Annotated in this window: 44 protein-coding genes and 3 tRNA genes (2 of these 47 cut by a window edge); 21 read left to right on the top strand and 26 right to left on the bottom strand. The window is 65.5% G+C overall.

What is annotated here, in order from left to right:
* The 3 genes from GGQ90_RS02370 to aqpZ all read left to right on the top strand — a co-directional run.
* A protein-coding gene (locus tag GGQ90_RS02370) for a 5-formyltetrahydrofolate cyclo-ligase (RefSeq protein ID WP_188080652.1) crosses the window boundary here: on the top strand, nucleotides 1–7 show its end. 575 nt of this gene lie to the left of the window's left edge; the window shows 7 of its 582 coding nt (coding positions 576–582); its start codon lies beyond the left edge, outside the window; it ends in the stop codon at nucleotides 5–7.
* Nucleotides 8–11: 4 nt separating this feature from the next.
* Nucleotides 12–254 (top strand): DUF2842 domain-containing protein, encoded by a 243-nt coding sequence (locus GGQ90_RS02365; RefSeq protein WP_188080651.1) that lies wholly within the window; start codon nucleotides 12–14, stop codon nucleotides 252–254.
* Nucleotides 255–510: 256 nt separating this feature from the next.
* Nucleotides 511–1,242, top strand: a complete 732-nt coding sequence (gene aqpZ / locus GGQ90_RS02360) for an aquaporin Z (protein WP_188080650.1) — start codon at nucleotides 511–513, stop codon at nucleotides 1,240–1,242.
* 100 nt (nucleotides 1,243–1,342) lie between these two features.
* Here aqpZ and GGQ90_RS02355 read toward each other — a convergent pair.
* The 3 genes from GGQ90_RS02355 to GGQ90_RS02345 all read right to left on the bottom strand — a co-directional run bounded on the left by GGQ90_RS02355 (nucleotide 1,343) and on the right by GGQ90_RS02345 (nucleotide 2,772).
* A tRNA-Asp gene (locus GGQ90_RS02355) sits at nucleotides 1,343–1,419 on the bottom strand.
* Between the two features lie 80 nt (nucleotides 1,420–1,499).
* Nucleotides 1,500–1,576 (bottom strand) — tRNA-Asp (locus GGQ90_RS02350).
* 41 nt (nucleotides 1,577–1,617) lie between these two features.
* Nucleotides 1,618–2,772: an AI-2E family transporter gene (locus GGQ90_RS02345; RefSeq protein ID WP_188080649.1), complete on the bottom strand. Its 1,155-nt coding sequence runs from the start codon at nucleotides 2,770–2,772 to the stop codon at nucleotides 1,618–1,620.
* A 164-nt stretch (nucleotides 2,773–2,936) separates the two neighbouring features.
* Between GGQ90_RS02345 and GGQ90_RS02340 the strand changes: the two genes are divergently transcribed.
* Nucleotides 2,937–3,413, top strand: coding sequence for a hypothetical protein (locus GGQ90_RS02340; protein WP_188080648.1), 477 nt, complete (start codon nucleotides 2,937–2,939; stop codon nucleotides 3,411–3,413).
* Nucleotides 3,414–3,485: 72 nt separating this feature from the next.
* Nucleotides 3,486–4,229, top strand: a complete 744-nt coding sequence (locus GGQ90_RS02335) for a methyltransferase domain-containing protein (RefSeq protein WP_188080647.1) — start codon at nucleotides 3,486–3,488, stop codon at nucleotides 4,227–4,229.
* Nucleotides 4,230–4,262: 33 nt separating this feature from the next.
* On the opposite strand, the gene GGQ90_RS02330 is transcribed toward GGQ90_RS02335, so the two are convergent.
* The 4 genes from GGQ90_RS02330 to thyA form a co-directional block, all read right to left on the bottom strand.
* Nucleotides 4,263–5,555, bottom strand: a complete 1,293-nt coding sequence (locus tag GGQ90_RS02330) for a dihydrolipoamide acetyltransferase family protein (RefSeq protein ID WP_188080646.1) — start codon at nucleotides 5,553–5,555, stop codon at nucleotides 4,263–4,265.
* A 94-nt stretch (nucleotides 5,556–5,649) separates the two neighbouring features.
* Nucleotides 5,650–6,654 carry an alpha-ketoacid dehydrogenase subunit beta gene (locus GGQ90_RS02325; RefSeq protein ID WP_188080870.1) on the bottom strand — a complete coding sequence of 335 codons (1,005 nt, stop codon included), beginning with the start codon at nucleotides 6,652–6,654 and terminating at the stop codon, nucleotides 5,650–5,652.
* Between the two features lie 53 nt (nucleotides 6,655–6,707).
* Nucleotides 6,708–8,003: a 3-methyl-2-oxobutanoate dehydrogenase (2-methylpropanoyl-transferring) subunit alpha gene (locus GGQ90_RS02320; RefSeq protein WP_188080645.1), complete on the bottom strand. Its 1,296-nt coding sequence runs from the start codon at nucleotides 8,001–8,003 to the stop codon at nucleotides 6,708–6,710.
* A gap of 117 nt (nucleotides 8,004–8,120) precedes the next feature.
* Nucleotides 8,121–9,056, bottom strand: a complete 936-nt coding sequence (gene thyA / locus GGQ90_RS02315; RefSeq protein WP_188080869.1) for a thymidylate synthase — start codon at nucleotides 9,054–9,056, stop codon at nucleotides 8,121–8,123.
* Nucleotides 9,057–9,262: 206 nt separating this feature from the next.
* Here thyA and GGQ90_RS02310 point away from each other — a divergent pair, with 206 nt between their 5' ends.
* From GGQ90_RS02310 to GGQ90_RS02300, 3 genes are all read left to right on the top strand, one after another.
* Nucleotides 9,263–9,538, top strand: coding sequence for a JAB domain-containing protein (locus tag GGQ90_RS02310; protein WP_188080644.1), 276 nt, complete (start codon nucleotides 9,263–9,265; stop codon nucleotides 9,536–9,538).
* A 104-nt stretch (nucleotides 9,539–9,642) separates the two neighbouring features.
* Nucleotides 9,643–9,719 (top strand) — tRNA-Pro (locus GGQ90_RS02305).
* Nucleotides 9,720–9,859: 140 nt separating this feature from the next.
* Nucleotides 9,860–11,527, top strand: a complete 1,668-nt coding sequence (locus GGQ90_RS02300) for an FAD-dependent oxidoreductase (protein WP_188080643.1) — start codon at nucleotides 9,860–9,862, stop codon at nucleotides 11,525–11,527.
* On the opposite strand, the gene GGQ90_RS02295 is transcribed toward GGQ90_RS02300, so the two are convergent.
* Nucleotides 11,478–11,942, bottom strand: coding sequence for a MarR family winged helix-turn-helix transcriptional regulator (locus tag GGQ90_RS02295; protein ID WP_188080642.1), 465 nt, complete (start codon nucleotides 11,940–11,942; stop codon nucleotides 11,478–11,480). The two genes, GGQ90_RS02300 and GGQ90_RS02295, sit on opposite strands and share 50 nt — an antisense overlap.
* 128 nt (nucleotides 11,943–12,070) lie before the next feature.
* Here GGQ90_RS02295 and GGQ90_RS02290 point away from each other — a divergent pair, with 128 nt between their 5' ends.
* A complete protein-coding gene (locus tag GGQ90_RS02290) occupies nucleotides 12,071–12,499 on the top strand; it encodes an organic hydroperoxide resistance protein (protein WP_188080641.1) in 429 nt (142 codons plus the stop codon).
* A 58-nt stretch (nucleotides 12,500–12,557) separates the two neighbouring features.
* Here GGQ90_RS02290 and putA read toward each other — a convergent pair whose 3' ends face one another.
* Nucleotides 12,558–16,166 carry a trifunctional transcriptional regulator/proline dehydrogenase/L-glutamate gamma-semialdehyde dehydrogenase gene (gene putA / locus GGQ90_RS02285; protein ID WP_188080640.1) on the bottom strand — a complete coding sequence of 1,203 codons (3,609 nt, stop codon included), beginning with the start codon at nucleotides 16,164–16,166 and terminating at the stop codon, nucleotides 12,558–12,560.
* Between the two features lie 98 nt (nucleotides 16,167–16,264).
* Here putA and GGQ90_RS02280 point away from each other — a divergent pair, with 98 nt between their 5' ends.
* Nucleotides 16,265–16,750 (top strand): Lrp/AsnC family transcriptional regulator, encoded by a 486-nt coding sequence (locus GGQ90_RS02280; RefSeq protein WP_188080639.1) that lies wholly within the window; start codon nucleotides 16,265–16,267, stop codon nucleotides 16,748–16,750.
* A gap of 4 nt (nucleotides 16,751–16,754) precedes the next feature.
* Here GGQ90_RS02280 and GGQ90_RS02275 read toward each other — a convergent pair whose 3' ends face one another.
* The 9 genes from GGQ90_RS02275 to GGQ90_RS02235 all read right to left on the bottom strand — a co-directional run bounded on the left by GGQ90_RS02275 (nucleotide 16,755) and on the right by GGQ90_RS02235 (nucleotide 33,224).
* Nucleotides 16,755–16,964 (bottom strand): hypothetical protein, encoded by a 210-nt coding sequence (locus GGQ90_RS02275; protein WP_188080638.1) that lies wholly within the window; start codon nucleotides 16,962–16,964, stop codon nucleotides 16,755–16,757.
* Nucleotides 16,965–17,040: 76 nt separating this feature from the next.
* Nucleotides 17,041–18,270 (bottom strand): SGNH/GDSL hydrolase family protein, encoded by a 1,230-nt coding sequence (locus GGQ90_RS02270; RefSeq protein WP_188080637.1) that lies wholly within the window; start codon nucleotides 18,268–18,270, stop codon nucleotides 17,041–17,043.
* Between the two features lie 377 nt (nucleotides 18,271–18,647).
* Nucleotides 18,648–21,512, bottom strand: a complete 2,865-nt coding sequence (locus GGQ90_RS02265; protein ID WP_188080636.1) for a TonB-dependent receptor — start codon at nucleotides 21,510–21,512, stop codon at nucleotides 18,648–18,650.
* Between the two features lie 133 nt (nucleotides 21,513–21,645).
* On the bottom strand, nucleotides 21,646–24,327 hold the full coding sequence (galB, locus tag GGQ90_RS02260; protein ID WP_188080635.1) for a beta-galactosidase GalB: 2,682 nt from the start codon (nucleotides 24,325–24,327) through the stop codon (nucleotides 21,646–21,648).
* 11 nt (nucleotides 24,328–24,338) lie between these two features.
* Complete coding sequence (locus GGQ90_RS02255) at nucleotides 24,339–25,799, bottom strand: mannitol dehydrogenase family protein (protein WP_188080634.1); 1,461 nt, start codon at nucleotides 25,797–25,799, stop codon at nucleotides 24,339–24,341.
* 4 nt (nucleotides 25,800–25,803) lie between these two features.
* Nucleotides 25,804–27,078, bottom strand: a complete 1,275-nt coding sequence (locus GGQ90_RS02250) for an MFS transporter (protein WP_188080633.1) — start codon at nucleotides 27,076–27,078, stop codon at nucleotides 25,804–25,806.
* 138 nt (nucleotides 27,079–27,216) lie between these two features.
* Nucleotides 27,217–28,428: a D-mannonate dehydratase ManD gene (gene manD, locus GGQ90_RS02245; RefSeq protein ID WP_188080632.1), complete on the bottom strand. Its 1,212-nt coding sequence runs from the start codon at nucleotides 28,426–28,428 to the stop codon at nucleotides 27,217–27,219.
* Nucleotides 28,429–28,514: 86 nt separating this feature from the next.
* Nucleotides 28,515–30,896 (bottom strand): glycoside hydrolase family 3 N-terminal domain-containing protein, encoded by a 2,382-nt coding sequence (locus GGQ90_RS02240; RefSeq protein WP_188080631.1) that lies wholly within the window; start codon nucleotides 30,894–30,896, stop codon nucleotides 28,515–28,517.
* Nucleotides 30,897–30,899: 3 nt separating this feature from the next.
* Complete coding sequence (locus tag GGQ90_RS02235; protein WP_223178063.1) at nucleotides 30,900–33,224, bottom strand: glycoside hydrolase family 3 N-terminal domain-containing protein; 2,325 nt, start codon at nucleotides 33,222–33,224, stop codon at nucleotides 30,900–30,902.
* Between the two features lie 202 nt (nucleotides 33,225–33,426).
* Between GGQ90_RS02235 and GGQ90_RS02230 the strand changes: the two genes are divergently transcribed.
* From GGQ90_RS02230 to GGQ90_RS02220, 3 genes are all read left to right on the top strand, one after another.
* The gene (locus GGQ90_RS02230; RefSeq protein WP_188080629.1) at nucleotides 33,427–35,586 is read left to right on the top strand and encodes an alpha-glucuronidase family glycosyl hydrolase; all 2,160 of its coding nucleotides are present in this window, start codon (nucleotides 33,427–33,429) and stop codon (nucleotides 35,584–35,586) included.
* A gap of 74 nt (nucleotides 35,587–35,660) precedes the next feature.
* On the top strand, nucleotides 35,661–36,734 hold the full coding sequence (locus GGQ90_RS02225) for a LacI family DNA-binding transcriptional regulator (RefSeq protein ID WP_188080628.1): 1,074 nt from the start codon (nucleotides 35,661–35,663) through the stop codon (nucleotides 36,732–36,734).
* Between the two features lie 499 nt (nucleotides 36,735–37,233).
* The gene (locus GGQ90_RS02220; protein ID WP_188080627.1) at nucleotides 37,234–38,205 is read left to right on the top strand and encodes a hypothetical protein; all 972 of its coding nucleotides are present in this window, start codon (nucleotides 37,234–37,236) and stop codon (nucleotides 38,203–38,205) included.
* Nucleotides 38,206–38,582: 377 nt separating this feature from the next.
* Here GGQ90_RS02220 and purB read toward each other — a convergent pair whose 3' ends face one another.
* A complete protein-coding gene (purB, locus tag GGQ90_RS02215; protein ID WP_010337965.1) occupies nucleotides 38,583–39,899 on the bottom strand; it encodes an adenylosuccinate lyase in 1,317 nt (438 codons plus the stop codon).
* 287 nt (nucleotides 39,900–40,186) lie between these two features.
* Here purB and GGQ90_RS02210 point away from each other — a divergent pair, with 287 nt between their 5' ends.
* The gene (locus GGQ90_RS02210; protein ID WP_188080626.1) at nucleotides 40,187–40,612 is read left to right on the top strand and encodes an EF-hand domain-containing protein; all 426 of its coding nucleotides are present in this window, start codon (nucleotides 40,187–40,189) and stop codon (nucleotides 40,610–40,612) included.
* A 140-nt stretch (nucleotides 40,613–40,752) separates the two neighbouring features.
* On the opposite strand, the gene GGQ90_RS02205 is transcribed toward GGQ90_RS02210, so the two are convergent.
* Nucleotides 40,753–40,941, bottom strand: a complete 189-nt coding sequence (locus tag GGQ90_RS02205; protein ID WP_188080625.1) for a hypothetical protein — start codon at nucleotides 40,939–40,941, stop codon at nucleotides 40,753–40,755.
* A gap of 223 nt (nucleotides 40,942–41,164) precedes the next feature.
* On the opposite strand from GGQ90_RS02205, the gene GGQ90_RS02200 reads away from it, so the two are divergent.
* From GGQ90_RS02200 to pyrF, 7 genes are all read left to right on the top strand, one after another.
* Nucleotides 41,165–42,313 (top strand): fumarylacetoacetate hydrolase family protein, encoded by a 1,149-nt coding sequence (locus GGQ90_RS02200; RefSeq protein ID WP_188080624.1) that lies wholly within the window; start codon nucleotides 41,165–41,167, stop codon nucleotides 42,311–42,313.
* Nucleotides 42,310–43,068, top strand: a complete 759-nt coding sequence (xylB, locus tag GGQ90_RS02195; RefSeq protein WP_188080623.1) for a D-xylose 1-dehydrogenase — start codon at nucleotides 42,310–42,312, stop codon at nucleotides 43,066–43,068. The genes GGQ90_RS02200 and xylB overlap by 4 nt, the downstream gene beginning before the upstream one ends.
* 1 nt (nucleotide 43,069) lies before the next feature.
* A complete protein-coding gene (locus tag GGQ90_RS02190; RefSeq protein WP_188080622.1) occupies nucleotides 43,070–43,945 on the top strand; it encodes an SMP-30/gluconolactonase/LRE family protein in 876 nt (291 codons plus the stop codon).
* A 29-nt stretch (nucleotides 43,946–43,974) separates the two neighbouring features.
* Nucleotides 43,975–45,387 carry a sugar porter family MFS transporter gene (locus tag GGQ90_RS02185; RefSeq protein ID WP_188080621.1) on the top strand — a complete coding sequence of 471 codons (1,413 nt, stop codon included), beginning with the start codon at nucleotides 43,975–43,977 and terminating at the stop codon, nucleotides 45,385–45,387.
* Nucleotides 45,384–46,241: an aldose 1-epimerase gene (locus GGQ90_RS02180; protein ID WP_246428108.1), complete on the top strand. Its 858-nt coding sequence runs from the start codon at nucleotides 45,384–45,386 to the stop codon at nucleotides 46,239–46,241. The genes GGQ90_RS02185 and GGQ90_RS02180 overlap by 4 nt, the downstream gene beginning before the upstream one ends.
* Before the next feature lie 68 nt (nucleotides 46,242–46,309).
* Nucleotides 46,310–46,657, top strand: coding sequence for a lipopolysaccharide assembly protein LapA domain-containing protein (locus tag GGQ90_RS02175; RefSeq protein ID WP_188080620.1), 348 nt, complete (start codon nucleotides 46,310–46,312; stop codon nucleotides 46,655–46,657).
* On the top strand, nucleotides 46,654–47,328 hold the full coding sequence (gene pyrF / locus GGQ90_RS02170; RefSeq protein ID WP_188080619.1) for an orotidine-5'-phosphate decarboxylase: 675 nt from the start codon (nucleotides 46,654–46,656) through the stop codon (nucleotides 47,326–47,328). Before GGQ90_RS02175 ends, pyrF begins: the two co-directional genes overlap by 4 nt.
* 57 nt (nucleotides 47,329–47,385) lie before the next feature.
* Here the strand turns inward: pyrF and GGQ90_RS02165 are convergent, their stop codons facing one another.
* From GGQ90_RS02165 to GGQ90_RS02140, 6 genes are all read right to left on the bottom strand, one after another.
* Nucleotides 47,386–48,486, bottom strand: a complete 1,101-nt coding sequence (locus GGQ90_RS02165; RefSeq protein WP_246428098.1) for a glycoside hydrolase family 43 protein — start codon at nucleotides 48,484–48,486, stop codon at nucleotides 47,386–47,388.
* A 205-nt stretch (nucleotides 48,487–48,691) separates the two neighbouring features.
* Nucleotides 48,692–49,114, bottom strand: coding sequence for a thioesterase family protein (locus GGQ90_RS02160; RefSeq protein WP_188080617.1), 423 nt, complete (start codon nucleotides 49,112–49,114; stop codon nucleotides 48,692–48,694).
* Nucleotides 49,115–49,316: 202 nt separating this feature from the next.
* Nucleotides 49,317–49,970 carry an outer membrane protein gene (locus GGQ90_RS02155; protein WP_188080616.1) on the bottom strand — a complete coding sequence of 218 codons (654 nt, stop codon included), beginning with the start codon at nucleotides 49,968–49,970 and terminating at the stop codon, nucleotides 49,317–49,319.
* A gap of 177 nt (nucleotides 49,971–50,147) precedes the next feature.
* Nucleotides 50,148–51,542: an L-serine ammonia-lyase gene (locus GGQ90_RS02150; protein ID WP_343053520.1), complete on the bottom strand. Its 1,395-nt coding sequence runs from the start codon at nucleotides 51,540–51,542 to the stop codon at nucleotides 50,148–50,150.
* 1 nt (nucleotide 51,543) lies between these two features.
* The gene (locus GGQ90_RS02145; RefSeq protein WP_188080615.1) at nucleotides 51,544–55,746 is read right to left on the bottom strand and encodes a translocation/assembly module TamB domain-containing protein; all 4,203 of its coding nucleotides are present in this window, start codon (nucleotides 55,744–55,746) and stop codon (nucleotides 51,544–51,546) included.
* Nucleotides 55,746–57,671: the 3' portion of an autotransporter assembly complex protein TamA gene (locus GGQ90_RS02140; RefSeq protein ID WP_188080614.1), read on the bottom strand. 99 nt of this gene lie beyond the right edge of the window; 1,926 of the gene's 2,025 nt are visible here — the last part of the coding sequence; its start codon lies off the right edge, out of view — the gene reads right to left on this strand; it ends in the stop codon at nucleotides 55,746–55,748. Before GGQ90_RS02140 ends, GGQ90_RS02145 begins: the two co-directional genes overlap by 1 nt.

Genomic DNA, 57,671 nt, shown 5'->3' with positions numbered 1-57,671 from the left:
AAACTGAACCCATGAGCATCGACCCGCGCCATTATCACCAGCCCAGCTGGCGCAAGCCGGCCGGCATGTTCGCGATCCTGGGGCTGATCCTGGCCTGGGCAGTGCTGGTCGGCAGCCTGTCGCCGCTGATCGGCCAATTGCCGATGTGGGGCCAGGTGCCGGTCTATATTGTCCTGGGCCTTATCTGGATCTGGATCCTGCCGCTACGGCGGCTGCTCGCCTGGATGGAAACGGGGCGGTGGCGTCAGGGTTAATCCCGATGCCCAGCCCATGGCTTTTCGCCTTATCCCTGACTGTTAGGCGACCGTAACGGACGCATCGCGGCTTAACGCGATGCGGGAGGCTCGCCGGAAACGGGGGCAACGGCATGTCCATGCGCCAGTCACCAGCATCGGCCGCCCATGCCGCGGACCGCCCCCTGACAGCATCCTGCATTCTCCGGGCGGCGCCACCCCGCACCGGTCCAAAACCATGTCCGGTGGCAGGCGCATAGTGCAACAGGAGGAGCAGATGGTTCCATTGAGCAAACGGTTGTTTGCCGAATGTTTCGGCACATTCTGGCTGGTGTTCGGCGGGTGCGGCAGCGCCGTGCTGGCCGCCGCCTTTCCCGATGTCGGCATCGGCCTGCTGGGCGTGGCCCTGGCCTTCGGGCTCACGGTGCTGACCATGGCCTTTTCGATAGGCCATATTTCGGGCTGCCACCTCAATCCGGCGGTGACGATCGGCCTGTGGGCCGGCGGCCGCTTCCCGGCCCGGGACATCGCCCCCTATATCGTCGTGCAACTGGTGGGCGCGGTGATCGCTGCCGCCCTGCTGCTGTTCATCGCCAGTGGCCAGCCGGGCTATGAGCTGGCGCCCAATGGCCTGGCGGTCAATGGCTATGGCCCGCATTCGCCGGGTGGCTATGCACTGTCGTCCGGGCTGGCGATCGAAGTGGTGCTGACCTTCGGCTTCCTGAGCGTCATCCTGGGCGCGACCGACAGACGCGCGCCAGCCGGATTCGCGCCGATCGCCATCGGCCTCGCGCTGACCTTGATCCACCTCATCAGCATCCCGGTCACCAACACATCGGTCAATCCGGCGCGCAGCACCGGCCCCGCGCTGCTGGTGGGCGGGCTGGCGCTGCATCAGCTCTGGTTGTTCTGGGTGGCGCCGGTCATCGGCGCGCTGGCCGCCGGCGGCGTCTATCGCTGGCTCGCCAACGAACCGCTGCCGCCGCATGTGACCGGCGAGCATCTCTGAAACGAATCGTCACGGGCCGATGCCGTTGGTGTCGGCCCGCTGGCCTGTATCGCTATGGGGAAAAGGATCGCCTGGCGATCGGATCACTTCGGGAATGAAGTGGCGCGAGTGACGGGGCTCGAACCCGCGACCTCCGGCGTGACAGGCCGGCGCTCTAACCAACTGAGCTACACCCGCGCAGGGCGGCATCCTATTATGGCACTGGGCCATCAGACGATGCAAATCTGTTTACCTTCCGACTTTCCGGTCAAGGAAAGTGGCGCGAGTGACGGGGCTCGAACCCGCGACCTCCGGCGTGACAGGCCGGCGCTCTAACCAACTGAGCTACACCCGCGTTTGGTGTGGGCGGCCGTCTATGCGGGTCCGGCCAAGCTGTCAACCGCCCTCGCCCTCAGTTTCGTCACTTGTTGCATTTTCTTTGCGGCGGCTGACCGTCAACGTCCCCTGTTCGAACAGGAAACCGGCGATATCCGGGGTGCCGGCGGCGGCCACCACGGTCTGCACGATGATGAGCAGCGGAACCCCCAACAAGGCACCAGGCGTGCCCCATACCCAGCCCCAGAAGGTCAGCGAGACGAGAATCAGCAGCGGGTTCATCGTCAGCCGTCGGCCGAGGATTGTCGGGGTGATGACATTAGCCTCCACCAGATGGAAGCCGATCTGCAGAAAGGCCGGCAGCAGCGCCGTCCAGACATCGTCGAACACCATCAGCCCGCCTAGCGCCAGCAGCAACGCCGCCAGCATCGGCCCGAAATAGGGGATGAAGTTGAGCAGTGCGACGATGCCGCCCCACATCCAGGGCGATGGCATGCCGATCAGCCAGAGCGACAGCGCCACGGCCAGCCCCAGGCACAGGTTGATGGTGGCGATGGTCATCACATAAGCGGAGGTCGCGTCCACGACATTCTGGATCACCCGCGCGACCGCCATCGCGCCGTCGAAACTGCCCCGGCTGTTGATCGTGCGCCGCCGCAGCCGGGTCCAGCCGGCCAGGAAGAAATAGATGATGAGCAGGGCGAACACCATCTGGATGATCGCCGAAGGGGCCGAGGCCGCAGCGAACTGCAGCAGCGAATCGGGGGTTTCCACCGCGGCCCGATGCGCGACCGATGCCGGGCCTGCAGCGAGCATCTGGACGGTTTCATCGACGAACCGCTGCGCCTGCGAATAGAAATCGATCAGCGGCGCCAACGTCGCCTGAATTTTCGGCAAACGCTGGGGCAGCATCCGGAACCAGTCGGTCGCCGGCACCACGATCAGCACCAGCGCAATATTGGCGACACTCAAGAAGGCGACCACTGCCAGCAGCGCCGACAGGCCCGAAGGCAGGCCGCGCCGTTCCAGCCATTCGAGCAGCGGCACCAGCGCGATCGCAATCACCAGCGCAGCAGTGAGCGGCAGGAAGAATTCGGCGCCGGCCCGCAAGGCGAAGGGCAAGGCCAGCAACAGGCCGATCCCAGAAGACAGGGCAATCGAGGCCAGCAACCGGTCGCGCCGCCGATTAACTTCCAGTTCCTCGTTGGTGATCACGCCCTGTCCATCCCCTGTGCATTCGCCTTGCTGCTCTGCACCCGAGGCCCAGACGGGTCAAATGACATCGACCGACATGCCACAAGAGACGGCAAATGGCAGCTTAACCAAATATTCGGCGATGCCAGTCAAGATAACGTCACTGACGATAAGGGGGATATCGCATGGCATTGGGGCGCCTGGCATGGGCATGCCTGCTGACGGGGCTGGTGGCACCATCTGCGGTGCTGGCCCAGCATCCGGACATGCAGTTGGACAGCCGCATGTTCGTGGAGCGGATACAGACCGATCTCAACGGCCGCGCCCGACGTATCGTTGCCAGTCCCGATCGCCGCCAGCCCGGCGATCAACTGATCTTCATCGTCGACTGGCGCAACACCGGCCAACGGCCAGTTCGCGGCTATAGCCTGGTCCGGGCGGTGCCCCGCGGCACCACGCTCGACTTGTCCGATCCGACCATGCAGGTCTCGATCGATGGCGGCGAGCATTGGGGCCGGATCGACCAGCTCTGGCTGCCGACACCGCTGGGCGGCACGCGCCGCGCGATCGCGTCCGACATCACCCATATACGCTGGCTACTGGCGAACGAAATCCCGCCGGGCGAAAGCGGCCGGCTGAGCTATCGCCTGTTAGCTCGCTAACCCCCTGATTCGGCAAAGGCTTGAGTTGCTCTGTGCATCCCCATAGAGACGGGGAGGAACGGAGACATCATCGTGCCCAAAAAAGGGGAACTCGCCTATCTCGCCAATACCGGCGACATTGGCCGCCAGCATTCACTGGAAAAGCCCTTTTCCGATCCGCAATGCGGCCTGAACCTCGCCTCCATCGGCTATGTCATGTCCCTCTTGCCGCCGGCCCCTGCCCGCATCCTCGACCTGGGCTGTGGCGGCGGCTGGACCAGTATCTTCCTGGCCAAGCATGGCTATCGCGTCACCGGGCAGGATATCGCGCCCGACATGATCGATCTGGCGCGGGAAAATGCCGCGCGCCACGGGCTGGACGATCGGCTGGATTTCGTCTGCGGCGATTTCGAGCAGATTGGCGACCACGGCCAGTTCGACGCCGCGATCTTCTTCGATTCATTGCATCATGCCGAGGATGAGGCGTTGGCGATCCGGGCAGCCTGGGCGGCGTTGAAGCCCGGCGGCCTGCTGATTACCCATGAACCAGGCGAAGGCCATGCGACCCATCCCGATTCGATCGAGGCGATGCGGCTTTATGGCGTCACCGAACGTGACATGCCGCCGCACCTGATCATCGCACGGGGACGTGAGGCGGGCTTCACCCAATATCGTGTGCTGCCGCTGCCGCAATATCTCCATCACCTGTTCTACGAGGATAATCGCTATCTGCGCCAGCGCCTGAGCCAGCGCTACTGGCGGCGGGTCGGCCGGATATTGCGGCTGATCTTCCGCCCCGACCTGCGGCGCGGGGCGATCGTCGTCCTGACGAAATAGGGCCAGGCGGCAATCCGCCCGGCCCCATCATGCTCAGCCTTCGAACAGCAGGACCGGCGTTTCCAGCAGCTTGCGCACCGCCTGAACGAAGCTCGCCGCGTCCCAGCCGTCGACGACGCGATGGTCGCAACTGATCGACAGGTTCATCAGCTTGGCCGCGACGATCTCCTTACCCCGGAACATGGGACGCTCGATCACCCGGTTGGGGCCGATGATCGCCACTTCGGGCCGATTGATGACCGGGGTGGTGGCGATGCCGCCCAGCGGGCCGAGCGAGGTCAGGGTCAGGGTGGAACCCGACAGTTCGGCCGAGGTCGCCTTGCCGCTGCGCGCAGCGTCGGCGAGGCGGCGGATCTCGGTCGCCAACTGCCAGACATTCCTGTCCTGCGCGTCGCGGATCACCGGCACCATCAGCCCTGCGTCGGTCTGCGTCGCCATGCCGAGGTGGACGGCGCCATGGCGCGTCACCACGCCGGCCTCGTCATCATAGCGGGCATTGAGCATCGGGAAGTCGGGCAGCGTCCTGCAGATCGCCACGATCAGCAGCGGCAGCATGGTGAGCTTGGGCCGATCGCCGCGATGGGCGTTGAGCTGCGCCCGCGCCTCCTCCAGCGCGGTGACGTCGATTTCCTCGACATAGGTGAAGTGGGGGATGTGACGCTTGGACGCGGCCATATTCTCGGCAATGCGGCGGCGCATGCCGATCACCTTCACCTGCTCGTCGGCGCGCGGTGCCGTCCGGCCAGCGGGGCGATAGCCCTGCCCCGAACCGTAAAGGAGATAGGCATCGAGATCAGCGTGGCGGACATGGTCGCCATTGGGCTTCACCAGGGCGAGGTCGATGCCCAGTTCCCTGGCACGTGCGCGGACGGCGGGCGACGCGAGGATGGGGGCGGCAACATCAGTCCTCCTCCCTTCCAGGGCCGGGTTAGGGGTGGGTACCGGCGAAGCCGGTGCTGCTGGCTCAACGGCAGGCAGCTCGCTTTGCTCGCCACCCACCCCCGACCCTTCCCTGGAAGGGAGGGGAGCATCAATGGAGGCCTCGACCGTTTCGACCGTCGACGCAGGTGCGGCGGCCGCCTCGCCTTCCGTTTCGATCTCGACCAGCATCGATCCGATCGACACCTGATCGCCCGGCTCACCGGCCAGGCGGACGACGGTGCCCGCGACCGGGCTTTCCATCTCGACCGTCGCCTTGTCGGTCATCATGTCGGCGATCGGCTGGTCTTCCTCGACCCAGTCGCCGACCTTGACGTGCCAGCCGACAATCTCAGCCTGCGCAATGCCTTCGCCAATGTCCGGCAGCTTGAAGGTGAAAAGAGCCATTACATCCTCCCCCGTTCGTGCAGGGGCGTAGGAATGATCTGGCAAATGTCGTGCATGGCACGAACGGAACAGGGAGGTGTAACGACCATAGCCCTCAGTCCTTCATGATCTTGTTGATGGCTTCGCGGATGCGCACGGGGCCTGGGAAATAGGCCCATTCCAGACTGTGCGGATAAGGCGTGTCGAAGCCGGTGACGCGCTCGATCGGCGCTTCGAGATGGTAGAAGCAGCGTTCCTGCACCAGCGCCGACAGTTCGGCGCCAAAGCCGCTGGTCCGCGTCGCTTCATGCACGATCAGGCAGCGGCCGGTCTTTTTGACCGATGCCTCGATCGCATCGATGTCGAGCGGCACCAGGCTGCGCAAGTCGACAATCTCGGCATCGATGCCCAGCTTCGCCACGGTATTTTCGACGACATGGACCATCGTGCCATAGCAGAGGATGGTCAGCGCCGCGCCAGGCCGGGCGATGCGCGCCTTGCCGAGGTCGATGCGATAATAGCCCTGCGGCACCTGCGCATCGGCATGCCCCGCCCAGCTCTTGGCCGGCGTGTCATAATGGCCGTCGAACGGGCCGTTATAGATGCGCTTGGGTTCGAAGAAGATGGTCGGATCATTATCCTCGATCGCCGCGATCAGCAGTCCCTTGGCATCATAAGGAGTGGACGGGATCACCGTCTTGACCCCGGACACATGGGTGAAGATGCCTTCCGGGCTCTGGCTGTGGGTCTGGCCACCGAAGATACCGCCGCCAAAGGGCGAGCGCACCGTCATCGGCGCAATGAACTCGCCGGCCGAGCGATAGCGCAGCCGTGCCGCCTCGCTCACCAACTGGTCGAGCGCGGGATAGATATAGTCGGCGAACTGGATCTCCGGCACCGGCCGCAGGCCATAGGCGCCCATGCCGACCGCGACGCCGATGATGCCGCATTCGGTGATCGGCGTATCGAACACGCGGTTCTTGCCATATTTCTGCTGGAGGCCGGCGGTGGCGCGAAAGACGCCGCCGAAATAGCCGACATCCTCGCCCATCACCACGACATCGGGGTCGCGGCCCATCATCACGTCCAGCGCGCTGTTGATCGCCTGGATCATGTTCATCTGGACGGGCTCGTCCTGGCCGCCGGCGGCGACCGTTTCCATGCGCATGTCGTTCACAGCCCTGCCGCCTTCCATTCGTCGAGCATCTGCTGCTGCTGTTCCTGAAGGTGCCAGGGCATGTCCTCGAACACGTCCTGGAACATGCTTTCCATCGGATGGTGGAGGCCATGGCCCAATATGCCGTTCTTTTCCGCCTCGCGCGCGGCGTCGCGGACCATCTCGGCCAGTTGCTGGTCCATCGCGGCGTGGCGCTCCTCGTCCCAGATGCCGAGATTGATGCAATGCTGCTTGAGCCGTGCGATCGGATCGCCGAGCGGCCATTGGCTGCTTTCCTCGGCCGAGCGATAGGCGGTCGGATCGTCCGACGTGCTGTGCCCTTCGACGCGATAGGTGAAATGCTCGATCAGGGTCGGGCCGCCATTGGCGCGGGCGCGGTCTGCGGCCCAGCGGGTGGCGGCATAGACGGCCAGCACGTCATTGCCATCGACGCGCAGCCCGGCAATGCCATAGCCGATCGCGCGGGCGGCGAAGGTGGTCGCCTCCGCCCCGGCAAAGCCGGAGAAGCTGCTGATCGCCCACTGGTTGTTCACCACGTTCATGATGACCGGTGCGCGATAGACGCTGGCGAAGGTGCAGGCCGAATGGAAGTCGCCCTCCGCGGTCGAGCCCTCGCCGCACCAGGTGGCGGCGATGCGGGTGTCGCCCTTGGCCGCGCTCGCCATCGCCCAGCCCACGGCCTGGGGATATTGGGTGGTGAGGTTGCCGGAGATGGAGAAGAAGCCGGCTTCCCGCGCCGAATACATAATCGGCAGCTGGCGCCCCTTCATGCGGTCGCCCTTGTTCGAATAGATCTGGTTCATCATGTCGACGATGGACCAGTCGCGCGCGATCAATATGCCCTGCTGGCGGTAGGAGGGAAAACACATGTCGTCGCGCGACAAAGCAAGCGCGGCGCCGATCGACACCGCCTCCTCGCCGGTCGACTTCATGTAGAAGCTGGTCTTGCCCTGGCGCTGGGCACGGAACATGCGGCCGTCAAAGGCGCGGGTCAGCGCCATGTAGCGCAGCATCCGCAGCAGCGTGTCGGCCGGCAGCTTGGGATCCCAGGCGCCCACCGCATGGCCATCCTCGTCGAGCACGCGGACCAGCCCATAGGCGAAGTCGCGCATCTGCGAAGGATGGGTCGCCTCGTCCGGGCGCGGCGCCGCGTCGGCTGCGGGAATGTCGAAATGGGTGAAGTCCGCGCTCTCGCCGGGCCGCGCCGGCGGCTCGGGCACATGCAGCTGTAGCGGCGGCAGGTTGCGCCCCTGCCCGTCCGTCACAGCGCCGGATTCGATCGAATCGGTCATCCTGCCTCCTATTGTGCGTTGCAATAATATTGCTTGTGGCAATTATTATATTTCAACGCCGCGCAAGGCAAGCCTTACTGACCCAATTCCTTTTCGCCTGTCGCCTTCGCTGTCACCTCAGACGGCGACAGGCGCGGAAATATGGGCCTGCGGCGCATAATCCTGCACCTCGAAATCGTCGATCCCATAGTCGAAAATGCTCGAAGGGCGGCGATTGATCCGCAGCTTCGGCGCGCCGGCCGGGGTGCGGCTGATCTGCTCCTCCACCAGATCGGCATGGTTGAGGTAGAGATGGACGTCGCCGCCCTGCCAGACCACCTCGCCCGGCTCCAGATCGCATTGCTGGGCCAGCATCCGGGTGATCATCGACAAGCCGAAGATATTGAAGGCAAAGCCCAATCCCAGGTCGCAGCTGCGCTGGAAGAGCAGGCCGTTGAGGCGGCCATCGGACACCTGGAACTGATAGGTCATGTGGCAGGGCGGCAATGCCATCTGCGCGACTTCCGCGACATTCCAGCCAGTGAACAGCAGGCGGCGCGAACCGGGATTTGTGCGAATCGCATCGACCAGCGCGGCGATCTGGTTGTGGCCCTGCGTCGCCCGGCGGAACAGGCCATCGCCGGCCGGCTCGTAGCGCGGCCAGTTCACCCATTGGGCGCCATAGACCGGACCAAGATCGCCCCATTGCCGGGCGAAGGCTTCGTCTTCGATGATTCGCGCCTCGAACGTGTCGCGGTCGATATCCTCGCCGGTGGCCTTGCGGTAGCTGTCGAGCGGCCAGTCGGTCCAGATATGGACATTCTGCTTCACCAGTTCGCGGATATTGGTGTCGCCGGTCAGGAACCACAGCATTTCGCGCGCGGCGACCTTCCAATAGACCCGCTTGGTGGTCAGCAGCGGCACGGCGTCGTCCGCCAGCGAGAATCGCAGGGTCGCGCCCAGGATCGAGCGGGTGCCAACGCCGGTGCGATCAATCCGCTCGTCACCATGGCGCCAGATATGGCGCATCAGGTCGAGATACTGCTCTTCATAATGGGGCGGCTGCGGCGACATGGCGTGCAAGGTCGATGATCCTGGGATGAGGCGTGAGTCTGGGCGTCACGCCCATGTAGCATCCGCCCTGCCCCGCTGTCCCGACCAAAGGTCACGCCAGATCGGATGTGACTACCCGCCGGGCCTGCGGCGTCCCGCCACTTCGGACCATTCCCCATCTGCGCGCCCTGCGCATTGCTGACAGGCTGTGCCCCAGGGGGATAGCGATGCTGACATTGGTGATTCTCGACGAGGACGGCCAACCGCGCGACCGGTTGCACCCCGATGGCAACTGGCCCTGCCTGGTCGCCCATCTGCTGGGCAGCGACGCCCGGCGGGTCATCCTGCACCAGCGGCGGACCATGCCGGCACCGCTGGACCGCGACATCGCTCTGACACGGAGCCTGCACCGCCGCCTGCGCGCGCTCGACATCCATCTGGCCGATCATCTGATCGACACGCCGACAGGCCGGTTCAGCTTCCGCAATGCGGGCCTTTTGTAGAATCTTCAAAAAAGCGCATCAGGTGGCTTGCCAGCCCTCAAACCCCTCTCTATAGGCGCACTCCTGCCTTACGGGGCCGCCCCAAAAGCGGCTTCGGCATCGGTCGGGGAATAGCTCAGCCTGGTAGAGCACTGTCTTCGGGAGGCAGGGGCCGGAGGTTCGAATCCTCTTTCCCCGACCAACTTCTTTTCCAACAATCTAGCGCGAATTTTCCCTTCGGGGACAAGCCTATATTCGCGTCCGCCAGACACATCAGCCACCATTGCCGCGCGCCTGCGCTCGGGGCATTATCCCTCCATCTATAATGGCGGGAGGCCGGCGATGGAGACGATCGGGCGCGATCTGCGCGAGATGCAGCGTGTGCCGCTGACGGTCGAGCATGTCGCGACGCTGCGGGCCGAAGGCCGCGAGGCGGTCTATCCCGCCGGCACCTATATCGTCCGGCCCGGCGACCCGGTCGACCGCTTCATCTATGTCGAGGATGGCGAGATCGAGGTGGTCAATCCGTTCGGTGACGAACGGCATGTCGCGTCCACCATCGGGCCGACCCAGTTCATGGGCGAGATTTCCTTCCTGAGCGGCGGCAGCTGGTCGATCCCGATGCGGGCGGTGCGCGATACCCGCGTGCTGGAAGTGCCGCGCCCGGCGATGCTGCGGCTGATGGCGGCGATCCCGGAAATGTCGGACATCATCATCACCGTGCTGGCGGCGCGGCGGCGGCGGCAGCTCGACATGGGCGACAGCACCCTGGTGCTGATCGGCGAGGATGAGGATCGGGCGGTGCGCTGCATCGCCGAATTCGCCAGCCGCAACCGCCTGCCCTACACGTCGCATGCGCTGGGCAGCGACGACGCCCGCCGGGTCGCCGCCAGTTGCGGCACGCAGGCAGACCGGCCCGCCGTGATCTTCGGTCGCGACAATGTCGTTGCCGATCCCACGCCCGAGAAGGTCGCCAGGCTGTTTGGCCTCGATCGCGGCTTTACCGAGAATGAGACGGTCGACCTGCTGATCGTGGGCGGCGGGCCGGCCGGCGTGGCGGCGGCCGTCTATGCCGGGGCAGAAGGGCTCAATGCGCTGGTGGTGGAGGATATCGCGATCGGCGGCCAGGCCGGCACGTCGAGCCGGATCGAAAATTATATGGGCTTTCCCACCGGCATTTCCGGCGCCGACCTGGTCTGGCGCGGCGAGGTACAGGCGATGAAATTCGGCACCCGTTTCCTGATGCCGCGCCGGGTGACGGCGCTGGAGGAAACCGGCGACGGCCATTATTGCGGCGTCTTCGACAATGACCAGCGCATCTGCGCCCGCGCGGTGCTGGTCGCGACCGGCGTGGAATATCGCCGCCTGCCAATCGCGCGGCTCGCCGATCTGGAGGGCGCCGGCATCTATTATGCCGCGACCGAGAATGAGGCCCGCTATTGCCGCCAAGCCGAAGCCGTAGTGGTCGGCGGCGGCAACAGCGCTGGCCAGGCGGCGATGTTCCTCAGCCGCAGCGCACGCCATGTCCATCTGCTGGTGCGCGGCCCCTCGCTCGCCCTGTCGATGTCCAGTTACCTGTCGAGCCGGCTGGAGGCCGACCCGGCGATCACCATCCATTATGACACCGAAATTGACAGGCTACATGGCGATGCGCAGCTCGACGCGGTGAGCATCCGCAAGGCCGATGGCAGCGCGCGCGAGATCGCCTGCTGCGCCCTGTTCATCATGGTCGGCGCGGCACCCAATACCGGCTGGCTGTCGGGGCTGGTGGCGCTGGACGACAAGGGGTTCGTGCTGACCGGCGATGCGGTCGAGGCCCCCTCCCCCTATGAAACCTCACGCGCCGGCATCTTCGCGGTCGGCGACGTGCGCGCCGGATCGGTGAAGCGCGTCGCTTCTGCCGTGGGCGAAGGATCGGTCGTGATCTCGCGCATCTGGAGTCATGTGAATGACGGGGCGGTCAGGCCGCGCGCTGCAGCTTCTCCCGCAGCGTCACCAGTGACTGGTTGAGCGCGGCGATTTCCTCGATCGAGATGCCGACGGCCTCCATCAGTTCGGCCGGGACGCAGGTCGACACGTCCTGCGCCACCGACTGGCCCCGCTGCGTCAGGCGCACGCGGACCACCCGTTCGTCGGCGGTGTCGCGCTGGCGGGTGACAAAGCCCGCTGCCTCCAGCCGCTTGATCAGCGGGGTCAGCGTATTGGATTCGAGGAAGAGCTGGCCGCCCAGTTCGCCGACCGTCTGGTCGTCGCGCCGGGCCAGCGCTACCATCACCAGATATTGGGGATAGGTGAGGCCGTAGCGATCGAGCAGCGGCTTGTAGAGCCGGTTGAAGGCAAGCCCGGTCGAATAGACGCCGAAGCACAGAAAATCGTCGAGCGCGCCGCGCGCGGCATTTTCGGTAGTCATGGCGGGGGTGGTCATGGCGATACTCCTTACCCCGAAATATAAATCGCACGCGATATGATCGCAAGGGTTGACGACTCACATCCGCAGATACATATAGATCGCACGCGATTTAATCGCAGATGATTAAACGAAAGGACCGATCGATGAGCAGCAAGATCCTCTATTCCACCAGCGCCACCGCAACCGGCGGCCGCGACGGCAAGGCCGCAACCACCGATGGCAGCTTCGCGGTGACGCTGGGCACGCCCAAGGAACTGGGCGGTAATGGCCAGGGCAATAATCCCGAACAGCTGTTCGCGTCGGGCTATGCCGCCTGCTTCCTGGGCGCGATGAAGTTCGCCGCCAGCCAGGACAAGGACCTGCCCCGCGTGCCCGCCGACGCCAGCGTCACCGCCACGGTCGGTATCGGCCCGCGCAGCGACAAGGGCTTTGGCCTGGATGTCGCGCTGGAAATCAGCCTGCCGGGCGTCGACAAGAGTGCGGCCGAGGCGCTGGTCGCCGAAGCGGACACGATCTGCCCCTATTCGCACGCCACACGCGGCAATATCGAGGTGCGCCTGAGCGTCGCCTGACGCACGGCAACCTGCCACAAAGAAAAAGGGCGGCCCTTGCAGGCCGCCCTTTTCGTTATCAGCCGATCATCATCAGGCTGGCATTGCCGCCCGCGGCAGTCGTGTTGATGGAGGTCGACACCTCCTCCAGCAGCCAGTCGAGATGCCAGGCGCGCTCGTCACCGGGGGCTGCGGCATGGACGGTGACGATCGGCCCGTCCAGTTCGGCCACCGCCCCGGTTGCGGCAAGGATCTGGTCAGCGTCCCCCTCCACCAGCATCGCGGCGAAGGGCGCGTCGGGCTGGGCGAGGAAATGGGCAGCGACGCTGGCGGGCAGGCCCTGCGGCAGCGGCGCGCCCTCGATCACGGCGCGGTTGCCGGTCGCCAGCACGGCGGCCATCTGGCCCAGCAGGCCGCGCCGCGTGCCCGGACGCAGCAACAGCAGGCCGCGCGGATGCAGCGCGTAGAGGTTGACCTCGCCGACCGGGCCGGGCAGCGCCAGTTCGACGCCCAGCGCCGACGCATCGCCATAATGGCGCGCGACCGCCGCCGCCTCATGATCGTCCTGCGCCTCCAGCCAGCTGACGAAATCATGGATCGGCGAGGCGAGATAGCCCACCCGCTCGGCAAAGACCGGCGCGGTGCGGGTCAGGCGGCCGAGATAGAGCGGGCCGCCCGCCTTTGGCCCGGTGCCCGACAGGCCGCGCCCGCCAAACGGCTGCACCCCGACGATCGCGCCGATGACGTTGCGGTTCACATAGATATTGCCGGCCTTCACCCGCGCGGTGACTCGCGCCACCGTCTCGTCCAGGCGGGTGTGCAGGCCGAAGGTCAGGCCATAGCCGGTGGCGTTGATCGCATCGACCAGCGCATCCATCCGCTCGCGACGGAAACGGATGACGTGCAGCACCGGGCCGAATATCTCGCGGGTGAGGTCGGCGATGCTGTCCAGTTCGATGATGGTCGGCGCCACGAAGGTGCCGTGTGCCGCCTCTTCGGGCAGGTCCTGTTGCTCGACCCTGCGGCCGAGCGCGCGCATCGCGGCGATATGCTGTTCGATGCCTGCCTTCGCCTCGGCAGTGATGACCGGGCCGGTGTCGACCGCGAGCCGATCGGTGCGACCGATGCGCAATTCCCTGAGCGCGCCCTTCAGCATGGTGAGGGTGCGGTCGGCGACATCCTCCTGCAGGCACAATATGCGCAGCGCCGAGCATCGCTGACCGGCGCTGTCGAAGGCGGAGGCGATGACGTCGGCCACCACCTGCTCCGCCAGCGCCGAACTGTCGACGATCATCGCATTCTGGCCGCCGGTCTCGGCGATCAGCGGGATCGGCTTGCCGGCCGGCGACAGGCGGGTGGCGAGTTGGCGCTGGATCAGCCGGGCGACTTCGGTCGAGCCGGTGAACATGACGCCCGCCGTTTCCGGCGCGGCGACCAGCGCGGCGCCGATCCGGCCGTCGCCGGGCAGCAATTGCAGCGCGTCGCCGGGCACGCCGGCTTCATGCAGCAGGCGCACGGCTTCGGCCGCGATCAGCGGGGTTTCCTCGGCAGGCTTGGCCAGCACCGGATTGCCCGCGACCAGTGCGGCCGCGACCTGCCCGGTGAAGATGGCGAGCGGGAAGTTCCAGGGGCTGATGCAGACAATCGGTCCCAGCGGCGCCTGATCCGGGCCGAAGGTGCCGCGCGCCTGCGCCGCATAATAGCGCAGGAAGTCGATCGCCTCGCGCACTTCGGCAATGGCGTTGGGCAGCGACTTGCCCGCTTCGCGCATGATGAGGCCCAGCAGTACCGGCATCCGGTCCTGCATCGCGTCGGCCGCCCGATCCAGCATGGCAGCGCGATCGGCGACAGGGGTATTGAGCCAGCAGGCCTGGGCGGCGCGGATCGCGGCGGCGCGGGCGTGATCGGCGCTCGCTTCCCAGACGGTGCCGACAATGTCGCGATGGTCGGCGGGGTTGCAGACCGGGCGCGCTTCCCCTTCCCCGCCCTCGGGCGCGGCGGTCCAGGCGATAGTGGCGCTGTGCTGCAGCGCCTGTGTCAGCGCAGCCAGCGCGCCTTCGTCGCTAAGATCGATGCCGTCGGAATTGCGGCGATCGGGATAGAGGCCGGCGGGCGCGGCGATCTGGTCATGCCGGGCGCCGGGATGCGGCATGGCGCGGACGATCTCGACCGGATCGGCGATCATCTCCTCGATCGAGACATCGGGGTCCGCGATGCGGTTGACGAAGCTGCTGTTCGCGCCATTTTCCAGCAGGCGGCGGACGAGATAGGCAAGCAAGGTCTCATGCGTGCCGACCGGCGCATAGATGCGGCACGGCCGGTCCAGCCTGTCCTTGCCGACGACCTGCTCATAGAGCGGCTCGCCCATGCCGTGCAGGCACTGGAACTCATATTTGCCGATCGCGAAATCCGGACCGGCCATCTGGTAGATGGTGGCAAGCGTCTGGGCATTATGGGTCGCGAATTGCGGGAAGACGGCGTCGGGCGCGGCCAGCAGCTTCTTCGCGCAGGCGACATAGGCGACGTCGGTATGGACCTTGCGGGTATAGACCGGAAAATCGGCGAGGCCATCGACCTGCGCGCGCTTGATCTCCGCATCCCAATAGGCGCCCTTGACCAGGCGCACCATCATCCGGCGATCGGCGCGGCGGGCGAGATCGATGATCCAGTCGATGACGAAGGGGCAGCGCTTGCCATAGCCCTGGACGACGAAGCCCAGACCATCCCAGCCGGCAAGGTCGGGATCGAGCGCCAGGCTTTCGAGCAGGTCGAGCGAGAGTTCGAGGCGATCCGCCTCCTCCGCGTCGATGTTGAGGCCGATGTCGTAGCGCTTCGACAGCAGCGCCAATTGCTTCACCGCCGGCAGCAATTCGCCCATCACCCGGTCGGCCTGCGCCCGGACATAGCGCGGGTGGAGCGCCGATAGCTTGATCGAGATGCCGGGGCCGGCATAGATGCCGCGACCGGCCGACGCCTTGCCGATGGCGTGGATCGCCTTTTCATAATCAGCATAATAGCGCGCGGCGTCGGCGGCGGTGGTCGCCGCCTCGCCCAGCATGTCATAGCTGTAGGCGAAGCCCTTGGCCTCCAGCTCCTTGGCGCGCTTGACCGCTTCCTTGATCGTCTCGCCGGTGACGAACTGTTCGCCCATCATCCGCATGGCGAGGTCGACGCCGCGCCGGATCACCGGTTCGCCGGCGCGAGCGACCAGGCGGGCGAGCGCCGCCGCCAGGCCGCGATCATCGACGCTGCCGACCAGCTTGCCGGTGACGACCAGCCCCCAGGTCGCGGCGTTGACGAACAGCGACTTGCCGCCACCCAGATGCGAACTCCAGTCGCCATCGGCGATCTTGTCGCGAATGAGCGCGTCGCGGGTGTCATTGTCCGGGATGCGCAGCAAAGCTTCGGCGAGGCACATCAGCGCCACGCCCTCCTGACTGGAGAGCGAATATTCCTGGACCAGCCCCTCGACCCCGGTGCCCTTGTGATTGGCACGCAGGGTGGTGACCAGATGGCGCGCCGTGTCCGCCACGGCGGCGCGGGTGGCGTCGGGCAGCGTCGCCGCGTCGAGCAGCGGGGCAAGGCACTCGGCCTCGTCCCGGCGATAGGCGGCGGTGATCGCCTGGCGCAGTGGCGACTGGTCGCGGATGGCGGGGGCGAAGGCGGCAAAGGGATGCGGGTCGGTCATGCGACCAGAATATCCGATCGGCGCATTTCATTCCGTCTTATGAATGCCCCGATAAATGCCAAAGTGACTTATTATTGGCAGCATGATAGGCAAATTACATGACTAACAAGCCCATAATGGTCGAAATGGATGAGTTCGACCGGCGCATCATCGCCGCCCTGGTCGAGGATGGCCGCATGACCGTGACCGATCTGGCCGCCAGCGTCGGCCTGTCCAAGACACCCTGCCAGGTGCGGTTGAAGCGATTGCAGGAGAGCGGCGTCATTCGCGGCTTTCGCGCGATCGTCGATCCGGCCAAGCTGGGGATGGACCATGTCGCCTTTACCGAGGTGAAGCTGAGCGACACGCGGGAGAGTGCGCTGCGCGAGTTCAACACGGCCGTGCGGCGCATCCCGGAGGTCGAGGAATGCCATATGCTGGCGAGCAATTTCGATTATCTGCTCAAGGTCCGCACGTCCGACATTCGCCGCTATCGCATGGTGCTGGGCGAGAAGATTTCCGCCCTGCCCCATGTCGCCAGCACATCGACCTTCGTGGCGATGGAGACGGTGCTGGAGTCCGGCAGCAAGCGGCCGCGCCGCTGACCCGTCAATTCGACCGGGGAACCGAGGCCCCTTCCACCCGGATGCCGCGCCGCTGCAATTCGGCGCGGGCCGCCTTCTGATGCGGGGTCAGGCGCTGATAGTCGGTGGTCGAACGCCAGATTAGCAACACATCCTGATCGCTGCGGATCGCGACGTCGGCCTCTGCATTGGCATAGTCCTGCAGACGATATTTTCTCGGCGCTTTTTCGATCACCCGTCATCCCTTTCGCGGGAGACGTAGCGGATTTTACGTAAAAGCCGCGTGATGGGGATCACGCGATTAAGGCGCGTTAATCAAACAAGGCCAGCGGCACGGCGTCGCCCATGGCGCGATAGCCAGCCGGATTGGGATGGAGCGCATCGCCGCCATCATAAGCGGGCAGCAGCCGGTCGGGCCGCGCGGGATCGCGGGTGGCGCGGTCGAAATCGACCAGCCCGTCAAAATGGCCCGGCGTCCGTATCCAGGCATTGACCGCCTGCCGGTCCGCCTCATTCTGCGCATCGGCATGATAATAGGCATTGCCGACAAAGGGCATGATGGTGGCACCGATCACCCTGATCCCACGCGCATGGGCGCGGGCGACGATCTGGCGATAGGCGCCGATGATGCGGGCGACATGGGCCTTGTGATCCTCAACACTGACGGGCGCGTCGCGGGTCAGCGTGCCGAGGTCGTTGACCCCTTCGAGCAGCAGCAGATGAGTGACGCCGGGCTGGGCCAGCACATCGCGGTCGAGCCGGGCCAGCGCATTGGGGCCAAGCCCGTCGTTCAGCAGGCGGTTGCCGCCGATCCCCTGATTGACGACGGCGATGTCGCGCCGCTTGGGATCAGCCTGCAACCGCTGGGCGAGCCGGTCGGTCCAGCGGTCATTGCCGTTGGTGGTCGATCCCTTGCCATCGGTGATGGAGTCGCCGAGCGCGACGACCATACGCACGGGCGCGCAACGTTCGACCTCCAGCGCGGCGAGATTGAACCAATGGTCGAAACTGGCGGCGCCCGCCATCGCAAGGTCGGTCAGATGGTCGCCGGGCAGATGCCAGGAGGTGGCGCGCGAGCCGGGGTGCGATGTCTGTTCCGGTTCGCCCTGATAGCGGATGGTGACGGCGATATTGTCGAGCGCCGCGACCGGCAGCGATACCGGATCGGACAGATAATCGGCACCGGCGGGCACGATCAGGTCCGGGCTGCCGTCGAAGCGCAGCGAAATGAGCGTGCCGGGATCGATCGCCGGCGAGGTGCTGGCGGGCGCGCGGGCAATGCTGACGCCGGCGATATGGAGCGGCGCCGTACCGGCGAGGTTGGAGATGCGCACCCGCAGCCGGTCGCCGGCGATCGAGGGACGGACGATCTGGCGCAGCGACTGGTCCTGGAGGGTGCCGGCCGGCAGTGCGGCGTCGCCGGTCGGGCGGAATTGCGAAGAGGCCCAGCCCGACACCCAGGTCGGCGTGCAGGTCTTTGCCATGACGGGCTGGGCCAGCAGCAGGGCCAGCGGCAGGCTGGCAAGCAAGGGGCGGATCATCGGCTTCCTTTCGGTCGGGGATGGCAGGCGGCGCGTCCCCCAAATGGGCATATGAGGGTCACACTATCGAAGTTCACAGTGTCGTGCGGCAGGCGTTCACGCATTTCTGCGCCTTTCCGGGCCGGCCGCGACCTGCGACGCGCCGGTGACGCGACACCAGGGTCACGCCTGCGCACCAGTGACGCACCCATGAGGCGACAGGGACGCGACGACCGGGTCACGACGAGGTCATGGCAAAGGCGTCAGTGCAGACAGGTTCATGGCCGAGGGTAGACCAAAGATCCTCCAACATTGGAAGACCCCTGCCCTTTCCGAGCGTCCGCCAAGAAAAAGGGCCGGCGTTGCGGCCGGCCCTATAGTGGTTCCCTGGGGGAGGATCAGAAGTTGGCCCGGATACCTGCCAGCACCGTGCGGCCGGGATAATAGACCGAATAGGCCGCATTCGAATATTCGAAGGTGGTGCGGATCGATTCATTGGTGATGTTGAGCACATCGACCGTCAGGCGCAGCGCCTTGTTGAAGAAGGGCAGCTGATAGCCGGCCGACAGGTCGAGCTGGCCACGGGCATCGGACTTGAGGTCAGCGCCGTTGATGCCATTCTGCGGGCCGTTGACCGCGATCGAATCGTCGTTCCAGACATAGTTCAGGCTGACCGACAGATCGCCATTTTCGTAGAAGCCCTGCAGATTGTAGCTCCAGGGTGACACGCCGGTCGCAACCAGACCCGAGGAGGATGACTGCTTCAGGTAAGTGCCGTTGGCCGAGAAGCCGAGGCCCTTCACCAGGAAGTCGAGCGGCTGGACCCAGGTCGCTTCGATACCCTTGATCTTGAGATCGCGCAGGTTGATCGGACGGTTGACGGTAATCGGCAGCTGAGCGACCGGGATGCCGGTCTGGAGCGACCGGTCGTTGAGGGCGTTCTGCTGCGTCGAGATCAGGCTGTCGAACGGAATGTTGAGCGACCCGAAGGCAACCTGTTCGGAGGTGGTGACAGTGAAGCCCTGGATATTCTTCATGAACAGCGACACGCCGACATAACCGATGCCGCCGGTGTAGATTTCGCCGCCCAGGTCATAATTGTCCGAGGTATAGGGCTTGAGGTTGGGATTGCCCGCCGTCGCGGTCAGCGCCGACGGATCGGAGAAGGTGATGCCCGGCAGGATCGCACCGGCATCCGGGCGGGTCATCGTCCGCGAGGCCGATGCACGCAGCTTCACATTGTCCATGACGTCGTAGGTCAGGTTGATCGACGGCAGGAAATTCTCATATTTCGAGGCCGAAGTGATATCGACGATCGCGGTGCCGACCTGGCTGGGGCCGACAACGGTCTGATCGGTGTGGGCATAGCGCATGCCGGTATTGATGTGCAGGTCGCGGCCCGCAATATCCATCACCCCGTTCAGTTCGAAATAGGCGCCGATGACCTTCTCGTCCATGTCGCCGGTTGCGCCGCCGGTGACCGCACCGCGCGCTTCGGGGGCGCTGTCGCGATAGCTGGCATAGTCAGTGGCCTGCTTGAGCGCATCGAAATCGGGCACGATGAAGCCGGCCGTCGAGGAACTGCGCAGATATTGGGCAATGGCGCTGGTCGGGATCGAACCGGTCGCACCGGTGCAGCCGGTGCCGCAGACCGACAGCTGATAGGCGGTGCTGTTGTCATAGGCGCGGATCGAGCGTTCGGCCCGGTCATAGGCGCCGCCGACCTTCACATTGAACATGTCGTCGCCATAGGTGACGTCGAGATGGACGCCGGTGGTCTTGGTATGGCGCTTCACCAGCTGGATATTCTGGCGATACCATTGCCAGCTGCCATTGTCCGGATCGTTGAGATCAAGATTGGAGGTGATCGACGGATATTCGCCACCGCTATTGTCATAATAGACGTCGACACCCGACTGGGGCGTGGTCTGGAAGGCCCAGGTCGGCTGTTCGCGATTGAAGGTGCTCTTGGAATAATTGGCGCTGAGGTCGACCTTCAGATTGTCCGCCGGCTGCCAGGTCAGGCTGGGATTGACGTTCCAGAATTCGGTCGTCTGCTTGAACAGGCTTGCTTCGAGGAAGAAGGAGGAATTGGCGAAGGTGCCGCTGGTCACGACGCCATTGTCATCGACCGAGAGGTCGATCGGGATCATGCCGCCGGTCGACTGGGCGCTGGTGCCCGGCCCCGAGTTGCGGACCTGCCAGTTCATGTTGACCTTGCTGTAATCGCGCTTCGACTTGGCCCACATGCCGTCGAGGGCGAAGTGGAGCTCATCGGACGGGCGCCATTCGATCGAGCCCAGCGCCGAGATGCGCGAACGGTCGCCTTCGGTCAGGCTCTGACGGCCAAGACGCGGGATGAGCGCAGTGCTGAGCTGGTCGCGGGTAAGGCCCGACGTGGCGACGACATCGACCGGCTGGCCCGCCACCAGACCATGGCCGGTATTGTTGGGAACGACCGAGGCCCAGGAGAAATTATTGCCGCCGGCGTCGCCGGTACCCAGATTACCGTCGGTCCAGCCGACCGATTCAAAGCCCTTGACGCGGGTCTTGGTCTTCACCCCGGCGACACCGAGCAGGATGCCGAACGTGTCGGTGGTGTGACTAGCGACGATCGCGCCGCGCGGGCTCAGCTTGTCATTGGCATCGGTATATTGGCCCTGCGCCACGACGGTGACATGGGTGCCTTCCTTGTCGAAGGGACGGGCATTGCGCAGATTGACGGTGCCAGCGATGCCGCCTTCCAGCGTCGAGGGCGACGGGCTCTTCGCGAGATCGAGGCGAGTGAAGAGTTCCGACGGGAAGAAGTCGAGATCGACTTCACGGTTGGCGCTGCCACCATTGGTGCCTCCGTCCGAGGCGACCTGAAGCTGCGAGCCGTTGAGCAGCACGCGGGTGAAGCTGGGGCCAAGGCCGCGGATCGCGACCTGGGTGCCTTCACCGTTGATGTCGCGGTTGAGGCGCACGCCGGGCATGCGGTTCAGCGTTTCAGCCAGGTTGGTGGCGGGCAGCTTGCCGATATCCTCGGCAAAGATCGAGTCGCCAAAGGCGACGGCATTCTTCTTGGCGTTGGTGGCGCTGGCCAGCGACGCGCGGATGCCGGTGACGACGATGTCGGCGGTCTCCGCGTCCTGCGGCGCGGCAGCGGTTTCGGCCGGTGCGGCGGCATCCTGCGCGGCGGCAGCCTGGGCCAGGCCCAGCGCGCCGAAGGCGGATGCGGCGAACAGGGCCGCACGGATATTATGGTGGCGTGAAACGTTCATACAACCTCTCCCCGAGCGCTGCCCCCGACTATCCGGTGAGCGTATCTGGTAGCGCTATCAGATGCAGACCAATAAAGTGCCCGTCCCAATTGTCAAGATATGGGACGGGCGAAAATGGTAACGTTATTAATTTTCAGCGGACTGTGGCATTTGTGCTGATGACGGCCTGAGCCGCAGTCAGGCCCGGCGCGCTGGCGCGGACGGTCACCCGCCCCTTCTCGCCCGGCTTGGCCTTGACGATCACGAGCGCCAAGCCGTTGAAAGCCTTGCGCTCCTTCGACGGAAAGGCGGTCAGATCGGTCGGGTTGCCATTGTCGGTGGCGATGATCTCGCCCGGTCCCTCGATCGAGAAGCTTATGTCCTGCTTGGCGGCGGGAACGACATTGCCATCCTTGTCGAGGACCTTGAGCGTCACGAAGCTCAGGTCACGACCGTCATCGGCAATGGCGCTGCGATCGGCGGTCAGCGACAGCTTCGCCGCCTCGCCCACGGTGCGGATCGTCTCCGTCACCCAGGGCTGGCCCTTCTTCCAGGTGACGACCTTCACCTCACCCGGCTCGTAGACGACATAGTCCCAGCGGAAGCGATATTCATAATCGCGCTTCTTGACCTTGCCCTGCGACTTGCCGTTGACGAACAGTTCCGCCTCGTCGGCCGAGGAAAAGACATGGACCGGCGTGATCTGGCCGACGCGATCGGGCCAGGTCCAGTGCGGCAGGATATGCGCGAATTTGAGGTCCGGGCGCCAGCGCGCCTGGTAGAGCCAGAAGCGGTCCTTGGGGAAACCGGCGAGATCGAGGATGCCGGAATAGCTGCTGCGCGACGTGTAATAGGGGGTCGGTTCGCCGAGATAATCGAAGCCGGTCCAGACGAACTCGCCCGCGACATAGGGATTCTGGTCATCGGCGGCCCAGACCCTGTCGGGCGAGGAGCCGAAATCGGCGGCGTGCATCTCATAGGCGGAGACCTGATGCGTGTCGGGATTGCCGCCCGACCAGGGTCGGACCGGGCCGCTGATCGCGCCGGCGACCGGGAACATATATTCGCCGCGGCTGGAAAGGGCCGAGGCGCTTTCGGTGGACAGGATGAGCTTGTCCGGGAATTTCGCGCGGAAGGCGGGATATTGGCCGACGATGCCGCGAATGCCGGCGCCCTGATAATTGAGGCTGATGACGTCCACGGTGGTCGGCAGCAGCATGTCCGCCTTGGCATAGTTCATCGCGCTGGTGGCGGGACGGGTCGGGTCTTCCTGATGCGCGATGGCGACCAGTTCGCGGCCGATCTTGGCGCCCGCCTCGCCATCATATTGCTCCCCGACCTCGTTGCCGATGCTCCAGATGATGATCGAGGGATGGTTGCGGTCGCGGCGCAGCATGGCGCGCGCGTCGGCCTCATGCCAGTCGGGGAAGATCAGGTGGAAATCATGCGGGGTCTTCTTCTTCTCCCAGCTGTCGAACACCTCGTCCATCACCAGGAAGCCCATGCGGTCGGTGAGTTCGAGCAGTTCGGGCGCGGGCGGATTATGGCTCATGCGCACGGCGTTGGTGCCCATGTCGCGCAATATTTCGAGCTGGCGCTCGGCCGCGCGGGCGTTGAAGGCGGCGCCGAGTGCGCCAAGGTCATGATGATTGTTGACGCCGCGCAGCGGGATCTGCTCGCCATTGACGATCACGCCCTTGTCGGGATCGAACTTGATGTCGCGCACGCCGAAGCGGGTCTCGTAGCTGTCGATCAGCTTGCCGCCCTGGGTGACGGTGGAGACGGCGACATAGCGGTTGGGCGCTTGCGTGGGAGGCGGGCCCCAGAGGCGCGGGTTGCTGAGGATCGTGCTGCCCTTCAGCTCCGCCTTGCCATGGGGGGCGATGCTGGTGGACTGGCGGGCGATGCTGGCGACCGGGCGGCCGACGCGCTTGCCAGTCGCGTCGATCGCATAGAGGGCGGTCGCGACCTCGACCTGCGCCGGAGTGTCGCCGTCATTGTCGAGGGTGAGGCTGAGGTCGACGCTGGCCTGCGCCTTGCTGACCTGCGGCGTGCGGACGATGCTGCCCCACTGGCCGACATGGACCTTGTTGGTGGTGGTGAGATAGATGTCGCGATAAAGGCCGCCGCCCGGATACCAGCGCGCCGAGGCCTGGGGATTGTCGAGCCGGATCACCAGCTGGTTCTGCCCGCCCGGCACCGCATAGGGGGTGAGGTCGAGGCGGAAGCTGTTATAGCCATAGGGCCAGCCGCCGACGAGCTTTCCGTTCAGCCAGACGGTGGCGTAGGACATCGCCCCTTCGACATCGAGGAAGATCGACTTACCCTTGTCGCTGGCGGGGATGGTCAGCGCCTTGCGATACCAGCCGATGCCCCAGCTGGGCAGGCGGCCCATGCCGCCATAGGGGCCATCCTTGATGAACGGGCCGGCGATCGCCCAGTCGTGCGGCAGGTCGACATGGGTCCAGCCGCTGTCGTCGAAGCCGGGCTGGACATAGGATACGGTGCCGCCCGGATTGCCGGCGGGACGGGTGTGATGCTTGGCGGGATCGGCGATGAAGGGATTGGCGCTGGGCAATATCCAGGGCTTGAGCACGCGGGCGCCGCTGTCGTCCACCTGCACCGCTGCGTCGGGGCGGGCGTCGGCCACCTTGCCGTCGCCGGCATCCTCGATCGGCGGACGGACATCATAGCGCAGATCCTCGGTCAGGCCGGCAGGATCGCCCTTGGTGAAGCGCCAGTCGCGGCTGATCGAGACGCTGTCGCGCGGCGCGGCCAGCAGGGTGGCGGGGCTGAGCAGGCAGGTGGCGAGCAGGATGGTGCGCAGGGTCTTCATCAGGGGCTCCGTCAGAGCTGGGCGAGCGCGGCGCGGGCGCCGTCGGCTTCGAGGATGGCGAGCCAGCGGATCAGCGCGGCGCGGAAGGCGGCGTTGCCGGCAAGGTCGGCGGGCACCACGGCGTCGAAGCCAAGGATCGCGTCGACACGGGCTTGCGTCGAGGATGCGTCGGCCAGCCGGGCGGCGATGGCGGCGGCGAGCGGATCGTCGACGACATGGGCCTCGCCCCGGTCATCGACGCCGGCCTGCCAGCGGACCCAGGCGGCGACGGCGAGCGACAGGGCATCGATCCCCTGCCCCGCCGCCAACCGCGCGGCGATGGTGGCGAGCAGGCGCTGGGGCAGCTTCTGCGAGCCGTCCATCGCGATCTGGCGAGTGCGATGCTGCAAGGTCGGATTGTCGAAGCGCGCCATCAGTTCGCGGCGATAGGCGGCGACGTCCAGCTCGGGCGGCGGCGACAAAGTGGTCTGCGCCTCGTCCCACAGGGTTTCGACGAAGTGCCGGGCTTCGGGCAGCGCCAGCACTTCATGGACATGGTCGATGCCGGCGAGGCCGCCGAGATAGGCGATACCGCTATGCGCGCCATTGAGCAGGCGCAGCTTCGCCTCCTCCCAGGGGGCGACGGCGGCAGTGACCTGAACCCCGGCGCCGAAATCCGGCCGCGGGCCGCAGAATTTATCCTCGATCACCCATTGCAGGAAGGGTTCGGTCTTGACCATCGCCTGGTCTTCCACCCCCAGCCGGTCGGCGAGCGCGGCGATGTCGGCGTCGGTGGTGGCAGGCACGATGCGGTCGACCATGGTTTCGGGGAAGGCCCCTTCCGCCGCGATCCAGTCGGCCAGCGCCAGGTCATGCCGGGCGGCGAGCGCCAGCACGGCGTTGCGCAGCCGGGTGCCATTGTGCGGCAGATTGTCGCAGCTGATCGCAGTGAAGGGCGGCAGGCCCGCCGCCCGGCGCGCGGCCAGCGCGGCGACGAGGAAGCCGGGCGCAGTCTGCGGCGCGGCGAGCGAGGCAAGGTCGGCGGCGAGCTGGGGATCGCCCTCGATCAGGGCGCCGGTCGCGGGATCGAGCTTATAGCCCTTCTCGGTCACGGTCAGGGTGACGATATGGGTATCGGGCGCAGCGAGCGCGGCGACCAGCGCGGCCGGATCTTCCGGGGCGACCAATACCTGGCTGACCACACCGATGATGCGCGCCTGCTCGGCCGAACCGTCGCGCACCAGCATGGTGTAGAGGCAATCCTGCGGCATCATCTGGTCACGCACGCCGGGCGAGCGCAGCGACGCGGCGATCACGCCCCAGCGCAGGTCGCCGGCGGTCAGCGCATCATCGAAGATGACCGCCTGATGCGCGCGGTTGAAGGCGCCGATGCCGAGATGGACAACGCCGGGGCGGACCGCCGCGCGATCATAGCCGGGACGGACGATATCGGCGGGCAGGCCGGCGAGCGTGGCGGACGATAGACGGGTCACAGGATCAGGCAGCCTCTTGCGAGAGAGTCACGGGCGCATAGCGCGGGACGATAAGGTGCAGCACCAGCAGCGCCAGCAGATAGGCACAGGACGCGACGATGAAGATCGGCTGGAAGCTGCCGACGGTTTCCAGGATGATACCGGCGAACTTGGCCATCAGCATGCCGCCGATCGCGCCGGCAAGGCCCCCAAGGCCGACCACCGACCCCGCCATCCAGCGCGGGAAAAGATCGCCCGGCAAGGCATAGACATTGGCCGAGAAGCCCTGATGCCCGGCGCAGGCGAGGCCGATCAGGCCGACCGCGATCCACATATTGGGCGCCTGTGCGGCGAAGGCGATCGGCAGGGCGCAAAGTCCCGCGCAGAACATCGCCGTCTTGCGGGCGCGGTTGATATTCATGCCCCGGCCCATCAGCCGCGACGACAGCCAGCCACCGGCGACAGAGCCGACATCGGCCAGCAGATAGACGGCGATCAGCGGCGGGCCGAAGTCCAGCATCTTCACGCCATATTGCTTGTTGAAGAAATCGGGCAGCCAGAAGAGGAAAGTCCACCAGACCGGATCGATCAGGAAGCGCGAGGTCATATAGGCCCAGGTCTGGCGATAGCGGAACAGGGTGCGCCACTGGACCGGGCGGGCCGGTTCCTGCGGGTCCGCCTCGATCCAGGCCAGTTCTTCGGCGCTCAGCCCCTTCTTCTCGCGCGGGCGGCGGTAGAAGCCCAGCCAGGCGGCAAGCCAGAAGACGGTCAGCAGGCCGGTGAGGATGAAGGCCCAGCGCCAGCCCAGCGTGACCGCAATGACCGGGACGATCAGCGGCGTCAGGATCGCGCCGACATTGGAGCCGGCGTTGAAGATGCCGATGGCGAAGGCGCGTTCCTTCTTGGGGAACCATTCATTGGTGGCGGCGATCGCCGCCGGGAAGGTTCCCGCCTCGCCGATCGCCAGCGGGATGCGGGCGAACAGCATGCCGGCGGTCGAGGTGAAGAAGATGTGCATGACATGGCCGACCGTCCACAGGCCGACCGCCAGCGCATAGCCGGCCCGCGCGCCGATCCGGTCGATCAGCCGGCCGAAGGCGACATAGGCGATGCCATAGCCGGCCTGGAACCAGATGGCGAGATCGGCATAGCCGCGCTCGCTCCAGCCATAGCGGGCCTGCAGGTCGGGCTTGAGCGTCGGCAGGACGAGCCGGTCGATATAGCTCAGCACCACCGCCGCAAAGAGCAGGCCGCAGACGATCCAGCGGACCTTTCCGGACGGTTTGGGGATCGTGGTCATTGGCCACTCCGACAATGTTTCGTCATTCCCGCGAAAGCGGGAATCCACCTCCGGACCTCGCGATTGGGGCTATGGCAGGAGATGGATCCCCGCTTTCGCGGGGATGACGGAGTGGAGTGGCCAAAACAGGTCAAGCGATCACCAGTTGAACATGGTGCCGTCTTCAAGCCGGTTCACCGGCAGGAAGGCGCGATTATATTCATATTTGGCGGCCAGTTCCTCGTCGATGTCGACGCCCAGGCCCGGCTTGTCGCCCGGATGCATCGCACCGTTTTCGAACGTGTAAGCATGGGGGAAGACGGCATCGGTCTCGGGCGTGTGGCGCATATATTCCTGCACCCCGAAATTGGGCACCGACAGGTCGAAGTGGAGTGCGGCGGCCATGCAGACCGGCGACAGGTCGGTCGCGCCGTGGCAGCCGGTGCGGACCTGATAGAGATCGGCGAGGTTCGCGATCTTGCGCAGATGGCTGATGCCGCCGGCATGGACCACGGTGGCGCGGATATAATCGATTAACTGGTTCTGGATCAGCTCGCGACAATCATGGATCGAGTTGAAGATCTCGCCCACCGCCAGCGGCGTGGTGGTGTGCTGGCGGATCAGCTTGAACGCGTCCTGATTTTCCGCCGGGGTCGCATCTTCCAGCCAGAAGGGGCGATATTGTTCCAGATCCTTGCCCAGGCGCCCGGCCTCGATCGGGGTCAGGCGGTGATGGATGTCGTGCAGCAGATGCACGTCCCAGCCCAGCGCTTCGCGTGCAGCCTTGAACAGTTCGGGGACGATGCGGAGATATTTGCTGGTGTTCCAGACATTTTCGGTCGGCAGGTCGGCGTCGGCGGGTTCGTAGAAATATTTGTCCTTCGATACGCCATAGGTCGACGCCATGCCGGGGACGCCGCACTGGATGCGGATCGCCTTGTAGCCCTGTGCCTGATATTCCAGCGCGACCCTGACCGTATCCTCGATCGTCGTGCCATTGGCATGGCCATAGACCATGACGCTTTCCCGGCTGGCACCGCCGAGCAGCTGATAGACCGGCAGGCCGGCAATCTTGCCCTTGATGTCCCAGAGCGCGGTATCGACGGCGGCGATGGCCGACATCGTCACCGGGCCGCGGCGCCAATAGGCGCCCTTGTAGAGATATTGCCAGATATCCTCGATCTGGTGCGCGTCCCGGCCGATCAGGCAGGGAATGACATGGTCCTGCAGATAGGAGGCGACCGAGAGTTCGCGGCCGTTGAGGGTCGCATCGCCCAGACCATAGACGCCCTCTTCAGTTTCGATCTTGAGGGTGACGAAATTGCGGCCAGGGCAGGTGACAATGACCTTGGCGCCGGTAATCTTGGGCATGGATGCTCCCCTAAAACTGGTATGACCAATCATGGCCATAGGCGATAATCAAATATGCTTCAACGATATTGGTCAGGCCAATGCCATCAGGCGATTTCCAATATAACCGTCTGAAGCGTGGCGCTGTCCGGCCCGACCATGATGTCGAACAGGCCGGGCTCGACCACTTCGCGCATGTCGAGATTCCACAGCGCAAAGGCCTCCGGGCCGATGGTCAGGCGCACGGTACGGCTTTCGCCCGGCGCCAGCGCGATCCGTTCAAAGCCCTTCAATTCCTTGAGCGGGCGGGTGACCGAGGCGGTCTGGTCATGGATATAGAGCTGCACCACCTCCTCGCCCGCGACATTGCCGACATTGCGGACATCGACCTCCACCGTCACATCGCCGCCGACGCCGATGCGCGTCGCCGACAGGCGCGGCGGACCGAAGGCGAATTTGGTGTAGCTGAGGCCGAAGCCGAACGGGAAAAGCGGGCTGGCATCGGCGAAGAGATAGCCGCGCCGCGAGGATGGCTTGCGGTTGTAGAAGATCGGGATCTGGCCCGCGTCGCGTGCGACGGTGACGGGCAGCTTGGCCCCCGGATTGACGTCGCCGAACAATATGTCGGCCATGGCCGTGCCGCCCTCCTGCCCCGGATACCAGCATTCGATCAGCGCGTTGGCGCCATCGACCACGGCAGGATAGCTGGGCGGGCGGCCGTTGATCGCGCACACCACCACCGGCTTTCCGGTCGCCTTCATCGCGGCGAACAGCTCATTCTGCTCGCCGACCAGGTCGAGGCTGGTGCGGTCGCCCAGATGCTGCTTGGCAAAGCCTTCGCGGCTGGTCTGTTCGGTATCGCCAATGGCCAGCAGGATGATGTCGGCGGTCTTCGCAACCTCGACCGCTTCGGCGATCAGCTGGCGGTTCTTCGCGGGGTCAGCCAGCAGCACTTCGTCCACCGAGCGATCCTCGCTCTGGGTGATGAAGACGCCCTGGGCATGGACGATGTCCGCCCGATTGCCGAGCTTCGCCCTGATGCCGTCGAGCAGCGAAACCGCCTGGCGCGGGATCGACGAATAGCCGCCCAGCCGCGCAATCGCGGCATTGGGGCCGATCACGGCCACCTTGCGATGGACGCCGGGCTTGAGCGGCAAGGTGCCGTCATTCTTGAGCAAGACGATCGACTTGTGCGCCGCCTTGAGCGCCAGCGCGCGCGCCTCCGCATTGCCGGTGAGCGCATCATAATCGGCGCGTGGCCAGGGATTTTCGAACAGGCCCGCGCGGAACTTGAGCGTCAACATGCGCTTGGCTGCGAGGTTGACGGCCTCAAGGGGCACTTTTCCGGCGCGGACCTGCTCCACGAGCGTGCGATAGGCCAGACCATCGGGCAGCTCGCAATCGACCCCGGCGCGGAGCGCGGCACGGGCCGTCGCCTCCATGTCGGGCTGGACATGGTGGATGGTGTCGAGTTCGGGGACGGCGCCATAGTCGCTGACCACTGCGCCATCGAAATGCCATTCGCCGCGCAAAATATCACCGAGCAGCCACTTGTTCTGGTGGCTCGGGACGCCGTCAATCTCGTTATAGCTGGGCATGACGGCGGCGATGCCGGTGCGCTTGACCACCTGACGGAAGGGCGGGAAGAAATTCTCGCGCAGTTCGCGTTCGCTGATCGGCGCAGGCGCGATATTCTCGCCCGCCTGCGGCTGGCCATGGCCGGTCATATGCTTGAGCGTGGCCATGACCTTGTCCGGGCCGATCTGCTTGCTCTCCCCCTGCAGGCCCAGCACGGCGGCGACGCCCATTTCGCCGCAGAGATAGGGGTCTTCGCCGAAGGTTTCCTCGATCCGGCCCCAGCGCGGGTCGCGGGCGATGTCGACCACCGGCGAGAGGGCGAGATGGACGCCGCGCGCGCGGACTTCCCGAGCGATAACCGACTGGACATCGGTCATCAGCTGGCGGTCGAAACTGCCGGCAAGGCCGATCGCCATCGGGAACATGGTCGCGTCGGTCGCCATGTAACCGTGCAGCGATTCCTCGTGGAAGAGGATCGGAATGCCGAGACGGGTGTCCTCCACCGCCCATTTCTGGACGGCGTTGATGAAGGCGACGGTATCGGCCGGGGTGCGCCAGCGCGCGCCGACGCCGCCGGCCTGGGTCGATCCATTAGGCGCGCCGCGCCGGTCGGACGGGCGGGTGATCTGGCCGAAGCTTGCCGGATAGGCCTTGCTCGCCTTGGCCGGCGAGAAGGTGAGATCATCCATGATGTCGGCCTTGGTCGCCCAGAGCGCGATGATCTGGCCGACCTTTTCCTCCAGGGTCATGCGGCCGAGCAGGTCGCGCACGCGCAGGTCGATGGGGGCGGTTGCATCCTTGTAGAGCGGACCGCCGCCCTTCCCCTTCGCCGCCAGCGGGGCGGCGGCGAGCGCGGAGGTGGAAGCGAGCAGGCCGAGCGCCTGGCGGCGGGCGAAGCGGGTCGTCATCATGGCTTATTGCACCGTCAGGGTGGTGGACTGGAGCGCGACCGAGCTGTTGCCGGTCATGATCTCGAAATCGCCGGGTTCGACGACGCGGTGCATCTGGTCGTTCCACATCTGCAGCGCTTCGGGACCGACGGTGAAGGTGACGGTGCGGCTCTCGCCGGGTTTGAGCGTCACGCGCTGGAAGCCCTTCAGCTCCTTGATCGGGCGGGTGACCGAGCTGACCTTGTCGCGGATATAGAGCTGGACGACCTCGTCCCCTTCCCGCGCGCCGGTGTTGCGGACATCGACCGAGACGCTGGTCTTACCGCCGGTGCCGATCTTCGTGGCGGACAGGCGCGGCGCCGACAGGCTGAAGCTGGTATAGCTGAGGCCGAAGCCGAAGGGATAGAGCGGGTCGGTGGTGTCGAACAGATAGCCGCGCCGGGCCGAGGGCTTCATATTGTAGAAGAGTGGCAACTGGCCGGCCGAGCGCGGCACGGTGACGGGCAGCTTGCCGCCCGGATTGACGTCGCCGAACAAGATGTCGGCCACGGCATTGCCGCCCTGCTCGCCCAGATACCAGCCTTCCAGGATGGCATTGGCCTGTTCGCTGACCTTCACCGTGGAGGCCGGGCGGCCGTTGATGAGGACGACGGTGATCGGCTTGCCCAGCGCCTTCAATGCATCGAACAGCTCCTGCTGCTCGCCGACCAGGTCGAGGCTGGGGCGGTCGCCCAGATGATTGTCGGCCCAGCCTTCACGGCTCGACTGTTCGGTGTCGCCGAGCGTCAGGATGATGCGGTCGACATTGCGCGCCGCCTCGACCGCCTGTGCGATCAGCTTGCGGTTTTCGGCCGGGTCCGACTTGGTGACGCTGTCGGCCCACCAGTCGTCATCCTCGGTGATCTTCACGCCCTGGGCGAAGACGATGTTCGCCTTGGCGCCGACCCGCGCCTTGATCCCTTCGATGATCGAGACGCTGTGCGGCGGCTGGCCATAATAGCCGCCCAGCCGCGCGACCGCCGCGCTGGGGCCGATCACCGCGATCGTGCCTTCGGGCTTCAGCGGCAGCATGCCGTCATTCTTGAGCAGGGTGATGGAGCGCTGCGCCGCGGTGCGGGCCAGCGCGCGGGCATCGGCGTTGTTGGTGATCGCGGCGGCCGCATTGGCGTCGGCATAGGGATTTTCGAACAGGCCGGCGCGGAACTTCAGCTCCAGCATGCGCCGCACGGCGAGATCGACCTTCGCCTCGCTGACCTTGCCCTCGCGCACTTGGCGGGCGAGCGTGGCGTAGGAGAGGCCCTCGGGCAGGTCCGCGTCGACGCCGGCATCGAGCGCGCGCATCGCCGCCTCTTCCAGATTGGCGGCGATATGGTGGATGCTCATCAACTGGTCGACGGCCGAATAATCGGAGACGACAGCGCCGCGGAAACCCCATTCCTGCCGCAGCACATTGTCCAGCAGCCAGCGATTGGCGTGGCTGGGCACGCCGTCAATCTCATTATAGCTGGCCATCACCGCCTCGATGCCGGTGCGTTTCACCACCTGCTCGAAGGGCGGGAAGAAATTCTCGCGCAGTTCGCGTTCCGACACCGGTGCCGGGCCGATATTGGTGCCGCTTTCGGGCTGGCCATGACCGGTCAGATGCTTGAGCGTGGCGAAGACATGATTGGGCTGGAGCGTGCGCGAACGGCCAACGCCCTGAAGCCCCTCGACCGCCGCGACGCCCATTTCGCCGACCAGATAGGGATCCTCGCCATAGGTTTCCTCGATCCGGCCCCAGCGCGGATCGCGGGCGATGTCGACCACGGGCGACAATATCATCGGCACGCCGCGCGCGCGGATTTCGCGGGCGATCACTTGGTTAACCTGACGCAGCATGGCGGGATCCCAGCTCGACGCCATGGCGATCGACTGGGGGAAGCTGGTGGCGCCGACGGCGGCATAGCCGTGCAGCCCTTCCTCATGGAACAGGATCGGGATGCCGAGCCGCGTCTGCGTCATCGCCCATCTTTGCAGGCCATTGACCAGCGCCACGGTGCGGCGCGGATCGCGGCCAGGCACGACGCGCGGGCTGAAACTGCCCCGTCCGTCCGACGGACGGGTGAAATGACCGATGCCGTTGGGGAAGGTCGGGCTGAGCTTGCTGGGGTCCAGTTCACCCTGCGCGTCCAGCAGCTTCACCTTGTCGGTCCAGACGGTGGTGATCTGGGCGATCTTTTCGTCCAGCGTCATGCGCGCCAGCAGATCATCGACGCGCGCCTCGATCGGGGCGGACGCATCCTTGTAGAGCGGGCGAGCGGACTGGCCGGTTGCGGGCGCCGCCGTAACGGGCGTGAGCGGCGCCGCCATCACCAGCGACAGCGCTGATGCTGCGCACAAAAACTGAACTGACCGGATCACGACGCCCCTCTCCAATTTTGTCGCGGCTTTCCTTTTTGCTTGCCGCCGATCAACTGATAGCGTTACCATCACAACCCAAGAGCAGCTTGTCAATGCCACCGTTGGCAATGCACCAAAAAATTGCCTGCGGGCCAAGGGGGGAGAGGACCGAATGTTTGCGCGCCTGTTTTGCTGGATCATGGCCAGTATCTGGCCAATTGGCGCCCTTTTGATCGGCGCGCCGCGCGCCTGGGCCGAGGATGGCTATGACCTGTGGCTGCGCAATGCGCCGGTCGATGCCGCCGGTGCCCAGCGGATCGGGGCCAGCGCGCAAAGCATTGTCGGCGCAGACACCCCTACCCTGATGATCGCCCGGCGGGAATTGCAGCGCGGCATAGCCGGGCTGACCGGCGTCACCGCGCCCCTGACAGCAACGGTGCAGCAAGGTGCGATCCTGCTGCAGTCGGCCGCGCAGCAGGACGAGGCATCGGTGCCGACCGACGGCCTGGGGCCTGACGGCTATGCGATTCGCACCATGACGGTCGCGGGCAAGCCGGTAACGGTGATCGCCGGCGCAACCGATGCCGGCGTGCTGCACGGCGCCTATGCGTGGCTGCGGCTTGCCCGCACCGGCGCGGCGCTCGACCGGATCGATATGCGCAGCGCGCCGCGCATCGGCCTGCGCCTGCTCAACCATTGGGACAATCTGGATGGCACGGTGGAGCGCGGCTATGCCGGCCAGTCGATCTGGGACTGGTGGCGCCTGCCCGATTATAAGGGGCCGCGCTATACCGACTATGCGCGCGCCAATGCCTCACTCGGCATCAACGGCACGGTGCTCAACAATGTGAATGCCAAGTCCGACAGCCTGACCGCGGCCTATATCGCCAAGGCGGCGGCGCTGGCCGACCTGTTCCGCCCCTATGGCATCAAGGTTTACCTGTCGGTCAAATGGACCGCGCCGATGGAACTGGATGGCCTGAAAAGCGCCGATCCGCTCGACCCGGCGGTCGCCGCCTGGTGGAAGGCCAAGGCCGACCAGATCTACAAGGCGATCCCCGATTTCGGCGGTTTCCTGGTGAAGGCGAACAGCGAGGGCCAGCCCGGCCCGCAGGATTACAAGCGCACCCATGCCGACGGCGCCAACATGCTGGCAGCCGCGGTCAAGCCGCATGGTGGCATCGTGATGTGGCGTGCCTTCGTCTATGCCCATGACAATCCCGACGATCGCGCCAAGCAGGCCTATAGCGACTTCAAGCCGCTGGACGGCCAGTTTGCCGACAATGTCATCGTCCAGGTGAAGAATGGCGCGATCGACTTCCAGCCGCGCGAACCCTTCCACCCGCTGTTCGGCGCGATGCCCAAGACGCCGCTGATGATGGAATTTCAGATCACCAAGGAATATCTGGGCCAGTCGACCCACCTTACCTATCTGGGCACGCTGTTCGAGGAGACGCTGAAGAGCGATACGCTGGCCAAAGGCAAGGGATCGACCGTCGCCAAGGTGATCGACGGATCGCTGGAAGGGCACAAGCTGACCGGCATCGCCGGGGTCGCCAATATCGGCGTCGACCGCGACTGGAGCGGGTCGATCTTCAACCAGGCGGACTGGTATGCGTTCGGCCGCATGGCGTGGGACACGGACCTGACCGCCGAGGCTGTCGCGCGCGAATGGGCGGCCCAGACCTTTTCCCCCGATCCCAATGTGGTTGCGCCGATCGTCGCGATGATGATGCGATCGCGCGAGGCGGCGGTAGACTATATGACGCCGCTGGGCCTGGCCCATATCATGGGCACCGGCCATCATTATGGTCCCGCCCCCTGGGTGTCGGAACTGGCACGACCCGAATGGAACCCGGTCTATTATCACAAGGCCGACAGGCAGGGCATCGGCTTCGACCGGACCAGGACGGGCAGCAATGCCACCGGCCAATATGCGCCGGCGCTGGCGAAGCTGCTCGACAATCCCAGGACCACGCCGGAGCGCGACCTGCTGTGGTTCCATCATTTGCCCTGGGACTATCGCCTGCAATCGGGCGAGACGCTGTGGGACGGCCTCATCCATCATTATGACCGGGGCGTCGAAACGGTCGCGGCGATGCAGCGGGACTGGGCCAAGCTCAAGCCCCAGGTCGATGCCGAGCGCTTCGCGCAGGTCGAGACCTTCCTGGCGATCCAGCATCGCGAAGCCCAATGGTGGCGCGACGCCTGCATCGCCTATTTCCAGTCGGTGTCCGGCCGCCCCCTGCCCGCCGGCAGCGCGGCGCCCGCCCATCCGCTCGACTGGTACAAGGCGCTGAGTTTCCCCTATGCGCCGGGGCACCCGAAATGAGATTTTACTTAAGCTTGCGCAATGATCCCGCTAGCAGAGAAGTTTAGTCCCATGTCGAAGGCCCCGAAATCCTGATGGAAGCCAGAAGTTCCCGCCGCCAGCGCAACGCGCCCACCATCAACGATGTGGCGAAACATGCCGGCGTGTCGCCCATGACGGTGTCGCGGGTGATCAATGGCGAACAGGTGGTGCGGGCGGCAACCAAGGAGAAGGTGGAGGCGGCGATCGCCGCGCTCAACTACTCCCCCAGCGCCGCCGCGCGCAGCCTGGCGGGTGGTGACGAGACGCGGATCGGCCTGCTCTATTCCAACCCGTCAGCGTCCTATCTGTCGGAATTCCTGGTGGGCAGCCTGGACCAGGCAAGCCGCGCCGGAATCGACCTGGTCGTCGAGAAATGGGACGAGCAGACCGCGATCAAGGCGGTGGTCGACCATCTGGTGCGCGGCCGGATCGACGGCGTCGTGCTGCCGCCGCCGCTGTGCGACCATGAAGCGATGATCGATGCCCTGCGCGAAGCGGGCATCCCCGCCGTCGTGGTGGCGACCGGCCATGCGCCGGCCAGCCTGGCCGCGGTCAGCATCGACGACCGGGGCGCCGCCCATGAGATGACCCGGCACCTGATTGGCCTTGGCCATAACCGCATCGGCTTCATCAAGGGCCATCCGAACCTGAGCGCGAGCGAGGAACGCTATCAGGGCTATATCCGGGCACTGGGCGAAGCCGGCATCGCGCTGGACGATGCGCTGGTGGAACAGGGTTTCTTCACCTACCGATCCGGCCTGGACGCGGCCGAGCATATATTGGCGCGGGACAATCCGCCGACCGCCATCTTCGCCAGCAATGACGACATGGCCGCCGCGACGGTGGCGATCGCCCATCGCAACGGGCTGGACGTGCCCGGCGACCTCACCGTCTGCGGCTTCGACGATACGTCGCTCGCCACCACCATCTGGCCGGAACTGACGACCATCCGCCAGCCGATCAGCGCCATGTCGCGCGCGGCGGTCGATCTGCTGGTACGCCATATCAAAGGGCGCCGCGGCCAGAGCGAGGATGGCCCGCCGCACATGCTGCTGGACTATGAACTGGTTCGCCGCCAGTCCGACGCGGCGCCACGGCTGCGCCCCAAGCATAAGGGCCGAAAATAGGATCGACCGCGCTTAACTTCGCACATTTCCCGCACATTGTGACATTTTCGTGCGCGCGTTGGAAATCTTCGTGCGAGGATGAACGGCGCGCGGACGATGGGAAAGAGCCGGTGCCGGTGTAGCAGGATATAAGGGCTGTAGGACAGGTTTGGGTGGGAAGCGGAATGGCGGCTTTCGGCGTCTCTAGCTGGAATAGCAGACGTTAACGAAAAAACTTCAACTAAAAATAAGAATCTATCCGCTCGAACAATTCCGCGCACCGCCGCATCGCGCCGGTCTGTATGCGATCGTTATGTTTGCAAATAATGTTGTCATCGGCTTGCTGCCACCTTCGGTGCAGGGATTGGGATCGAGGTTATACAAAGGCTTCCCGATTAGGATGCGCTTGAGAGGATCGCGTCTTTGTGCAAGTGGGAAACTGGGGGAGACATGCTGAAGATCGCTTCGGCATGCCTGTTGAGCCCAGGGGGAATGCATGCAAATCATAAGACTGGCAGCCATGCTGATGCTGGCGGCGATGGCGATACCGGCGTCGGCGGAGCGTTGGACAACGGTTCCTTCGGATCTGCGCAATGCCGCTGCTCCATTGCCTGTTGCCGTTCATCTCGTGCAAGATAAGCTACTCATCGGGCTGGACCCGGGAGCTGGGATGACGCCCAACAATTATGGGTTGATCGGTGCCCTGATAATAGGAGCACTAGAAGACGGTCAGTCGAAGCGCGGGCGAGCGGAGGTGCTGCCTCTATTGCAGACGCTGGGCGACTTCGACGCCGCCACACCGCTTATGGCTGGCGTCGCGAGCGGTTTGGCGGAGCAGCCATGGCTCCATCTCCTGTCGCAGTCCTCGTTGCGCGACGGCAGCATTGCAGCCAAAGATGCGCTACTCGAAACGGTCGATGGCAATTATCTGATCGATATTGATTGCCGATATAATGTTGGCGAACACTTCGAAGCACTCTTTGGCATCTGTTCGGTGAAGGTAGCCGATAAGCGGATTGTTAGGGACCAGCCGGGCGCACGCTGGAAGGACGGAAAGCTGGTTTTTAGCAACTCTGCGGAGGTGGAAGTAGCGCTCGATACGTCCTCATTCACGGTGCCTTTGCCCCATTGTTGGGGGCCGCAACGTCGGCCCGCCTGCCGAGCGAAATGGATGGACAACAGTGCTGCCCTTATGCGTCAGGAACTGACCGTAGCACTTAACCGACTGGGTCGCCTTGCCATCAGAGCGCTCAGCCTCAGCGCGGTCGAGGCGGATATCAAGGAAAAGTTAAAAACCGACGGCGTTTTTCTATCGATACCCTATCATTCTGGTGCGCTGCTGGAAGGTAGCGAGAATATCGTGGACGTGGGACGCAGGTTTGACTTTATCAAAGGGGCAAAACAGGCCGTTCTGAAGCCCGACAGTGATGGCGCGTCGATTATCGAGGTTTACGGAGGCCTTTATAACAGAAGAGTGATAGTGGCGCCATGATGGCTGGAGATGGTTACCCTTATTTAGCAAACCTAAGTCCGCTGTCAGGAGCGTAGATCGCGACCCGGAACGGCAATTTCTGGTCGTTCTAGGCCATCCTCCCCTGTAAGGGGAGTTCAAGGGAGACACGTGTCTCCCTTGAACTGGCCGAAGGCCAGACGGAGGGGTGTCCCCCTCTCGATAGGGCGACACCCCTCCACCTCTTCGTGGTCCCCCTCCCCTTGCAGGGGAGGATTTTACCGCCGCAGTTGGTCGTCAGTCGTCAAGGTCCGACATCGTCATGACTTCGCCATGCTCGCAAAGACGCAAAAGGGCGCCGGACCGGGTGGTCGGGCGCCCTCTTCTTTACTATCGCGCGGTGCTGGCCGCGCGCGGGGTCAGGCTTCGCCGAAGACGCGGGCGAAGATCGTGTCGACCTGGCGGAAATGATAGTCGAGGTTGAACTTGTCCTCGATTTCCTGGGCGCTCAGTGCCTTGGCGACGTCTTCGTCGGCCTTGAGCAGTTCGAGCAGCGAGAGCTGGCCGTCGGATTCCCAGACCTTCATCGCGTTGCGCTGGACGTAGCGATAGCTGTCCTCGCGGCTGACGCCGGCTTGCGTCAGGGCCAGCAGCACGCGCTGCGAGTGGACGAGGCCGCCCATCTTGTCGAGATTTTTCATCATCCGCTCGGGGTAGACGAGCAGCTTGTCGATCACGCCGGTCAGGCGGCCGAGCGCGAAGTCGAGGGTGATGGTGGCGTCGGGGCCGATATAGCGCTCGACCGAGGAGTGCGAGATGTCGCGCTCATGCCAGAGCGCCACATTTTCCATGGCGGGCAGCGCATAGCTGCGCACCATGCGGGCGAGGCCAGTGAGGTTTTCGGTGAGGACCGGGTTGCGCTTGTGCGGCATGGCCGACGAGCCCTTCTGGCCGGGCGAGAAATATTCCTCGGCCTCCAGCACTTCGGTGCGCTGCAGGTGGCGAACCTCGACGGCGAGGCGCTCGATCGAGCTGGCGATGACGCCGAGCGTCGCGAAGAACATGGCGTGGCGATCGCGCGGGATCACTTGGGTCGAGACCGGCTCGATCGCGAGGCCGAGCTTTTGCGCGACATGTTCCTCGACGCGCGGGTCGATATTGGCGAAGGTGCCCACCGCGCCCGAAATGGCGCAGGTGGCGACTTCTTCGCGGGCCGCGATCAGGCGGGTCTTGCAGCGCGAAAATTCGGCATAGGCTTCCGCCATCTTGAGGCCGAAGGTGACCGGTTCGGCATGGATGCCGTGGCTGCGGCCGATGGTCGGGGTCAGCTTATGTTCGAAGGCGCGGCGCTTGATGACGTCGAGCAGCTTGTCCAGATCCTCGATCAGCAGGTCGGCGGCGCGGGTCAGCTGCACGGCAAGGCAGGTGTCGAGCACGTCGGAGCTGGTCATGCCCTGATGCATGAAGCGGGCTTCGTCGCCCACCTGTTCGGCGACCCAGGTCAGGAAGGCGATGACGTCATGCTTGGTGACGGCCTCGATCGCGTCGATCGCGGGCACGTCGATCGCGGGGTTGGTGGCCCACCAGTCCCACAGCGCCTTGGCGGCCGACGGCGGGACGACGCCCAGTTCGCCCAGCTTCTCGGTCGCGTGCGCCTCGATCTCGAACCAGATCTTGAAGCGGGCTTCCGGCTCCCAGAGGGCGGTCATTGCGGGACGGGAATAGCGGGGGACCATGGGCGAATCCTGCGTCTGGAGGGTGGATATTGCCGCGCCGCCTAGCAGCCTGTGCCCCCGGGGGCAATTCGGGAGGCTCCCGCACCCCGCGCACGCCTCATCCGGCCGCAATTATCGAAGCAAAGACAGTCGAACCGAAGCATTTCATAAGTCCAAATGCGTAGATGAACCGATATTCAGGAACTTTTCCTAGTCTTCATGCATTCAAACATGGCAATTAAGGCATGAAGCCAAAGCAGGCGTCCAATGCAGGCCCTGCGCGTTTCAATGATATAAAGGATGTCGCCATGATCCGCACCTTGCTTCTGACGAGCGCCATGCTGGTCGCCGCGCCGGCACTGGCGCAGCAGACCCCGGCTGCCGAGCCGGCAGCACAGCCCATGCCGCAGGCCGCCGAACCGGCCGCGCCGGCAAGCCCGGCCGAGCCGCAGGCCGCGCAGCCGGCGAGCCCGGCCAATTCGGTCGCCACCATCGTCGAGTCGGAATTCCCGGCCTATGACACGAACAAGGACGGACAACTGGACCAGGGCGAATTTTCGCGCTGGATGGTGGCCCTGAAGGATCAGGAGATGAAGGCCACCGGCAAGACGCTGCCGCCGGCCGAAGTCACCGCCTGGGCCAGCGGCGCCTTCACCACTGCCGATGCCGACAAGAGCATATCGGTCAGCAAGCCCGAACTGATCAGCTATCTGAGCGGCAGCGCGGGCGCATAAATATTTCCCTTCCCGTCACGAAGGCAGGGAAATGACAGAACCCCAAGCGGGTCGCACCGGGGCGGTATGATGCAGATCATGCCGCCCCTTTTTTTTGCCCGTTGCGGGCGAAGGCGCCCCACCGCCCCGCCTGACGCCGGTCAGCGGCGCTTTTTGCTAGTGTAGAGCAGCGCCGCGACGATCGCGGCCGAACCGATGCCCACGGCGGTGCCCATCCACGCCGCCTTGCCAGCCGACTTGCGCGCCGCTTCGGCGAGATCGGGGGCATTATCCTCTGGCTGGAGGGCTTCTGCGCCGAAGTCCGGCACGCTCTCTTGGTCTTTCTTCATAGTCCCCCTTCTATGCCGCAGCCCGGCGGAACTGAAAAGGGCCGACGTAGCGGCAAGGCCGGAAATTCGCCGCGCCGGACGCACGTCGTGACGCCCCTGCCCAGGCCGCGAAGGCGCGCGTGCCCTCAAGCTGCGAGCGATTTTCATCGCGGGGTCTTGACTTGCGCCCTGCATCCATGTTGGTAGCGCTATCAATCAACAACCACGTGCATAGGAGAAGATGATGCCGGGGGATACCGCCTTGCTTGACTGTCTGCCGCATGACTGGCGGACCGGGCTTTTCCTGGGTCGCATCCAGACGAATGACGGCCCGAGCCCGATCCTGGTGTCGCAGGGCATCGCCTATGACATGAGCGCGATTGCGCCGACCAGCGCGCAACTGGTGGAAAAGCTGCCCCTCATTGCCGCCACCGATGGCACGAAGCTGGGCGATCTCGACGCGATCGACCTGCCGCTGCTGAGCCCGGTCGACCTGCAATGCGTCAAGGCGTGCGGCGTGACCTTTGCTTTGTCGGCGCTGGAGCGCGTGATCGAGGAACGGGCGCGCGGCGATGCCGGCGCCGCCGCCGAAATCCGCGGTCGCCTGGAAGAACGGGTGGGCGGTTCGATCCGCGCCGTGGTGCCGGGCACCGAGGAAGCCGCAGCTCTCAAGGCCGCGCTGATCGAGGACGGCCTGTGGTCGCAATATCTGGAAGTCGCGATCGGCCCGGACGCCGAAGTCTTCACCAAGGCGCCGGTGCTGGCCACGGTCGGCCCGCTGGCGGAAATCGGCATCCGGTCCGATTCCACCTGGAACAACCCCGAGCCCGAGGTGGTGCTGCTGGTCAATGCCGATGGCCAGGCCGTGGGCGCGACGCTGGGCAATGACGTCAACCTGCGCGACTTCGAGGGCCGTTCCGCCCTGCTGCTGGGCAAGGCGAAGGACAATAATGCGTCCTGCTCGCTGGGGCCGCTCGTCCGACTGTTCGACGGCGACTTCACCATCGACGACGTGCGCAATGCCGAAGTCGGCCTGACCATCGAGGGGCCGGAAGGCTATACCCTCGAAGGCACGAGCCGCATGGACCAGATCAGCCGCGATCCGCTGGAACTGGTGCGCCAGACCCTGTCGGAACATCAATATCCCGATGGCTTCGCGCTGTTCCTGGGCACGCTGTTCGCGCCCGTGCAGGACCGTGACGAGGAAGGTCGCGGCTTTACCCACAAGGTCGGTGACATCGTTGCCATCTCCACCCCGCGCCTGGGCAAGCTGATCAATCCGGTGGTGACGTCGAAGGACGCAGCGCCCTGGAGCTTCGGCCTCTCGGCCCTGTTCGCGAACCTGGCCCAGCGCGGCCTGCTTGCCAGCCTGAACGAGAAAGTGACCGCATGAACCGTGCCATCTACCCCAGCCTGAAAGGCAAGCGGGTCTTCATCAGCGGTGGCGGCAGCGGCATCGGCGAAGGACTGGTCGAAGCCTTTGTCGGCCAGGGCGCTCATGTCGCCTTCTGCGACATTGCCATTGCCGAAAGCGAAGCGCTGGTCGAACGACTGGCCGATGCGCCGTTCAAGCCGCTTTTCCTGCCCTGTGACCTGCGCGACATCGACGCGTTGCAGGCGATGATGGCGCAGGCCGAGGCGGAACTGGGCGGGATCGACATCCTCATCAACAACGCGGCCAATGACGATCGCCACACGATCGAGGATGTCACGCCAGCCTATTGGGAAGAGCGGATGGCGGTGAATCTGCGCCACAAATTCTTCGCGGCACAGGCGGCGATCCCGGCGATGAAACGCGCGGGCGGCGGCGCCATCCTGAACTTCGGGTCGATCAGCTGGCACCTGGCCCTGCCCGACCTCATCCTCTACCAGACCGCCAAGGCGGCGATCGAGGGGCTGACGCGCAGCCTGGCCCGCGACCTCGGCCGCGACAATATCCGCGTCAACACCATCATTCCGGGCAATGTGAAGACGCTGCGCCAGGAAAAATGGTACACACCCGAGGGCGAGGCCGAGATCGTCGCGGCGCAATGCCTGGACGGCCGCATCCTGCCGGTCGATGTCGCCGCGCTGGCGATGTTCCTGGCGTCGGACGATGCGCGACTGTGCACCGGTCACGACTATTTCATCGACGCCGGCTGGCGCTGACATGACGGACACCGCACCGCGCAGCGTCCTGTCGGTCGGCGCGATCCTGGGCGAAGGCCCGGTCTGGGTCGCGCGCGAGGCGGCCTTGTGGTTCGTCGATATCAAGGGCCATGCGATCCATCGGTTCGACCCGGCGCTGGACGTGTCCAAGAGCTGGACCACGCCGGGCCAGGTCGGCTGGATCGTGCCGACCGACGACGGCCTGTTCGCGGTCGGCCTGCAATCGGGCGTGCATCGCTTCGATCCGAAGACCGGCGCCTTCACCCTGCTCCACGCGCCCGAAGCGCATCGGCCGGGCAACCGGCTGAACGACGCCACGGTGGCACCGGGCGGTGCCTTGTGGTTCGGATCGATGGACGATGCCGAGGCAGAGGAAAGCGGCCGTTTCTATCGGCTGCATCGCGGCGACCTGGTCGAGAGCGGGCTGGCCGCCGTGTCGATCACCAACGGCCCTGCCCTCTCGCCCGACGGGCGCATCCTCTATCATACCGACACGCTGGGCCGCGCCATCTGGCAATGCCCGGTCGATGCCGATGGCGTCGCCGGCGCCGCCACCCTGTTCACGCGGATCGAGGATGGCGCGGGCTATCCCGACGGCCCCACCGTCGATGCCGAAGGCTGTCTGTGGACCGGGCTGTTCGGCGGATGGGCGGTGCGCCGCTATGACCCGGCCGGGCGGCTGATGCGGGAAATCCGCTTCCCCGTCGCCAACATCACCAAGATCGCCTTTGGCGGCCCGGACCTGACCACCGCCTATGCCACGACGGCGCGCAAGGGACTGGATATGACAGCGTTGACAGATCAGCCCCTGGCGGGCGATCTGTTCGCCTTCGATCCCGGCGTCGCGGGACTGCCGGGCCATGTCGCCACGATATAGAAGAAATAGAGAGCTGGAAGGACAAACAGATGAGTGAGGGGAGCGCCGGGAAGGTCAATATGGCCTTCATCGCAGCGATCGTGGCCGTCGCCACGATCGGCGGTTTCATGTTCGGTTATGATTCGGGCGTCATCAACGGCACCCAGAAGGGGCTGGAAGCCGCCTTCGACCTGGGCAAGCTGGGCATCGGCATCAATGTCGGCGCGATCCTGGTCGGATCGTCGATCGGCGCGTTCGGCGCGGGCCGCATGGCCGACATCATCGGCCGTCGCGGCGTGATGATGCTGGCGGCGATCCTGTTCCTGGTGAGCGCCCTGCTGGCCGGTGCCGCCGGTTCCTCCGCCATCTTCATCATCGCCCGCATCATCGGCGGCCTGGGCGTGGGTGCGGCCAGCGTCATCTCGCCGGTCTACATCTCCGAAGTCACCCCCGCCGCGATCCGCGGCCGGCTGTCGAGCGTGCAGCAGGTGATGATCATTTCGGGCCTGACCGGCGCCTTCATCGCCAATTTCGTGCTGGCCCGCTATGCCGGCGGTTCGACTGCGCCGCTGTGGCTGGATTTCCCGGCCTGGCGCTGGATGTTCTGGCTGCAGGCGATCCCGGCCGCCATCTATTTCCTGGCGCTGCTGGTGATCCCGGAAAGCCCCCGCTATCTGGTCGCGCGTGGCCAGGACGAGCGCGCCCGCGCCGTGCTGACCCGGCTGTTCGGCGCCGAGGAAGCCGACCGCAAGGTCGGCGAGATCCGCGCCAGCCTGGCCGCCGATCATCATCGCCCCAAGCTGAGCGACCTGATCGACAAGGTCAGCGGCAAGGTGCGCCCGATCGTGTGGGCCGGCATCGGCCTTGCCGTGTTCCAGCAGCTGGTCGGCATCAACGTCGTCTTCTATTATGGTGCGACCCTGTGGGAAGCCGTCGGCTTTTCCGAGGATAATGCATTGCAGATCAACATCCTGTCGGGCGTGCTGTCGATCGGCGCGTGCCTGGGCACGATCATGCTGGTCGACAGGATCGGCCGCAAGCCGCTGCTGCTGATCGGTTCGGCCGGCATGGCGGTGACGCTGGCGATCGTCGCCTATGCCTTCTCCACCGCCGTCACCGGCGCGGATGGCGGCGTGGTGCTGCCGGGCCATAATGGCCTGATGGCGCTGATCGCGGCGAACCTCTATGTGATCTTCTTCAACCTGAGCTGGGGTCCGATCATGTGGGTGATGCTGGGCGAGATGTTCCCCAACCAGATCCGTGGGTCTGGCCTGGCCGTCGCCGGCTTTGCCCAGTGGATCGCCAATGCCGCGATCTCGGTCAGCTTCCCGGCGCTCGCCGTGTCGCCGGGCCTGGCGATCACCTATACCGGCTATGCGCTTTTCGCGGCCATTTCCTTCTTCTTCGTGCGCGCCATGGTCCATGAGACCAAGGGCCGCGAGCTTGAGGACATGGTCGGCTGAGCAAGATCGTCACCCTGAAGGCGGGCGCGCTCCGTTGCGCGCTCGCCCCGGATATCGGCGGGTCGATCCTGTCCTTCGATCGTGACGGCGTGGCCCTGCTGCGCCTCGCGCCGCAGGGCAGCAGTGATCCGCTGGACATGGCCAGCTTCCCGCTGGTGCCCTATGCCAACCGCATCGCCCATGGGCGCTATATGGTGGACGGGCGAAGCTATCAGTTGCCGCTCAATTTCGGCGACCATCCCCACAGCATCCATGGCTTTGGCTGGCAGCGGCCCTGGCAGGTGCTGGAACAGTCGGGCCATGACGTCAGGCTGGAACAGACGCATCAAGGCGATGCCGGCTGGCCCTGGGCCTGGCGCGCGCAGCAGCATGTGCGGCTGAGCGAGGATGCGCTGGAAGTCACGCTGCTGGTGCAGAATCTGGGCGACAGCCCGATGCCCTGCGGCCTTGGCTTCCATCCCTATTTCGCGCTGGACGGCGACACGATGCTGCGCTTCCATGCCGACACGCTCTGGCTCTCCTCCCCCGACATGCTGCCCGAACGGGAAGCGCCTGCCGATGCGCTGGGCGACTGGTCGCAGGGCGCGCGCGTCACTGGCGACAGCCTGATCGACAATGTCCATGGCGGCTGGGACGGCGCAGCGGTGGTCGATCGCGGCGACGGCATCCGTCTGACCTTGACGGCTGAGGGCGCGGACTGGCTGCATGTCTTCCGCCCGCCGGCCGGCGACTTCTTCTGCCTGGAGCCGGTCAGCCATATGCCGGACGCGATTAACCGGCCCGAGGGCATGGCGATGCTGGCGCCGGGCGCCACGCAAAGCCTGTCGATGATGGTCGCCGTCCGCGAAATCTGAACAGGCGCTTTCGCCTTTCGCCAAAATCGCCTAGGCTGACCGACCTATCAGCAGCGAGAGGATCGCCGATGCAATTTCTGCGGACTGCCTTCTGGGTCGTCATCGCCGTCGCCCTCGCCTTCTTCTGCATGGCGAACTATGTCCCCGTGACCGTGCGCCTGTGGGGCGACATGGTGATGGAAACCAAATTGCCGGTGCTTCTGATCGGCGCATTCCTGCTGGGCGCCATGCCCTTCTGGATCATGGCCCGCGCGACGCGCTGGCGCATGAAGCGCCGCCTGGAAAGCACCGAGCGCGCGCTGGTCGCCGCGACCGCTTCCGCCGCGCCGGCCACGCCCGTGGCGGCTGCGACCGTGACCACCCCGATCTTGCCCGACGCCACGCCGTCGCCCCTTACCCCTACAGGACAAGCATGAGCAGCCCGATCTATGTCGCCATCGACACGCCCGACCTTGCCAAGGCCCAGCATCTGGCCGGGCAGGTCCGCAACCATGTCGGCGGGCTGAAGCTGGGGCTGGAGTTCTTCTGCGCCAACGGCCATCATGGCGTGCATGAGATGATGAAGTTCGGCCTGCCGATCTTCCTCGACCTCAAGCTGCACGACATTCCCAATACGGTGGCCAAGGCGGTGCAGGCGCTGCACGGGCTGGAGCCGGCGGTGCTGACGGTCCATGCGGCGGGCGGTCGGGCGATGCTGGAGGACGCGAAGGCGGCCGCCGGGGCCAAGACCAAGGTGGTGGCGGTGACGGTGCTGACCAGCCTCGACAATGGCGATTTGAGCGACATCGGCGTCAATGGCGCGGCCGAGGAACAGGTGACGCGCCTCGCCGAACTGGCGCGCGACGCGGGCCTCGATGGCATCGTCTGTTCCGGCGAGGAAGTTGCGCTGGTCAAGAAGATCTGGCCCGACGGCTATTTCGTCGTGCCCGGCGTGCGCCCGGCGGGTGGTGCGATGGGCGACCAGAAGCGCGCCGTGACCCCGCGCGAGGCGCTGGACCGGGGCGCGTCGATGCTGGTGATCGGTCGCCCGATCAGCCAGGCCGAAGATCCCGACCAGGCCGCGCGCGCGATCGAAGCGACGCTGTAAGGATGGACGATCGCACCGGCGGCGTTCAGCCGATCCGGTGCGATCACCCCCTGCCCCTTATTTCTGGAAATAGGTTTTCAGCCGCTCCGCTTCCGACGGGGTGATCGGGATGATGGCGCCGTGCTTGGGCTGGGTGAAGTTGGTTGCCTTCATCGGCGATCCCGGCGCGTTGAAATGGCCGATGTCGCGGAAATGGACGAAATCCTCCGTCTCCGAAAAGCCCATATTGTTGACCGGCTTGGCGCCGAACACATCATACATCAGCACATAGGTGTCGGTGCCCTGGCGCCGCCACAGATTGGGTGCTTCGGTGCCGACGGTTTCCGGGTCGATCTTGGCGGGATCGAAGACATAGCCGCCATCCATGCGCGATGAGGTCGCCTGACGCAGATGGCCGGGCTTGTCATGCGCGACGTAGAAGAGGCGGTAGCGGTCGCCGACCCTGGTGATGTCGCCGTCGATCGTGCCGATGCCCGGCTTGGGATAGGTGAACAGGTCGCGCGGTTCGCTGGTCAGCGTGGTGAAGGCGTCGTTCGCATAGGCATAGACCATATGGTCGGTCTCCTTGCCGTTGCGGGTGCTGAAATAGACCATGATCTTGCGCTTGTCGGGATCGTAGATCATTTCCGGCGCCCAGGCGGTGCCGGCATTGGCGGTCGACTTGAACAATTGATCTATGGTCACGGACGCGAGCGTCCAGTGGGTCAGATCATAGGATTTCATGAAGATCATCGAGCGGTTATTGCCCCAGCCATAGCTGTCGGTCGGCCGCTGCCAGTCGGTATCGCGCAGCCCTTCGCGCTTGGCGAAAATATGCAGGTCGGTCATGGCGAGATAGAAGGCGTTGTCGGGACCGCGCATGATATAGGGATCGCGGATGCCCTTCTGTTCGGCGACGTCGCGGCCATTGAGGACCGGCGCGCCGTCATTGACGTCGGTGAAGCTGTAGCCGTCCGCCGAGGTCGCGAAATGCAGCGAGTGGGTCTCGTCCTTGAAATAGACGAGGAGATAGGACGTCCGGGCGCTGGCCTCGCCCTTCGCTTCCGGCTTGGCCTTGGCGATATGCTTGACGATATCGAGCTGGCGCGACGGCGTTGCGGGGGCCGCGATCGCCATGGTCGCGCTGCCCAGCAGCAGGCCAAACCCCAGATATGTCATTCCCGATTGCCACCGCATCAACGCCCTCTCCTCATTCCCTGAGCGAGCGCTTGATGATCGACAGACGCGCTTCGCCGACAGGGCCGCAGCGGACGGCGCTCTTCACCGCCCCGTCACCGGCCCGTTATTTGTCGGACTAATGCAAACATCCGGGCATGGGTCAAGCTCGTTCCCACGCTGCAACCATGCCGTTCACATAATGGGATCAGTCGGCTGTGGTGCCGCTGTCGTCGGGCGCGAAGAAATGCTGCATCACTTCGCGGGCGATGCGGGCGGGGCGCAGGGTGGAGGCGTCGACGCAGCACCAGCTCGACTTGACCTCGGCCAGCACGTCCTCGCCACGGCGAATGACGGTTTCGTAGAAGGCACGAGCGCCCTGCACCTTTTCCAAGAGGACGGTGGCGATCACCTCATCATCCAGGAAGGTGGGCTTGCGATAGGTGATCTCATGCTTGAGCGCGACCCAGAGATGCTGGGCCACCGCCTCAGCCGGGGCGAGCGCGCGCCAATGGTCGAGCACGGCATCCTGCACCCACTTCAGATAGCTGGCATTGTTGACATGCCCCATGAAGTCGATGTCGTCGGGCTGGATGCCAACCGGATACAGGTGGGGAATCGCGTTACTCACAAGTGTGTAAGTAACATCCCCGCAAGGCCGGTGATAGAGGCTATGGGCGGATGCTGTAAAAAAGGGGCCGATCGGTGACCGGCCCCTTTTTCTGTCTCGAATGCCCCCTGCGCCGTTCGTTTCGAGCTTGTCGAGAAACGCATGTGCATCGCACTTCTCGACTTCGCTCGAAGCGAACGGATGTGGCGGATATTCTGACGTCTTAGAAGCGCCAGCCGACCGAGGCGACGACCTGGTGGCGGTCGGTATCGACGTCGAATTCGCTGCTGTTCGAGCCGTCCATATAGTCGATATGGGCGCTGTCATATTTGGAGTAGCGATATTCGACCTTGGCGAAGGTGTTGGCGTTGAGCGCGCGCTCCACGCCGCCGCCGATGCGCCAGCCGTCGAGCTTGAACGAGGTGTCGGTGACCTGGTTGGTGTCGCCGGCCAGCACGCCCAGCTTGGTGTTGGTATAGCCGCCCTTCACATAGACCAGGGTCGAGGGATCGGCGAGGATACCGGCGCGGGCGCCGATATAGAAGTCGCGGCCCTGCTTGACCCGGCCATAGCCGAACTGGTCGGTGAAATCGCTGCGGCTGCTCTTGGCGGTGGAGTCGGTGAACTCACCCTCGACGCCGACGACCGCGCCACCGACATTGACGTCATAGCCCGCGCCGACACCGTAGAGCAGGCCGTCGATCTTCTGATCGTCATTGCCATTGTCATTGTCGATCGAGCTGCCGGCACCGGTACGGTCATAGCCCAGGATCGCCTCGACGCGCGGGCCGGTGAAGGTCGGGGTGGCATCCTGTGCGAGCGCCGGCGCGGCGACTGCACCACCGGCCAGCAAAGTGGCGACCATCAACTTACGCATAAACATCACTCCGTTGTCTTTCTCTTCCCCTTGGGGGTGAGACGCTCAAGCCGGAGCAGCCATATTGGTTTCATGAACCTCAGATAAACAACTGATTATGTGGCATTAATGCCACGAAAGCAGCTCGGTTCGGCGCGTTCCCGTGGGCAGGGAGCGACGAAATGAGAGAGCCTTCCTTCAGCATTCCACGACATTGACGGCCAAGCCGCCGAGCGAGGTTTCCTTGTAGCGGCTGGCCATGTCCTCGCCGGTCTGGCGCATCGTCTCGATCACCGCGTCGAGGCTGACGATATGGCGGCCATCACCCTGGAGCGCGAGATAGGCGGCGTTGATCGCCTTCACCGCGCCCATGGTGTTGCGTTCGATGCAGGGGATCTGGACGAGGCCGCCGATCGGATCGCAGGTGAGGCCCAGATTATGCTCCATGCCGATCTCCGCGGCATTTTCAACCTGGCTGTTGGTGCCGCCCAGCACGGCGGCGAGGCCCGCCGCCGCCATCGAGCAGGCGACGCCGACTTCGCCCTGACAGCCCATTTCGGCGGCCGAGATGGAGGCGCGCTTCTTGTAGAGGAAGCCCATGGCGGCGGTGGTGAGAAGGAAGCGGCGCTCCCCTTCCCGATCGGCACCGGGAACGAAGCGGCGATAATAATGGAGCACCGCCGGGATCACGCCGGCCGCGCCGTTGGTGGGGGCGGTGACGACCCGGCCGCCGGCGGCATTTTCCTCGTTCACCGCCAGCGCGAACAGGCTGACCCATTCGAAGATCTGGGCCGGGCCGACGCTGGCGCCCTGCAGGCGCAGCTTGTTGTGGATCGCCTTGGCCCGGCGTCGCACCTTGAGCCCGCCGGGCAGCAGGCCTTCTTCTTTCAGGCCACGCTCGATCGAGGCGGACATGGCGTCGATCACGCTGTCGAGAAAGGCCTCGGTCTCCCCCTGGGCGCGCCAGGCGCCCTCGTTGCGGAGCACCAGCGTGGCGATGCTGAGGCCGGTCGCCTCCCCCTGCGCCAGCAGTTCGGCGCCCGACGAAAAGGGAAAGGGCTGGACCACATTATGGCCGAGCGGAATATCGGGGTCGGCGGGAATCGCGCCGGGCAGCACCGCGCCGCCGCCGATCGAATAATAATCGCGCACCAGCGGATCGTCCCGGCCCGGCAGCCAGGCAGTGAAGCGCATGCCGTTGCTGTGCGCCTCGAGAAATTCGCCCATGCGGAAGACAAGGTCGCGCGCTTCCTCGAACGGCACCCAGTCGAGATGGGCGCTGCCGGCGCGAATGCGGCCATCATCGCGGATCGCCTGAAGGATGGCGGGGATGGCATCTGGATCGACATTTTCGGGGCTGTGGCCCGACAGGCCGAGCAGGATCGCGCTGTCGGTGGCATGGCCCCGCCCGGTCAGCGCCAGCGACCCGTAAAGTTCGCACTGCACCCGCACCGGGCAGGTGGGCAGCGTATCCATGAACATCAGCGCGGCGCGCATCGGGCCGACCGTGTGCGAACTGGACGGGCCGATGCCGATGGTGAACAGGTCCATCACGCTGATCGCGGCGGCGCTGTCGATGCGCGATTTGGTCACGTCAATAATCCTTGGAAATACGCAGGTTGGCGCTCTGGCGACCGAGGGTGGAAATGGCGCCTAGCAGGGACAGCCAGCGTGTCACCTGATATTCCATCCGGGTGGCGCTGTAGCCCTGCCCGTCGCTGATCAGTTCGACATAGGTCTTGCGGGTCAGATATTTGCCGGCGGCAAGCGAGGTGCCCTGCCCCTGGGTCGGATCGGCCGCGATGATGCGCAGCCGGTCAAGCCCGGCCGCCTTGCGCACCGCATTGATCGGATCAAGCCCGCCCTCGCCCTGGAGCGAGCCGACCGCCGAGGCGAGCTGGAGCGCTTCGGGCGCGGACAGGTTGGTGATCGAGGTGCCGAACAGGATGCGCGAGAGCAGTTCGTCCTGCGGCAGCGAGGGCACGGAGTTGAAGCTGATGTCGGGCTTGAGGCCGGTGCCGCCGACATGGATGGTGGCGGTGAGGTCGCTGACGTCCGCCTCCGCATCGATGTCGAGCGTCGGGTTGACCGGGGTCTTGCCGTCGAACTGGATGCGCCCTTCGCGCAGTTCGAAGCGGCGGCCGGCAAATTCATAATTGCCGCGCACCAGTTCAGCCCGGCCGGCGATCGCCGGATTGGTGACGGTGCCGCCGATATTGAGATCGGCGCGCCATTCGCTGTCGAGGCCAAGGCCGGTCACGGTCAGGCGATTGCGCGCCCGTGCCTTGACCGCCATGGTCCAGGGGACGGTCGTGCGCGGCCGCTCGATCTCCTCGCCGCGCCGATTGATCTCGACCACCTTGAGTTCGGGTATCTGGGCGACAGCGGCGGCGCGGCCCATGGTGAAGCGGCTCTTGTTGAGGGTGACGTCGCCGCCAATCTCCCCGCCCTTGCCGTCGGAACGGATGGTGAGCGGGCCGGTGACGGTGGCGGCGATATCGTCGCGTTCCAGCAGCGCGGCGTTGTCCGCCTGGAAGGCGAGGTCCATGCCCACGCCGCCAATGCCGTTGAAGGTGAAATTGCCGGTGCCGGTCACGCTGCCGCCATTCTGGGCATTGGCGGTGAAGCTGGAGAAGACCAGTTGCGCCCCGGCGAAACGGGCGCGCGCCTTGACGTTGCGCAGGCGCATGCCGGTGACCGGGCTGTTGAGCGCGGCATTGTCGGTCGCGAGCGAGCCGGTGATGACCGGATCGGCAAGCGTGCCATGCGCGTCGGCGGTGACGCTGACCGGGCCGGCAATGTCGACAATCTCCACGCCGGTGAGGCGCCAGAGCGTGTCGGCGGTGCCGTTGAAACGGAGCTGCGCGATCAGCGGCGCACCGTTGAGCCGTTCGACCAGGCTGCCGGTCGAGATGAGCGGGGTGAGCAGCGCCTGGCCGCGGCCGATGGTCTGGCCATCGGCGACGAAGACCATGCGGGTGGCGAGCCGGTCAAGGCTCAGCACGGCGTTGACGCCGACATCGACCGGGCGGGAACTGAGGGACAGGCCCGAGCGCGACAGGCCACGGATGCGCAGTTCCGCCTTGCCGGTCGGCAGGCCGCCACGCGGGCGGCTGTAGCTCAAGGTGCCGGTGGCCATGCCGCCCAGCCCCAGATTGTCATAGGCGATGTCGAGCAGGGCGAGCGGCATCTTCTGCGCGCGCGCCTCGATCCGGGTGGTTTCGCCGCCCAGTTCGCCCGCCAGTTGCAGCGTGCCGCCAGCATAGCTGATGGTCGCGGGCGACAGGCGCCAGCCATCCTCCGCACGGGTGAAGAGCGCCGCGCGGGTCAGGCGGATCGGCCGCTTGTCGATCGTGCCGCTAGCCGACAGGCGGACGCGGTCGAGATCGACCTGGGCCTCGCCCTTGAGGTCGAACAGGCGGCCGCGCTGGCCCGAGAGATTGCCCGAGACCTTGCCGCGTCCGTCGACCAGCGCGGCGGTGGCGTCGAGCCGGCCGAGCAACATGCCGCCGACGCGCAGGCCGCGTGCCTGGGCCGTGGCGTTGATCGAGGTGCCGTCGGGATCGAGCAGGATGGTGGCGTCGAGCGAGCCGCGCCGCACGGCGATGGTCGAAGGGCCGTCGAAGCTGGCATCATTGGCGTCGAGATCGAGCTTCAACTGCTGGATGTTGCCGACCGGCTGGAAGCCGATCGTGCCGCTGACCGGGCCGGCGACGAGCAACTGGCCGTCGAGGCCGCCCGTGACAGGGCGGATGTCGCCGCTGGCGGTGACGCCCGAGACGGCGATGCGCGCGACGCGGACCACCGCCTGGCCGCCGGGCGGCAGCAATATGCTGCCTTCCCCGGTGAACGGGCCGAGCGTCGATCCGCCATTGGCGGTGAAGCTGTAATTGCCGTCGGCGCCGGGCAGAAATTCGCCGCGCACGTCGCGCAGGCCGAGCGCATCCATCGGCCGCGCGAGCTGGACATGGACGATCGGCCGGTCGATCTTGCCATCGAGCACGACATTGACCGGGCCATATTGCTTGTGGCTGCCATTGCCTTCGAGATGGACGGTGCCGTCGCGGTGGCGCACACCCTTGGCATTGAGGCTGATGAGCGGCGCGTCGAGCTTCATGGCGGAGAAGCCGATCTCGCCCCCCGGCAACAGCGCCAGCGCGCTGTGGACCGTGGGCAGGCCGCCGCCCAGCCCCTTGAGGAAGGCATTGTCGAGCCGGCGGACTTTCGCCACCGCATTGCCCGACAGGCCGAATGCGCCATTGGCGCCGGGCGCCGCGCGCAGTTTCGACTCCAGATCGACGATGCCGAGGCCGCGAATGAAGAGGCCGCTGATCCGGCCGTCGATGCCGACATCATAGCGGCCGCTCTTGAGGTCGGCCATGACCAGCAGCTTGCCGTTCAGGCGGTCCGACCGGAAGGGCATGGGGTTGCTGACGATCTGCTGCCCCTTGAGCTGCAACACGCCGTCGAGCGCGAAATTGCGGACGATGCCGGCGACCAGATCGCCCTGCCCGTCGAGACTGCGGGCGCGCAGCCGGACCGGCAGCAGCACCGGCCCGCTTTTCGCCTGGCGGCCCTTGCCGTCGATACGGACATCGTTGATCTGGGTCTTGCCGAAGGCGAGCTGGCGCGCGGTGAGCAGATATTCATAGCCGAAGCCGGCGAACGGACCGTCGAGCCGGACCTTGGCCACCACGTCGCGGCCGCGCATATCCTTGAGCAGCGCTTCGGGCCGGGCAAGGTTCATGTCGACGCGCAGATTGTCGAAGGCGTTGTTGCGCAGGTCGATCGCGCCATCGGCGACCATGTCGATCGCGGCCGAGCGCAGCGTGAGCCTGCCATCGACCACCCGGTCGGCGAGCGTGCCCTGCGCGCCGATGGTCAGGCGCGGCGAAGCGAGCCGCGGCAGCAGACCCTTGCCCGGAATGGCGCTGCCCTCGATGGTGCCCTGGATGGTGTAGGCGCCGCTGCGCGCGCCGAGCTTCAGGTCGGCGACAGGGTTGCCGGCCAGGGTGGCGGCCAGGCGGCCATCCCATTTGGTCCAGCGCCCCTTGCCACTGATGCGCAGATTGCCGTCCTGATTGAGGCCGGCCATCGCCGCCAGCACGCCGCCCCTGGGCGCATTGACGGTGACCGCCAGGTTGAACCGGTCATCGTCGGGCCGGCTGTCGAGCGTGAGGTTGAGGGCATCCTCCGCCCCGATCACGCGGGCCGACAGATCGATGATCGCGCGGCCGCCGCGAATGTCCGCATCGCCCGACAGCGTCGCCAGTTCGACCTTGCCGGTGACGGCGGGCGCGACGGTGAGTCTGTCGACGGAAAATTGCATCAGGCGGATGTCGAAGCCCGGCAGGATCGGCCCCTGCCGCTCGCTGGGATTGAGCTTGGGCAGCTTGTGCAGGGTCGCCTGCGGGATCACCAGCCGGTCGATGTCGAGGCGCTTGGAGAGCCAGGCGAAGGGCCACCAGTCCAGCTCGACGCGCGGCGCGGCGAAGAATCGGCCCTTGGGATCGGACAGGACGAGGCCGCGCAGGATCGCCTTGCGATAGATGCTGCCCTCGATCCGGTCGACATGGATGCGCAGGCCCGAAGGCGGGCTGACGGCGGCGATGCGCGAGACGAGGAAGCGATGGCCGGGGGCGCTGTCGAGCCAGGCCAGCGTCGCCACCACCACCAGCAGCGCGAGCGCCAGCGCGCCCGCCACCCAGCGCTGCCAGCGCCCGTCCCAGGCGCGGCGACGCGGTGTGGGCGGAGGCGGCGGCACGGGCGGCTGGCTATCGGGCGGCGGCGTTGCCATCAGAAGGCCTGCCCCAGCGAGACATAGACGGCGACCTTTGCATCGCCCGACTGCGGATTGATCGGCGTGCCTACATCGACGCGGATCGGGCCGAAGCTGCTATAATAGCGCACGCCAAGCCCGGTGCCGACGCGCAGGTCGCGGAAGCGCGGCAGGAAAGTGGTCGAGATATTGCCCGCGTCGAGGAAGGGCACGACGCCGAAATTGCCGAAGCGGATGCGCGCCTCGGCCGAAAATTCGATCAGGCTCTTGCCGCCGACCGGATCATCATCCGGGCCGTAGCGCGGGCCGATCGCCTGATAGCCATAGCCGCGCACCGACGCGCCGCCGCCGGCATAGAAGCGCCGCGAGGGCGCGATGCGATCGACCGTGGAGCCGAGGATGGTGCCAAGCCGGGTACGCCCGGCCAGCACCACGCGATCACCCATCGGCTGATAGGCGCTGGCGTCGACCTGCGCCTTGGCATAGCCGAAGGTCGAGCCCTGGAAGGAGAGTTCGGGGCTGACGCGCCCGCCGAGACGAAAGCCCTTGCTGGGGTTGAGCAGGTCGTCGCTGCCATCATAGGTGAGGCTGAGCGGCACCGCGCCGATGAAGAAGGTACGGCGATCGCCATTGCTGAAAGCGTCCGCTTCATCCGATGCGATCAGTTCGGCGCCGACGCGCCAGACCCAGTGCTTCTGGAACAGGATGTTGGTCTGGCGTTCGAGACCGCCTGCAAAGGTGATGGTGCGCGCATCATAGGCGTCGCGCCGGATATTGCTGTAGGAGACGAGGCCGGTCAGCACATGGTCGCGCTCGCGGAAATTGTTGCGGCGATAGGTCGCCTGCGCCGTCTGTTCCTGGGTGCCGAGCACGCCGCGCAGGGTGAGCGACCCTTCGGGCGGGAAGAGATTGCGATGCTGCCAGCTGATTTCCGCGCGATAGCCTTCGCCCGTGCCATAGCCCAGTTCGCCCGCGATGGTGCGCATCGGTGCCGGGCGCAGATCGACATCCAGGTCGACATGCTCGCCATCGCCCGCATCCTTTGGCGTCAGGGTGACGGACGAGACGAGGCCGGTGGTGACGATGGCGCGGCGCAGATCCTCCACGTCGGTCGCGCGGTAGGCTTCGCCGGGTTCGAACCGGGCCATGCGCTGGAGATGGCGGGCGCTGAACACATCGTCATTGTCGAGCAATATCTGGCCGAAGCTGCGATAACCGCCGGGGGTGACGATGATGTCGAGATCGCCATTGCGCGCCTCATGGTCGATCCGCACTTCGGGTTCGTCCACCCTGGCGAAGGGATAGCCATTTTCGCCCAGCGCCGTCGCCAGTGCGGTCTGGCCCGCAAGGATGCGGTCGGCATTGATCGGATCGCCCGACTTCATCGTGAAGGCGCCGCGCAGCGGCTCCTCCCGCGGGCCGGTTTCGGCAAGACCGGAAATCTCCACCGTGTCGAGGACATAGAGGGTGCCCGGCGTGACATCGAAGATGACGGACAGCTTGTCGCTGCCGGCGGGCGGCGGCGCGACGCTGCCGCGCACCCGCGCGGCATAATAGCCGTCGGCGCGCAGCAGCCGGTCGAGCAGATCACTGTCTTCCTTCACGCGGCGATTGATCTGGGCGAGGTTGGCCGCCTTCCCCTCCGACTGGTGCAGCACCGACAGGCTGTCGAAGCGGCTCGCGATCTGATTGTCGCCGATATTGTCGATGCCGCGCAGGGTGACGCCATATTTGCGCTCCTCCCCGGCGTCGGTGAAGGTGACGACTTCTTCGGCTGGACCTGTATCGGTGGCGGCGTCGGCGGCCTGCTGCGCTGGCTGGTCAGGCGTGTCGGGTTCGCTGACTGCAACCGGATCCTCCGGCAGCGGGGCGACCGTGTCGGGCTGGCCCATGTCGGGCCAGTCGATGCCGATGTCGGTCATGGCATCGAGCGATGCGGACGG

Origin of the sequence: Sphingobium scionense (genome assembly GCF_014197035.1) — a bacterium.
GTDB classification, from domain to species: Bacteria; Pseudomonadota; Alphaproteobacteria; order Sphingomonadales; family Sphingomonadaceae; genus Sphingobium; species Sphingobium scionense.
This window is presented reverse-complemented; position numbering and strand designations above follow the sequence as displayed.

Coding starts and splice junctions, on each gene's coding strand:
- GGQ90_RS02365 (WP_188080651.1), top strand. CDS start 12: ATGAGCATCGACCCGCGCCATTATCACCAGCCCAGCTGGCGCAAGCCG.
- aqpZ (WP_188080650.1), top strand. CDS start 511: ATGGTTCCATTGAGCAAACGGTTGTTTGCCGAATGTTTCGGCACATTC.
- GGQ90_RS02340 (WP_188080648.1), top strand. CDS start 2,937: ATGGCATTGGGGCGCCTGGCATGGGCATGCCTGCTGACGGGGCTGGTG.
- GGQ90_RS02330 (WP_188080646.1), bottom strand. CDS start 5,555: ATGGCTCTTTTCACCTTCAAGCTGCCGGACATTGGCGAAGGCATTGCG.
- GGQ90_RS02325 (WP_188080870.1), bottom strand. CDS start 6,654: ATGAACATGATCCAGGCGATCAACAGCGCGCTGGACGTGATGATGGGC.
- GGQ90_RS02320 (WP_188080645.1), bottom strand. CDS start 8,003: ATGACCGATTCGATCGAATCCGGCGCTGTGACGGACGGGCAGGGGCGC.
- thyA (WP_188080869.1), bottom strand. CDS start 9,056: ATGTCGCCGCAGCCGCCCCATTATGAAGAGCAGTATCTCGACCTGATG.
- GGQ90_RS02310 (WP_188080644.1), top strand. CDS start 9,263: ATGCTGACATTGGTGATTCTCGACGAGGACGGCCAACCGCGCGACCGG.
- GGQ90_RS02300 (WP_188080643.1), top strand. CDS start 9,860: ATGGAGACGATCGGGCGCGATCTGCGCGAGATGCAGCGTGTGCCGCTG.
- GGQ90_RS02295 (WP_188080642.1), bottom strand. CDS start 11,942: ATGACCACCCCCGCCATGACTACCGAAAATGCCGCGCGCGGCGCGCTC.
- GGQ90_RS02290 (WP_188080641.1), top strand. CDS start 12,071: ATGAGCAGCAAGATCCTCTATTCCACCAGCGCCACCGCAACCGGCGGC.
- putA (WP_188080640.1), bottom strand. CDS start 16,166: ATGACCGACCCGCATCCCTTTGCCGCCTTCGCCCCCGCCATCCGCGAC.
- GGQ90_RS02280 (WP_188080639.1), top strand. CDS start 16,265: ATGACTAACAAGCCCATAATGGTCGAAATGGATGAGTTCGACCGGCGC.
- GGQ90_RS02270 (WP_188080637.1), bottom strand. CDS start 18,270: ATGATCCGCCCCTTGCTTGCCAGCCTGCCGCTGGCCCTGCTGCTGGCC.
- GGQ90_RS02265 (WP_188080636.1), bottom strand. CDS start 21,512: ATGAACGTTTCACGCCACCATAATATCCGTGCGGCCCTGTTCGCCGCA.
- galB (WP_188080635.1), bottom strand. CDS start 24,327: ATGAAGACCCTGCGCACCATCCTGCTCGCCACCTGCCTGCTCAGCCCC.
- GGQ90_RS02250 (WP_188080633.1), bottom strand. CDS start 27,078: ATGACCACGATCCCCAAACCGTCCGGAAAGGTCCGCTGGATCGTCTGC.
- manD (WP_188080632.1), bottom strand. CDS start 28,428: ATGCCCAAGATTACCGGCGCCAAGGTCATTGTCACCTGCCCTGGCCGC.
- GGQ90_RS02240 (WP_188080631.1), bottom strand. CDS start 30,896: ATGATGACGACCCGCTTCGCCCGCCGCCAGGCGCTCGGCCTGCTCGCT.
- GGQ90_RS02235 (WP_223178063.1), bottom strand. CDS start 33,224: ATGGCGGCGCCGCTCACGCCCGTTACGGCGGCGCCCGCAACCGGCCAG.
- GGQ90_RS02230 (WP_188080629.1), top strand. CDS start 33,427: ATGTTTGCGCGCCTGTTTTGCTGGATCATGGCCAGTATCTGGCCAATT.
- GGQ90_RS02225 (WP_188080628.1), top strand. CDS start 35,661: ATGGAAGCCAGAAGTTCCCGCCGCCAGCGCAACGCGCCCACCATCAAC.
- GGQ90_RS02220 (WP_188080627.1), top strand. CDS start 37,234: ATGCTGATGCTGGCGGCGATGGCGATACCGGCGTCGGCGGAGCGTTGG.
- purB (WP_010337965.1), bottom strand. CDS start 39,899: ATGGTCCCCCGCTATTCCCGTCCCGCAATGACCGCCCTCTGGGAGCCG.
- GGQ90_RS02210 (WP_188080626.1), top strand. CDS start 40,187: ATGATCCGCACCTTGCTTCTGACGAGCGCCATGCTGGTCGCCGCGCCG.
- GGQ90_RS02205 (WP_188080625.1), bottom strand. CDS start 40,941: ATGAAGAAAGACCAAGAGAGCGTGCCGGACTTCGGCGCAGAAGCCCTC.
- GGQ90_RS02200 (WP_188080624.1), top strand. CDS start 41,165: ATGCCGGGGGATACCGCCTTGCTTGACTGTCTGCCGCATGACTGGCGG.
- xylB (WP_188080623.1), top strand. CDS start 42,310: ATGAACCGTGCCATCTACCCCAGCCTGAAAGGCAAGCGGGTCTTCATC.
- GGQ90_RS02190 (WP_188080622.1), top strand. CDS start 43,070: ATGACGGACACCGCACCGCGCAGCGTCCTGTCGGTCGGCGCGATCCTG.
- GGQ90_RS02185 (WP_188080621.1), top strand. CDS start 43,975: ATGAGTGAGGGGAGCGCCGGGAAGGTCAATATGGCCTTCATCGCAGCG.
- GGQ90_RS02175 (WP_188080620.1), top strand. CDS start 46,310: ATGCAATTTCTGCGGACTGCCTTCTGGGTCGTCATCGCCGTCGCCCTC.
- pyrF (WP_188080619.1), top strand. CDS start 46,654: ATGAGCAGCCCGATCTATGTCGCCATCGACACGCCCGACCTTGCCAAG.
- GGQ90_RS02165 (WP_246428098.1), bottom strand. CDS start 48,486: ATGACATATCTGGGGTTTGGCCTGCTGCTGGGCAGCGCGACCATGGCG.
- GGQ90_RS02155 (WP_188080616.1), bottom strand. CDS start 49,970: ATGCGTAAGTTGATGGTCGCCACTTTGCTGGCCGGTGGTGCAGTCGCC.
- GGQ90_RS02145 (WP_188080615.1), bottom strand. CDS start 55,746: ATGGCAACGCCGCCGCCCGATAGCCAGCCGCCCGTGCCGCCGCCTCCG.